Source organism: Streptomyces xylophagus (assembly GCF_000716435.1).
GTDB lineage: Bacteria > Actinomycetota > Actinomycetes > Streptomycetales > Streptomycetaceae > Streptomyces > Streptomyces xylophagus.
In genome coordinates, this window is record NZ_JNWO01000018.1 from 56,812 (window position 1) to 112,669 (window position 55,858).

Here is a 55,858-nt window from a genome sequence, read left to right on the forward strand (position 1 = left end):
GTACCAGCTGGAGTGGAAGTTGATGAGCTGGACGCCCCCTTGGACGACATCCGCTCCCGTCGTCCGGAACGCGTGGTCGACGTGGGCCAGCAGCTCCGGATGGACCTGGTCCTCGGCGTCGAAGACCCCGACGACATCGCCGCGGCAGTGCGGCAGCGCCGTGTTCATGGCCTTCGGCTTGTTCTTCTTCTCGTGCGTGTCGACGACGACGCGGACGCGCGGGTCGCGCTCGGCGGCGCTGTTGGCCACCGCGGCGGTCTCGGGGTCGTCGTGCCCCACGATCACGATGATCTCGAAGTCGGTGTGGGTGGACTCCAGCAGCCGCTGGATGGTGTGGTCCAGCACGGCCTGTTCGTGCCGGGCCGGCAGCAGCAACGAGAACGAGACGTGCTCGTCCCCGTCCGGGCTGCTGAATCGGGTGGAGGCGAGCACTTCGGGCGTACGCCACGCGTGCATCTGCCACCACAAGGTGAAGGCGGCCATCCAGAACAGGGCCAGCGAAACGACAGCGATGAAGACGGACGTCAGCAACAGATCCCCCCAGGATCCCCAATTCCCCCCGTCGCGACGGTGAGTCACATCCGCCGCGTCACGGGGCAGAGACTATGGGTGATCTGTGAAGTGGACAGGTGCCTTCGGTGAAGACCGTGTTTCATCACAATGAGACCCGCGCGTGAGCATTTCTCTCACTGGTCGCGTTTGAGATGGTTACGAATCTGACATTTCACCTGCTCAGCGCGGTACGCAGCCGCTCCGGATCGGTCGTCGGCGCGTCACAGGTGAAGTTACGGCAGACATACGCGGCCGCTCCCCCCTCGACCAACGGCCGGTCGGCGAGCAACGGCAACTCGTCACTCCCCGCCACCCCGAAGGCGACCACCGCACCGGGCGCGGTCCCCAGAAGTGCCGTACGGTGCAAGGCTTTTGCGCCTTCTTCGGTGAGTGATGACCCTACGACGGCGACCTCGCGCGGCCCGTCCAGATACGCCTCGGCGACGGCCAGCCCCCACCCGATGAAGCGCGGCACCCGCGGCCCGAGCGCCTTCACGACCCCCAACGCCCGCTCGGCGGCGGTGCGATGGGGCTCGGCACCGGTCTGCGCGGCATAGCTCAGCAGGGCACCTGCGGCGGCGGTCCACCCGGACGGCGTCGCGTTGTCGGTCGGATCCTGCGGCCGACGAATGAGCCGCTCGGCATCGGAGGCGGTGTCGTACAGCGCCCCCGACTCGTCCACGAACCCGGCGAGCACATGGTCGAGCAGGAACCCGGCGAACTCCAGCCAGACCCCCTCCCCCGTGACGGACGCCAGCGCGAGAAACCCCTCGGCGACATCCGCGTAGTCCTCCAACACCCCGGCGTTCGCCCCGACTTGACCGTCCTTGCTGGTGCGGGCCAGCTTGGCGTGCTCGTCCAGATGCAGCCGTACGAGGAGATCGGCGGCGGAGACGGCGGCCTCGACCAGATCGGGCCGGTCGAAGTAGGCGCCGGTCTCGGCGAGCGCGGCGATCGCGAGCCCGTTCCAGGCGGCGACCACCTTGTCGTCACGGCCGGGAGCGGAACGCCCGGCGCGGGCGGCGAGCAGCCGACTCCGTACCGACGCGATCTTCTCGGCGTCGAACACGCCCTCGTCCTGCGGGAGTTGGAGGACGGACTGCCCCTCCTCGAAGGTCCCTTCGTCCGTCACCCCGAAGTACTGAGCGGCCAGCTCGGCATCCTCCTCCCCGAGGACCTCGGTGAGCTGCTCGGGCGTCCACACGTAGTAGGCGCCCTCGACGTGCTTGCCGGTCCCGTCGTCGCTGTCGGCGTCGAGCGCGGAGGCGAACCCGCCCTCGTTGGTGCGGAGTTCGCGCACCAGGAAGTCGGCGGTCTCGACGGCAACGCGGCGGGCGAGTTCGGAGCCGGTGCTGCGCCAGAGGTGGGCGTAGACGCGGCAGAGCAGGGCGTTGTCGTAGAGCATCTTCTCGAAGTGCGGGACGACCCACTCGCGGTCGACGGAGTACCGCGCGAACCCGCCCGCGAGCTGGTCGTAGATACCGCCGCGCGCCATCCGCTCGCAGGTGTCCTGCGCCATCTCCAGCGCGCCCTCGGAGCCGGTGCGGGCGTGGTGGCGCAGCAGGAACTCGAGCGCCATGGACGGCGGGAACTTGGGCGCCCCGCCGAATCCGCCGCGCTGCGGGTCGTACTCCCGGGTGAGCCCGAGGAGCGCCTGGGACAGCTCCTCCTTGCCGGGGGCCTCGGTGCTGCCGTAGTCGATCTCGCGCTGGGCCAGGTCCCGCGTGATCTTCCCGGCGACCTCGGCGACCTCGTCGCGCCGGTCGCTCCAGGCACTGCGCACCCCTTCGAGGACCTGGCGGAAGGACGGCATGCCGTGGCGGGGGGCCGGCGGGAAGTAGGTGCCGAAGTAGAAGGGTTCGGCGTCCGGCGTGAGAAACACGGTCATGGGCCAGCCGCCCTGGCCGGTGGCCGCCTGCACGGCCTCCATGTAGACGGCGTCGACGTCGGGGCGCTCCTCGCGATCGACCTTGATGCTGACGAAGTGCGCGTTGAGATAGTCGGCGGTGGGCTGGTCCTCGAAGGACTCGTGGGCCATGACGTGGCACCAGTGACAGCTGCTGTATCCGACGCTCAGCAGAACAGGTCTGTTCGACTTCCGGGCCTCGTCGAAGGCCTCGGTCGACCAGGGCCACCAGTCGACGGGGTTGTCGGCGTGCTGGAGCAGATACGGGGACGTCTCATGGGCCAGTCGGTTCACCGGTCCACTCTCCCACGGGGTCGGGAGCCGCGTAGAAGCGCAGGCTCATGTGGCGTGCCCCCTCGGGAGCGTCCTCGGGGGCGTGGCCGTAGCGGTCGAGCAGATCCTGGTAGGCGCGGACGAAGCCGACCAGGTCCTCCTGGGTCATCCAGGCGCCGGTCCGCTGCACCTGGGCCCAGCCCTCCGGCCCCCGGTACTCCTCGTGGGCGCGGCGGAACAGTCGCGTGTCCACCTCGATCTTCAGCAGGGCGAGCTGCTCGGCCGCCGCGTACTCGTCGGGGGCCATCGTCGCGGGGTCCGGCGCGGTGTGGCTGAAGGGCAGCGCCCGCCACCAGCGCTCCCGGCCGCCCGACTTCTCGGGGATCTCCTCGATGAGCCGCTGCTCGGCCAGTTTGCGCAGGTGGTAGCTGGTCGTGCCGGAGCTCTCGCCGAGTTCCCTGGCCAGCACGGTCGAGTTCGCCTCGGTGTGCCGGCCGAGGTAGTCGAGGATGCGGCGGCGCAGGGGGTTGCCGAGGGACTTGTAGAGGGCGGTGCGTTCGAGGCTCGTCAGCTCGGAGTTCGACCGTTCGGAGTTCGGCAGCTCGGACTCGGGGGTGTGACCAGGCATGGGACCACCGTAGCGCCCAAGACATCAGATCGCAGAACAATCTCTGCAGAATTTTATTTGCAGAATTTCCTCTGCGGTTCTACCGTGGAGCCATGCGAAGGAAATGGACGCTGATCCTGCTCGGCTCCGCAGCTGTGCTGCTGGTGCCCTGGATGGTGGTGCTCGCCCTGACGCTCCCCACCAGTACGGAGGTGCGGAACTGGTCGCTGGCCTGGATCGGCCTCGACGTCCTCATGGCGCTCGGCTGCGCCACGACCGCGCTGCTGGGCCTGCGCGGCGACCCCAGAGCCCGGCTCGCGGCATCGGCGACGGCAGCCGTCGCGATACTCGACGCCTGGTTCGACATAACGACGGCGCAGGCGGGCGGCGACCTTGTCGTGGCCGCGGTCTGCGCGGTGGGAGAGACGGCTTTGGCGTGCGCCTGCGGGTTCGTGGCGTTGTCGAAGGGGCGTGTGGGGGTGCGGTGAGGTGGTGGAGGTGGGGGTGGGGGCCTTTGTCACTTGTGGGGGTGGGGCCCTCGTCACGTCAACGGGCGGGCCCCCCAGCCACGTCGTGATCGTCGCCCTCTCGCGCTCACGCCTCCCCCGAAGGACACTCATAGGCCAGGAAGTTGCCGCCGGAGGGGGACGCCACATGCGGGACAGCCATCGGAGCGACGCCGAACGGCTGTTGGCTCGGGCCGTGGAGGAGGAGGTGCGGCGCTCCGGCGGCCGCACCGACGGGCAGGTGCTGCTGACGCGGTCCCGGGCCGCTCTGGACGCCATGGCCCAGACGGCGGCCGAGGAGTACGAGGCCTATACGGGGGCCCTCGACGAGGCGTCGGCCGGACAGCTCACCTTCGGGCAGCGCTTCGCCAAGGAGGGCGCGGGAACTCCCTTACTGGTGGCGGCCGTTGGAGCCGTCGCTGCCGTCGTCGCCGACCTGACCCTCGGCACCGGCGCCGGCACCGCGCTCGGCGCGGGTGCGGTCGTCGGTGTCGTCGGCGCGGCGGCCACCGTCGTGAAGGTGACCGCGTCCCATCTGCCCGCCGCGCATCACCGTGCCGGGGCCGCGAGTCAGCCCGGTGGCCCGGAGCAGTTGCGGCTGCAGTGGCTGACGGCGTTGGAGGTGCGGGGCATCCGTCCGTTCCTGGACCAGCAGCGGGTCCTCGCCGCCTCCACCGGGCCGACGAAGAAGCCGGGGCCGCAGCTGCGCGGTGCGGACAAGAGCGCGGCGGCCCGGCGGCGGAGTGTGCTGGAGCAGTCCTTCGGTCAACTCCCGGACGCGGTGGGGGCGTTCGCCGGTCGGCGGGCGGAGCTTGCTCGTATTCGGCAGTTGGTGCAGGCGGCCCGCGCGAGCACGGAGACCCGGCCGACGGTGGTCGTCCTGCACGGGGCGCCCGGCTCGGGGCGGACCACTCTCGCGGTGCGTGCCGCGCACGATCTGCGGGACCACTTCCGCGGCGCCTGCGTGGTGGACCTGCGCGGCGACAGCCCCGGCGAGCCGCCCCTCCCCACCCGCGACGCCCTGCTGCACCTCCTGAACCGGCTCGGCGCACCCCGCGAGCAACTGCTCTTCCGTGAACGCTCCTCCCCCGACCAACAGGTCAAGCGGCTGGGCGAGTTGTACCACCAGCAGCTGACCGGACTGCCGGTGACGATCGTCCTGGACGACGCCTCCGATGTCGCGCAGGTGGCCACGCTGGTCCCCGAGCGCTCGGACAGCCTGGTCGTGGTCACCGCCCGCAAGCCCCTCGACCTGCCCGCCGAACTGACCGCCTGGGTACATCAGTTGCCGGTCGAGTCGCTGGACGCGGCGGGCGCGGAGGAGCTGCTGGGCACGGCGGCACAGGACGGTTCGGGGCCCTACGACGCCGAATCCGCCGACCGGATCAGGGAGTTGTGCGGCGGCCTGCCGCTGGCGCTGCGGATCGCGGGCTCGTCCCTCGGCCCGCGCTCACCGCGTCAACTGGCCACAGATCTCGGCGCGTACGGCCCGGTGGAGCCGGTCGAGCGGGTGCTGTGGCTGCGCTACACCGACCAGTCGGACCCGGCCCGCAGACTGCTGCGGCGACTGGCACTGGCCGGCCGGGCATCACTGGGCGCCGCTGCGGCGGCCGCCCTGCTGGGCACGGACCAGACGGAGGCCACCCGCCATCTGCAGGCCCTCTCCCGAGCAGGCCTCATCGACCACGTCCGCGGCACCCGCTACCGCCTGCACGACCTGGTCCGCGCCTTCGCCCAGGCCCGCCTCCTCGACGAGGAAGAGCCCTCGGAGCGTACGGCGGCGCAGGAGCGGCTGATCGTGAACTACGGCGAACTCGCCGACTCCGTACTGCGGTTGGTCGACGGAAACATGTCGACGCGCTCGGACCGGTTCGGCCCGCACGGCTTCACCTCGCTCGACGAGGCGCTGCGCTGGCTGGACGACGAGTCGAGCTTCATCACCTCGACGCTGCGGCACGCGGAGGGCGTCGACCAGGGTGCCGTACTGAATCTGCTGGGCGCGCTGTGCGACTACTGCCTGCTGCGCGGCGACCTCTACCGCCTCGGTGAGATCAGCGAGTTGGCGCAGGCCGTCGACCAGGGGCTCCTTGTCCGCTCGGTGCAGTGGCGCACGGGTATCGCGGCCCGGCAGCTCGGCGAACTCGACAAGGCACGCACCACCCTCACCTCCGTCGTCGACCTCTACATGGAGGCCCACCACGACGCGGGCGCCGCGCGCGCCCTCTGCTCCCTCGGCATCACCCTCCACCACCAGGGCAACCTCACCGAGGCGGCGGCGAAACTCCGCGAGGCCCTGGACCTGCAGGCCCCGCCCGAGCTGGCCACGGACCGCGCCTGGACGATGCACGCCCTGGCCGCCGTGGAACGCGACCGCGCCCGACTCCCCGAAGCCATGCGGCTGTTGACCGACTCCCTGGTCCTGCACCGCGCCGGCGAGTCCGTGCACGGCGAGGCATGGGCCCACTTCCAGCTCGGCCAACTCGGCCTGCGCATGGGCGACATCCCGCGCGCCGAGTCCGAACTCACCACAGCCCTCGGCCTCTACGGCCGTACCCGCGACGCCCGCGGCGAGGCCTGGGCGCTGACCCAGCTGGCCCGGGCCCGACTCGTCGCCGGCGACCCGTCCCCGGCGGTGGACGGCCTGCGCCAGGCAGCCGCCCGGCACCGCGAGAACGAGGACGCGCGCGGCGAGGCCTGGACGATCTACTACCTGGGCCAGGCCCTGGAGGAGGCAGGCAACCTCGACCTGGCGGTACGGGAACTGGAACGCTCCCGCACGATGTTCTCCCGCATGCGGGACGTCTACGGCCTGGCCTGCGCCCGGCACCACTCCGCCCGCGTCACCCGCGACCAGCGCGCCGCCCAGACCGGCTCCCTGCGCAACTCCGGCTTCGCCCGCCAGCTCCTGGTCGACGCCCGCGCCGACTTCCAGCGCATCGGCGTCGCCCACGGCGAGGCGTGGACCTGCCTGGAACTCGCGGTGGTGGACGCGGGCAACGCCCGTACCCAACAGGCCCTGACGCTGTGCGACGAGGCGCTGGGCCTGTTCACCTCGTACGGCGACCACCGCGGCGAGGACTGGGCCCACTTCCTGCGCTCCACGCTGCTGCCGTACGCGGCCCCAGGCGGTGTCGAGGTCGGCACGGCGGTCGCGCAGGAGGAACTCGCCCAGCTCTCCCGCGCCGGCCACCCGCACCGCGACGAGAAACTCGACGACTACGTGCAGGCGTACCGGCTGCTGCTGGAGCGGGGCGTGAACCTGGACGCGGGCTGGCAGGCCTGGCGACTCGGCATGGTGCCGAGCCGGCACGCCCGCGAGGTGATGGGGGTGGCGGTGCCGGACCGGCCCTGAGCACCCCCGTACGGGCCCCGCCCGGTCAGCCCTGCTTGGCCTTGGGTTCGGCCGGGGCGGCCTCGGACTTTGCCTTCGGGTCCGGGGCCTCCTTGAAGTCGACCCGGTTCATCTGCTTGCTCATGGACTTCATCAGTCCCCAGACCGCCAGGGCCATCACCGCGAACACGATGAAACCGAGGACGCCGGGGGTGACCTTGTTCTCGTCGACCTCGGCGAGGGGGACCAGGTGCGTCATTGCCAGGGCTGCGCTTGAGCTCATGTCAGGCATTGTCGCGGATGCCCGCAAAGAGGTCGTCCTCGGGGAGGGAGGTATCGACGAGAGACTTCGCGAGCTCGTACTCCTCGGTCGGCCAGACCTCCTTCTGGATCTCCATCGGGACCCGGAACCAGCCGCCGTCGGGGTCGATCTGCGTGGCGTGCGCGATCAGCGCCTTGTCACGGATCTCGAAGAACTCGGCACACGGAATGTGCGTGGTGAGCGTGCGCTCACGCATCGTCCCGGACTCGTCCCAGCGCTTGAGCCAGTCCCCGTACGGCGACTCCAGGCCCCGGTCCAGCAACGCCTTGTGGAGCGCCTCGGTGCGCTGCCGGTTGAAGCCCTGGTTGTAGTACAGCTTCTGCGGCTGGTACGCCGGGCCGTACTCCCCCTCCGGGTACTTCTCGGTGTCCGCCGCGTCCTCGAACGCCACCATCGAGATCTTGTGGGTCATGATGTGGTCGGGGTGCGGGTAACCGCCGTTCTCGTCGTAGGTGGTGATCACCTGCGGACGGAAGGAGCGGATCTGCTTCACCAGCTCGCCGGCCGCCTTGTCGATGTCCTCCAGCGCGAAGCACCCCTCGGGCAGCGGCGGCAGCGGGTCGCCCTCGGGCAGTCCCGAGTCGACGAAGCCGAGCCACTCCTGCTTGATGCCGAGGATCTCGCGGGCCTCGTCCATCTCCTTCTTGCGCACCTCGTGGATGTGCTCCTCGATGTACTTGTCGCCCTGGAGCTTCGGGTTGAGGATGGAGCCGCGCTCCCCGCCCGTGCAGGTCACGACCAGCACGTCCACCCCCTCGGACACGTACTTCGCCATGGTGGCCGCGCCCTTGCTCGACTCGTCGTCGGGGTGCGCGTGGACGGCCATCAGTCGCAGCTGGTCAGTCAAGACTCAAATCCTCGTAAGTCGGCGCCCGCATGAACGGGTGCGATCGGCGGCTTCTATAGTGACCGAATCCGGGGGCGAATAATTCCGGGGGCCGACTTCAAGAGCCCCTTGCCGAGAGGACGATCATGAGTACGGCGAGTACGCGCCTGCCCGAGGGCCGCTACGGCCGCTCGTCGGACGAGCGTGCCGACCACAAGCTCAAGATCGCCGGTGCCGTCTTCGCGGCGGCCGTGCTCGCCCTCGTCGGATACTTCGCCTACCACTACGTCGTCGAGGCCAAGATCAGCGCCGAGGTGATCACCTTCCAGGCCTCGGACAACGAGGTCAAGGTGCATCTCGAGGTCCACAAGGACTCCGGGACCACCGGCTACTGCACCCTGCGCTCGCAGGCCGCCGACCAGTCCGAGGTGGGCCGCGCCGACTTCCACTTCGGCGGCTCCGCGACCCGCATCGACAAGGTCGTCACCCTGCGCACCACGGCCAAGGGCACGACAGCCGAGCTGCTCGGCTGCCACTCCGACTGACGTCACCCTCGTTACGTATGCCTTGACCTGCGTTGACGTATTTCTGACGGCTTATGTCCTCCCCCTTGGGCCGTTGAATTGTTAGGCTCGTGGTTTCGCCCTTCCATGAAGGAACATTCTTCTGGGTAGGGCGATGCTTTGTATTCCCAGTACCTACGAGGAGCACCTGTGACCCAGACCAGCGAAGACGTCACCTGGCTCACGCAGGAGGCGTACACCAAGCTCAAGGACGAGCTGGAGTACCTGTCTGGTCCCGCGCGCGCCGAGATCACCGTGAAGATCGCGGCCGCACGCGAGGAGGGCGACCTGCGCGAGAACGGCGGGTACCACGCGGCCAAGGAGGAGCAGGGCAAGCAGGAGCTCCGCATCCGCCAGCTGACCCAGCTCTTGGAGAAGGCCAAGGTCGGCGAGGCCCCGGCGTCGACGGACGGCGCGGTCGCGCCCGGCATGGTCGTCACGATCGCCTTCGACGGCGACGAGGACGACACCACGACCTTCCTGCTCGCCTCGCGCGAGTACGCGAGCGCCGACATCGAGACCTACTCGCCGCAGTCCCCGCTGGGCTCCGGCGTGCTCGGCCACAAGGTCGGCGAGGTGGCGCAGTACGAGCTGCCCAACGGCAAGAAGGCCTCGGTGACGATCCTCAAGGCCGAGCCGTACAACGGCTGACCCACGCCCACGGGACCGGCCCTGGTCCTTCGCCTTCGACGAGCCCCCGGCGGCCTTGCGGCGCCGGGGGTTTCGTCATGGGTCCTCCTCAGGCCGTGGCCGAGCGGTACTTGCGCACCGCCAGGGTCCGGAATATGAGGATGATCAGCAGCGAGTAGATCAGTGAGGCCCACACCGGGTGCACCATGGGCCAGGCGTCCGAGGGCGACTGTCCCGGGTTGGCGAAGAGCACCCGGCAGGCCTGCACGGTGGCACTGAACGGGTTCCACTCGGCGATGTGGCGCAGCCACGGCGTCATGTGGCTGGTGTCCACGAACGCGTTCGAGATGAAGGTCACCGGGAAGAGCCAGATCAGTCCGCCGGAGGTGGCCGCCTCGGGCGTCCGGACGGTGAGTCCGATCAGGGCGCCGATCCAGGTGAACGCGTAACCGAGCAGAAGCAGCAGCCCGAAGGCGCCGAGGACCTTGCCGGCGTTGGTCGAGCCGTCCGAGCCGACCCGCCAGCCGACCAGCAGGGCGACTATCGCGAGAACCAGCAGAGTCAGCGCGGTCTGCACGAGGTCGGCGAGCGTCCGCCCGGTCAGCACCGCACCGCGCGCCATGGGCAGCGAGCGGAACCGGTCGATGAGCCCCTTGTGCATGTCGTCGGCGATGCCCGCGCCGGAGCTGGCGGTGGCGAACGTGACGGTCTGCGCGAAGATGCCCGCCATCAGGAAGTTCTTGTAGTCGGTGGCGCTGGTGCTGCCGCCGATCTGCATGGAACCGCCGAAGACGTAGGTGAACAGCACCACGAACATGATGGGTTGAATCAGCCCGAAAATTACCATTTCGGGAATTCGGGACATGCGAATCAAGTTCCGCTTGGCGACGACCAGCGAGTCGTGCACGGACTGGCCCAGCGCGCTGCTCGGCGCCGCGATCGGTGCGGCATCGGTGACGGCACTCACTTCGCGGCCTCCTTCTTGTGCTTGCGGTCCTTGGTGTCCGGGGTGGCGCCGGTGCCGTTCTCCTCGTCCTTCTCCTCGGCCAGGTGGCCCGTCAGGGAGAGGAACACGTCGTCGAGGGTGGGGCGGCGCAGGCCGATGTCGTCTATCTCGATGCCCTGGGTGTCCAGCTCGCGGATGATTTCTGCGAGGAGCTTGGCCCCACCGGAGACAGGCGTGGTGATCTTACGGGTGTGCTCCTCGACGGCGGTGTCGCCCTTGCCGAAGCCGCGCAAGCTGTATTTGTCCAAGAGGGCGGACGCGATCGGGATGTGGTCGCGCTCGTGCACGACGACCTCGACGCGCTCGCCGCCGGTGCGGGCCTTGAGCTGGTCGGAGGTGCCGCGGGCGATGACACGGCCGTGGTCGACGACCGCGATGTCGTGCGCGAGGTGGTCGGCCTCCTCCAGATACTGGGTGGTCAGCAGCAGTGTCGTACCGCCTGCGACGAGTTGTTTGATGACCTCCCACAGCATCTGGCGGTTGCGCGGGTCGAGGCCGGTGGTCGGCTCGTCCATGAACATCACGGGCGGGGAGACGACGAGCGCCGCCGCCAGGTCGAGCCGGCGGCGCATGCCTCCGGAGTAGGTCTTGGCCGTACGGTCGGCGGCGTCCGCGAGGTTGAACTGGTCGAGCAGTTCGTCCGCCCGGACCTTCGCGGCCTTGGCCTTCATCTGGTAGAGCTGGCCGACCATCTGCAGGTTCTCCCTGCCGGTCAGGTATTCGTCGACCGCGGCGAACTGGCCGGAGAGGCCGATGGACCGCCGCACCTCGTTGGGCTGCTTGAGCACGTCGAGGCCGGCGACGAGCAGCTTGCCGCTGTCGGGGCGCAGCAGGGTGGTCAGACAGCGGACGGCCGTCGTCTTGCCCGCGCCGTTGGGCCCGAGCAGGCCCAGCACGGTGCCCTCGGGGACATCGAGGTCGACGCCGTCCAGAGCTTTCACATCGCCGAAGGTTTTCACCAGGCCTTCGGCATAGATGGCGCCTGGCATATCAGTCTCCACGTCGTCGGGGATTCTTCGAAAAGCCTAGGTTTGCGCATGTTGTTCCGCCTCCCGTTTTCCACAGGAGGGCGACACGAGACACACCATAACGCGATGTATCGCGTCTCTCAACGGATTTTCTCGAACGAGTGACAGGACAGGTGAGGGGAGGAGGGGCGGACGGGCTCCGACCTCAGTCGATGACCGTGTACCCGGCGTCGCGCAGGGCGTGGCCGACCTCGGCGCAGTGCACCGGACCCTTCGTCTCCAGATGCAGCTCGACCTCCGCCTCCGTGAGCCCGAGCCGCGGGTCGGTCCGGACATGGCTCACATCGAGGACGTTAGCGTCGACCACTGACAACACCCCGAGAAGCGTCGCGAGGGCCCCGGGCCGGTCCGTCAGCCGCAGCCGTACGGCCAGGTAGCGGCCCTGCGCGGACATGCCGTGACGCAGAATGCGCTGGAGCAGCAGCGGGTCGACGTTCCCGCCGGACAGCAGCGCGACGACCGGTCCCTCGAATCCCCTCGGGTCACTCAGCAGCGCGGCGACCGGGCTGGCGCCGGCCGGTTCGACGACCAGCTTGGCCCGCTCCAGGCACAGCAGCAGCGCGGCGGACAGTTCGTCCTCGGTGACCGTACGGACCTCGTCCACCAGCTCGGCGACGATCCCGAACGGCACGTCGCCGGGCCGCCCGACCTTGATGCCGTCGGCCATCGTCGCCGGATTCCGGATCGACACCGGGCGCCCGGCGGCCAGCGAGGGCGGAAAGGCCGCGGCGCCGGCCGCCTGCACGCCCACGATCCGCACGTCGGGCCGCAGCGCCTTCACGGCGACCGCGACACCTGCGGCGAGTCCTCCGCCGCCGATCCCGACGACGATCGTGCGCACCTCAGGGCACTGGTCCAGGATCTCCAGGCCGACCGTGCCCTGGCCCGCGATGATGTCGGGGTGGTCGAAGGGGTGGATGAACACCGCGCCCGTCTCATGGGCGTACTCCTGCGCGGCGGCCAGCGTCTCGTCGACCACCTGGCCGTGCAGGCGCACCTCGGCGCCGTACTCCTTGGTGGCACTGATCTTCGGCAGGGGTGCGCCCTGGGGCATGAACACCGTGGAGCGCACGCCAAGGAGTGCGGAGGCGAGGGCGACGCCCTGGGCGTGGTTGCCGGCGCTCGCGGCGACGACACCGGCGGCGCGCTCCTCGGGGAGCAGTCCGGCGATACGGACGTAGGCGCCGCGCAGTTTGAAGGAACCCGTGCGCTGGAGGTTCTCGCACTTGAAGTGCACCGGCGAGCCGACGAGCTGGGTGAGGTGCCTGCTGCCTTCCATCGCGGTCACCCGCGCCACGCCCGTGAGCATCTTCTGGGCGCCGCGCACATCGTCGAGAGTGACGGGTCGCAAGGAGTCAGCCGTGCTGTAGCTCATGACTCAAGCATCGCAGTTCACAGGGGCGTGCCGCGGCTGTGACCAAGCTCCGAGACTGGTTTGCGCAGCGCCGGTACGGGCCGCCTTCCATCCGCGTACCCTGTCCCCCAACCCAGCACCCCCTTCATGAAGCGAGCCCCCGGCCATGCCCACAACACCTGAAATGTCGATGGACATGACGACCGTCGGTGAACCCGGTCTCCTCGACACGCTGCAGCACGAGGTGGCGGTGTTCGCCCGCCGTGCCGAACAGACCCGGCTCGGCGGAGTCGGACAGGTGCGCAACTCCATGGACCGCGCCGCGTATCTGCTGCTCAACCGCCTCGACAAGGAAGGCCCGATGGGCGTCAAGGCGCTCGCCGCGAGCATGGGGATCGACTCCTCGACGGTCACCCGGCAGGTGGCCCCGCTCGTCGACACCGGGCTCGTCAAGCGCACCTCGCACCCCGAGGACGGCCGCGCGGTGGTACTGCAGCTGTCCCCGCGCGGGCAGTCGCGACTGGAGGAAGTCCGGTCGTCCAGGCGTCAGTTGATGGACGAGCTGACACACGACTGGACGCCGGAGGAGCGCGAGGCGTTCTGCACGCTCCTCACACGCTTCAACACCGCCCTCTCCGCGCGGATGGCCGTACCGGGCGCGGACAATCCGTCGGCTTCCTGACGGGTGCGGGCACGCGCGCGTGGTGTCCGACTCCCGCCTTTCGTCCCGAACTCTTGACCTCGCGACGGACCTGGCCTCAGATGAAACCGGGTCGTTGAGGCGGGAGGCGCGGTGCGAGAACGGCAGGCGTCCCAAGGCGCCCGCCGGGCCCGGGAGTTCGAGGCGTTCGTCGCGGGCGCGGCAGGGCGGCTGCTGCATGCCGCCACGCTGCTCACCGCCGAGGCGCCGGACGACAACCCGCGCGCGCGACGCCTGTTGACACTGTCCCTGGCGCACACGTACGCGTGCTGGGACCGGCTGCGCGGTGAGGACCCCTACGACCACGCCCGCCAGTGCCTGGCCGCCCGTTTCGCCCGCGCGGCCTGGCACCAGTACGGCGGTCTCGGCCGTGGCCGGCCCCACCCCGGCAGCGCACTGGGTGCCCTGGCACCCCAGGAGCGGTTGATCGTCGTCCTCAGGTTGTACGAGGGGGTCGCCGAGGAGCAGGCCGCAGCGCTGCTGGGCCTCCCCACGGAACGGGTCCGGACGATCTGCGACCGGGCGACGGCGACGCTGCTGCATCCGCCGCGCGGTCCGGTACCGCAGGTGGCGAAGGCGAAGGTGGCGCCCTCATGAGGCTGTGGAACGGGGGTACGCGCACGTGAACAGGCCCGAACGGGAGGCGGCCGTACGGCGGATCATGGACGCTGCTCCGCCGCAGATGCCGCCGGAGCTGTACGCGGACGTCGTGCGCCGCGGCGGCCGCATGCTGCGCCGCAGGAGGACCGCCCGGCGGCTGATGTGGCTGCTGCTGTGGGCGGCGATCGTGACGTTCACCGTGTGGGCGCTGATGGCCCATCCCTGGGTGGAGCCGCCGTCGGAGACGACTCCACCGCTGACGGGTTGGTGAGGCCGGGGGCTCAGCCCAGGGCCTGCTGCAGGTCCTCCAGGAGGTCCTGCACGTTCTCGATGCCCACGGAGAGGCGTACGAGGTTTCCGGGGACCTCGAGGGCCGAACCGGCGACCGACGCGTGCGTCATGCGCCCCGGGTGCTCGATCAGCGACTCGACGCCGCCCAGGGACTCGCCGAGCGTGAACACCTTGGCGCGGTTGCAGACCTCGACGGCCGCCTCCTCGCCGCCCTCGACCTGGAAGGAGACCATGCCGCCGAAGGCCTTCATCTGCTTGGCGGCGACCTCGTGACCGGGGTGCTCCGGGAGACCGGGGTAGAGAACGCGCGTCACGCGTGCGTGCCGGGTGAGCATGTCGGCGACCTTGGTGGCGTTCTCGCTGTGCCGGTCCATGCGTACCGACAGCGTCTTGGCGCCGCGCAGCACCAGCCAGGAGTCGAAGGGCCCGGCGACCGCGCCCATCGCGTTCTGGTGGTACGCCAGTTCCTCGCCGAGCGCCTCGTCGGCCGCGATCAGCGCACCGCCGACCACGTCGGAGTGGCCGCCCATGTACTTGGTCAGGGAGTGCACGACGACGTCCGCGCCGAGGGCGAGCGGCTGCTGGAGGTAGGGGGTGGCGAAGGTGTTGTCGACGACGAGCTTCGCGCCCGCGTCCCGGGCGATCTGCGCCACGACGGCGATGTCGGTGATGCCGAGCAGCGGGTTAGAGGGGGTCTCGACCCAGACGACCTTCGTCTTCGGGGTGATGGCGGCCCGTACCGCGGCCGGGTCGCTGGTGTCGGCGACCGACCATTCGACGCCCCACCGGGAGACGACCTTCGCGAACAGCCGGAACGTGCCGCCGTACGCGTCGTTCGGGATGACGACGTGGTCGCCGGGGCTGAGCAGCGTACGCAACAGGCAGTCCTCGGCCGCCAGTCCGGACGCGAACGCGAGGCCGCGGCGGCCGCCCTCCAGGGCGGCGAGGTTCTCTTCCAGGGCGGTCCTGGTGGGGTTGGCGCTGCGGCTGTACTCGTAGCCGCCGCGCAGGCCGCCGACGCCGTCCTGCTTGTAGGTCGAGACCTGGTAGATCGGCGGGACCACCGCGCCGGTGAGGGGATCGGCGGTGTTGCCCGCGTGGATCGCGAGGGTCTCGAAGTGCTGACTGATGTGCCTGTCGCTCATGGGGCCGAGCGTAGTGCGCTCGCGGGGCGGACGACGATCCGGAGGTTTTCACAGGGCGGCGCGGCCGGTCAGCGGTGGTTTTCCACAGGGCCGGGCGGCGGTGGACCGTTGTTTTCCACAGGGCGGTGGGCCGGGTTGGCCAATTGTCGGACGCGTCTGGTTCGCTTGAGGCATGGAGATTCTCTGGGTCCTGATGGCACTGCTCATGATGGGCTTCGTGCTGATCCCGTTCCTGCGGCGCAGGCGCGGGATGATCGAGCAGGTCTCGCCGGGCCACCCGGACGCCGCGGACCCGGCGACCTACGGCTTCGCGCGCGAGGAGGAGCTGGACATCCGCATGCCCGGCCCCGACCAGGACCTGCTGGACGTCCTCGACCTGGTGCAGCGCACGCAGGACTACCGCGCGGCGATGCAGCTGCTGGCCGGCACCGAGATCACGGGCGAGCTGCGCTGGCAGCGCGTGCAGGCCTTCGCGGGCGCCGCCTCGCTGGAGCTGCAGCAGCGGCCCGGCGGGGTCAGCGAGACGCCGGGCGGGCAGTGGCTGCGGGTGTGGCGCGCCGAGAACCCGAAGGACGCGGGCGGCGCGGCCGTGCACGCGGAGTTCCTGGTACAGCAGGCGTGGCGTACGTCGACGCGGGGGACGGACGAGTTCCGGATCATCATGGAGGAGGCACGGGACGCCTGCGGGCAGGCGGCGCTCCTCTCCCCCGGTGACCCGGTCCCGTACATCGTCGAGCTGTCGGTAGCGCGCGGACTGACGTATCCGCAGCCGGAGTTCGAGCAGCTGTGGCTGAAGATCCTGGACCGCGCACCGGCCCACATGGGGGCGCATCTGGCGGCCCTGCACTACTGGTGCGAGAAGTGGCACGGCTCGCGCGAGCTGGCGAACGCGTTCGCGGAAGCGGCCGCGGCCCGTGCCCCGCAGGGCTCCCTCCTGGCCGCGATGCCGCTCTTCGCGGTCTTCGAGCACATTCCCGAGGTGAACCTGGTCAGCAGCTTCTACCAGAGCGAGGTCGTGGAGAAGGCGATCCATGGCGCCCTTTTCGCCGTCCACGCGGCCCGCCCCGACGACCCGATGCTGGCGCACGTCCGCCATCTCCTGGTCTTCTTCCTGGTCCGCGCGGAGCGCTGGTCCGAGGCGATGAACCAGCTCATACACATCGACGGCCATGTCGGCGCCCTCCCCTGGACCCTGTCCCCCGACCCGGCGGCCGAGTTCGCGGTCTACCGCGCGCTGGCGGTGGCGGGCTACGAGGCGAACGGCGGAAGCCCGGCGAGCCTGCCGCGCTGAGGTGCGGACGGGGGGAGCGGCTCGACTGGGCGCCGGGACCGGGACGGTCGTACTCGAAGGTGCACCGGAATTCCCGGAAGCCCCCGCCCGTTGACAGTCCGGACCCACCTTGAGGCCCGATGGGAGACCGCATGTTCCTGCACAGTCGTACCCCCCAACTGCCGACCCGCGAGCAGGCTCTGCAGGGCCGACCGGAACCGATGTTCACGGTCCTCGACCGCCACACCGTTCTCGGCACCCCGCTGCTCGGCCCCTACCCCGAGCACTTGGAGATCGCCGACTTCGGCCTGGGCTGCTTCTGGGGCGCCGAGCGCACGTTCTGGCGACTCCCGGTGGGCGTGTGGACGACCTTGGTCGGCTACCAGGGCGGCTACACCGAGAACCCCGCCTACGAGGAGGTCTGCTCGGGCCTGACCGGCCACACGGAGGCGGTCCGCGTGATCTACGACCCGAAGCTGATCTCGTACGAGAAGCTGCTGAAGACGTTCTGGGAGTCCCACAACCCGACCCAGGGCTTCCGCCAGGGCAACGACGTCGGCACGCAGTACCGCTCGGCGATCTACCCCCACACCCCCGAACAGGCAGCCGCGGCAGAAGCCTCCCGCACGGCCTACCAGCGGGTCCTCACCGGCTCGGGCTACGGCACCATCAGCACGGAGATACTGCCGGCGGAGGGGCGGGTGTTCTATCCGGCCGAGGGGTACCACCAGCAGTACCTCGACAAGAATCCGGCGGGGTACTGCGGGATCGGCGGGACCGGGGTCAAGCTAAGTGACCCGTTCGGGACGAACTGGGGGGCGTCTTGCCCGACAGGCATCACACCCGCTCCGACGGATGACTGAGCGCCCGCCGGCGTCCGTGTTCGGTGATCGCCGTATCGGCGAGTTCAGCTTCAGGGAGCACCTGGAGCTGATCCGAAAGCGACCCGGCATGTACGGCCTGGACGGTTCGTACGGCGCCTACGTCACGTACCTGCATGGCTACGACGCAGGTACTCGCGACAGCGCGCTGCTCGGCTTCAGGGAGTGGCTACTTCTCAAGTTGGGCCACCACAGCAGCTTCGTGTGGTCCCGCCTCGTGACGGAACTGGTACTGCCGGAGGCATCTCCTGGCCGGGGCTACAGCGACCTGGACGAGAAGCAGAACAGCGTGGTTGTCGAGGCCCTGTTCCAGCTTCTTGGAGAATTCCTCCATGACCGTGACGCAGAGCGAGACGGCTTGAGGAGCATCTTCCGCGACTACGCGCTCCATTTCCGGGAGTGATCCCTGAGCCGCGAGACCCCGGCGGCTCACCCGTCAGGCTGAGCACCACGTTCCGCGGCGATCGTGCGCACAGCCCGTGGGCACGCCGCCCACCGCGCTCCGTCTCGCGTGCGCACGACCTTCACAGGTGGCTCTGCGCAAGTCCTGCCATGCCATGTACATCTAGCTTCCCGAAACGACACGCTTTCGGGGTCGAGGCTTTCGGGAAAGTCCGGCCATTCGGCAACTGACGTCATGGCACGACGGTAGTGACTGCCGACGCACTGCGCATCAGCCCAGGGGTGACCCCGCTATACCTGCAAGGGCTCGTCAGCCGTGTCCGGCGACGGGCCGACGGACACGGCGAGATACCGGAACTCTCCCCCTGCTCCGTACAGTTCGGAATACGGCTTCCAATCGAGCGGATATGCTCCGTTCAACGTGCACGTGTTCGCCTTGTAGGCGCCCTCGGCCCAAAGCAGCGTGCCGACGAGCTCACGCCCCTGGTGGATCCTGAACTCTCGATCCCGAGTCTGTCCGCGGCCGACGCCCGGCGGAGTCCATAGAGATGCGTCATTGGTCAGCATGATGGCAAGACCGTTCTGGTCGGACCGGCGACAGAAACGCTCCAGCCTCGCTATGTCCCGCACGAAGTGCAGGCGAGCGAGGTCCGCGGCGCCATGCCCCTTCAAGGCGTAGTCCTCGGCGGGAGTTCCCACCGTGCCCGTCCATCTGCGGGTGAAGTACTTGAACTCGATCGCGGTGCGGGCCGACGGGCCGATGCACAGGAGGTCCAGATGCTCGGTGCTGTCCCCTGCCCACTGCGGTACCTCAAGCCTGGAGTGCACATCCGGCGACAGTTCCCAAACGGCCCGCGCGAAGCTGTGTTGGAGATCGGCTTCGGAGTGGAAGACCGGTCTGTGCCTGCCCAGTTGCGCGATGACGGCGCCGAGTGAAACGCGCCCGGCGACAGTCCAACTGCCGTCAATCGATGACATGACCACAGCGCCATCTAAGTGGCTCCTCGGCTGAATTCTCAAGCAGCAGCAACACCGCACTGCCATTCGGCATGCAGCAACGGCAGACACGGCAGCACGGACTCGGTGAGACCAGAGTCGAGCTGAGTGAACCGTTCGAGACGAACTGGGAGCGGCCTGCCCGGCCGGCGCAGCTCTGGCATCGGAAGTCACAGGCAAGTAGCGGTGTTGACCCCGGTCTGAAGAGGGCGGCCGTGGCGCCGGCACCCAGCGTGGTGCAGCGGCAGCAGTTCTCGTCGCAGCCAACGGCGGTCGAAAATCAGTGGCCCACTGAACCGGCCGACCCCACGCTGTACGCCATGGAACAACCGCAACACAGGATCCGTGCGGCCTACTCGGAGTCCGTGATCACCGTCTACCAGGCGTACTCCCCTGAGATCGGCCTGCGCGCTGTCCGTGACGGCCGTTTCCCCGCCGCGTGGAAGCGGGACAGGATGACATGGATCAAGCCGTCGTTCCTGTGGATGATGTACCGCTGCGGCTGGGGCGCCAAGGCAGGGCAGGAGACCGTCCTCGCTGTCGAGATCAGCCGTGACGGCTTCGAGTGGGCACTGCGCAACGCGTGCCTGTCGAGTTACGTCCGCGGGGTGCACCCCGACCGAGCCACCTGGCAGCGTCAGTTGAAGCGGGCGCCCACCCGCGTGCAGTGGGACCCCGAGCGGGACCTGCGCCTCCAGCCCCTGCCGTACCGGGCCCTGCAACTGGGGCTCTCCGGTGAGGCCGTACGGCGCTACGCGGACGAGTGGACGGTCGCCATCCGCGACGTGACCCCGCTCGCCCACGATGTCCACGCCCTCGTCAGCCGTGGTGAGTTGGACTCCGCCACGCGGCTGTTGCCCCAGGAACTCCCCTATCCCGCTGGAGAGGAACACCTTGCCCACCTCCTGGGATGACGGGCCGGCTCACCCCGCAGTCACGAGCGCGGCCCGGCCGCGGAGCGTCGGCCAGTAGGCCTTCGCTCCGCCGTCGCGCCGTCTCGTCGTCAGCTCTCCGTGCGGGTCGGCAGGCGCCAGCCCGGGCGGGGGAAGTGGCAGGTGTAGCCGTCCGGGTAGCGCTGGAGGTAGTCCTGGTGCTCGGGCTCGGCCTCCCAGAAGGGGCCGACCGGCTCCACCTCGGTGACGACCTTGCCGGGCCACAGGCCGGAGGCGTCCACGTCCGCGATCGTGTCCTCGGCGACGCGCTTCTGCTCGTCGTCGACGTAGTAGATCGCCGAGCGGTAGCTGAGGCCGATGTCGTTGCCCTGGCGGTTCTTGGTGCTCGGGTCGTGGATCTGGAAGAAGAACTCCAGGAGCGCGCGGTAGTCGGTCTTCTCGGGGTCGTAGAGGATCTCGATGGCCTCCGCGTGCGTGCCGTGGTTACGGTACGTCGCGTTCGGCACGTCTCCCCCGGTGTAACCGACCCGGGTCGCCGTCACGCCCGGCAGTCGACGGACCAGCTCCTCCATGCCCCAGAAGCATCCGCCCGCCAGTACGGCCCTCTGCGTCTGCGCAGCCATTGCGACCCTCCAATTTCTGTCAGCTCGGTGACTCGGGCTGCTCGGCTCGCACACGGCCGGCATCCGATGCCCACTGTCCTCAACGCACGAGGGTTCCAGGCGATTCCGTGCCCGCCTCCGCGCCGGTGGCCTCGCCCCGTTCCGGCCGCCGGAAACTCGGTTGCCTCCCGCCTACCGATGCGGGCCAATGCCTCACATGGCTGACATGGCTGACGCGGCTGGTATTCGGGGCTCGTACGACGATCTGTTCACCGCCGTGCGACCCGGGCCCGTGGTGGACGTGTGGGGTGGGTTCGTCGACGCGGAGCGAACGGTTCCGTTGGAGCGGGACACGATCGTCAACGTCTATTCCGTCACCAAGACGATGACGGCACTGTGCGCGCTGATCCTGGCCGACCGCGGCGAGCTGGACGTGGACGCGCCGGTCGCGCGGTACTGGCCGGAGTTCGCGGCCGCGGGCAAGGGCGGGGTGCTGGTGCGGCATCTGCTGTCGCACACCGCGGGCCGGCCCGACTGGTTCGGCTCCGTCGAGGAGATCTACAACTGGACGGCCGCCACGGCCCGGCCGGCCGCCCAGGCTCCGGAGTGGGAACCGGGCAGCGCGGCCGGGTACCACTCGCTCACCCAGGGTTTCCACGTGGGCGAGGTCGTACGCCCGAGGCATGGAGATCATCATGTCCGTCTACGACGGCCTGAAGGGTCTGGGGGCCTGACCCCGAACGCCGTAGGCGGTAGGCCGTAGGCCGTTCATCTGACGACGTCCGTCGCCCATGCCTCCGCGAACGGGCCGAACCTGTTCTCCGCCGCGTACGCCACCATGCGGGCGTTCCGCGCCCGGGCCTCGGGGTTGGCTCCCGTGCGGCGGAACTCGTATGTCAGCCTTACGACTTGCGGTGCTCGCCCCCGGCCAAGGAAGCGTATCGGGGCTAACTCCCTTGCTGTGCAGGGTGTTTCAGCCGTCGCGCAAGCGGGGTGCAGGGGTGCGGGTCAGTAGCGCAGGCGGGCCGTGTCGCCGTAGATACGCAGGATGGCGTCCCTGAAGCAGGCCAGGGGTGTGCCTCCGTCCGAAGGGTGCAGGGTCAGCCCGAGGTCCATGAGAGGGCGGATCGCCTCCGCGTGCCGGCTCCCGTCGGGGTCGGATCCCTGCACGTCCGCCCATGCCTCGAACAGGGCGCGGACGGACTCCCAGCCCGGTCCGGGGACGAAGTGGCACAAGAACATCGGCTGGTCGATCTCGTACTCGCGAAGCTCACCGGGCCGGATGTCGCCGTGCATGAGCCGCCATGTCCGCATCGTCGGTTCCTCCTGGTCCTGGTCGTCATGTCCCGTGAGCCGCTTCCCCGTTCGCGAAATAGATCACCAGCGTCTGTTCCGGCTGTTCGGCCAGGTGGAAGGCCGTGTAGGTGTAGGTGATCGGGGTGGTGCGGCCGGGAGGGCGTAGGCGTTTGTGGCCGCTGTGGCGGGCCTGTACCTCGTACTGGGGCCACCAGGTGCGGGCTTCCGGGCTGTGTTCGTGGAGTTCTTCGATCAGGCGGGTGTAGCGCGGGTCGGTGGGGTGGCGGCCGGAGAGGGTGCGGAGGCGGGCCAGCAGGCCTCTGGCCTCGGGTTCCCAGTCGACCAGGACGTCTCGGGCGAGGGGTTCGAGGAACACCCAGCGGATGAAGTTCGGGGGGCGGTCCGTCGGTGCGGTGAGGTTCGGGAAGAGGGCTTCGGCGGGCTGGTTGTGGGTGAGTACGTCGTAGTTGCCGTCGATGATGTACGCCGGGTGCGGGTTCAGGAGGAGAGGGACCGACGCCACTTCGGGGGTGAGGGGTTCGGTGGGCTCGGGGTCGGTCGGCGGGGTGTGGTGACCGGCCAGTCGGAGCAGGTGGTCGTGCTCGTGGGGGTTGAGGCGGAGTACGGCGGCGAGGGAGCCCAGCACCTGTTCGGAGGCTCGGATGTCCCGGCCCTGTTCCAGGTACGTGTACCAAGTCGCGCTGATGCCGGCGAGCAGGGCGAGTTCCTCACGCCGTAGGCCCGGTGTGCGGCGGCGGCCGGTCTGCGGGAGGCCCACCTCGTCCGGGGTGATGCGTTCTCTGCGGGTGCGCAGGAACGCGCCCAGCTCGTGACTCTGTTTCGCGTGGTTCGGCATCTTGTGTGGCAGCCCTGATTCCAGAATAAACACCGGTCTGGATACCAGGCTAAACGCGTTCCACACTGGGGCCAAGTGAGCGAGCAGAAGGCCACCCGGCAAGAACGCAACAGAACGCAACAGGAGGAACACCATGTCCGGAATCGATGGAATCAACGGAATCGACGGCAAGGTCGTGGCGATCACCGGTGCCGGCAGCGGTATCGGTGAGGCGACCGCGTTGTTGCTGGCCGAGCGGGGTGCGCGGGTCGTGCTGGGTGGGCGTCGGGTGGAACGGCTGGCGGAGGTGGTGGAGCGGATCGAGAAGGCGGGCGGTGTCGCCGTGTCCGTCCGTACCGATGTGACCCGGCGGGACGATCTGCACGCCCTGGTCGCACTGGCTCGTGAACGGTTCGGGCGGCTCGACGTGCTGTTCAGCAACGCCGGCGTCGGCACGATCTCGCCCCTCGACGATCTCCGGGTCGACGAGTGGGACGAGATGGTCGACGTCAATGTGAAGGGTCTGCTGCACGGAATCGGCGCCGCGCTGCCGGTCTTCCGCGCGCAGGGCTCCGGCCACTTCGTCACCACCGCGTCCACGGCCGCGTTCCGTGTCGTGCCGAACATGGCCGTGTACGCCGGCACCAAGGTCGCGGTGCGGGCCATCTGCGAGGGGCTGCGCCAGGAGGCCGGCGACTCCGTACGGGTGACCACCGTCTCGCCCGGGGTCATCGCCACCGACTTCGCCGAGGCCTCGACGAACAGTCAAGTCCGGGCGCATATAACGGAGATGAGGGACCGGTTGGCGATCCCGGCCGACGCGATCGCCCGCGCCGTCGCCTTCGCCGTCGAGCAGCCGGCCGGCGTCGACGTGAACGAGATCGTCGTACGGCCCACCGCGCAGGCCTGATCCCGACGGCGCGGGCCCGATCCCGACGTTCGGCAGCGCGCCCTCAGTACCGCGCGGCCCTCAGTACCGGGCGATCCCCCATACCGATCGGCCCTCCGTGCCGCGCAGCCCCCAGTACCGATCGGGCCTCCGTACCCGCGCGGCCCCCCAGTACCGATCAGGCCTCAGTACCGCACAGCGCTCACCACCGCACCGCGCTCAGTACCGCGCAGCGCTCTGCACCAACGGCGGATACACCCCGCTCGGCACCCCGTCCACCGTCGCCCCCGCATACTTGAGCATGTCGCCGACCTGCCGGTTGAGGTCGTGGGGGAAGTTGAGGGTCGGCGTGGACACCTCGTCGAGGGTGGCCGTCTGGGCCGGGGTGAGGTGGAGGTCCAGGGCGGTGAGGTTGGCTTCCAGGTGGGCCAGGGTGCGGGGGCCGATGAGGGTGGATGTGACGCCGGGGCGGGACCGGACCCAGGACAGGGCTGCGGCGGCGGAGGTCGCGCCGACCTGCTCGGCCACCTCGGCGAGGGTGTCGATCACCTTGAACTGGGCGGCAGTTGGTGCGCCGAGGAGGGCAGCTCGCTTGGTGTCGACGGGAGTTGACCGGTCGCGGGTGTATTTCCCGGACAGGTAGCCGCTCTTGAGCGGGCCCCACGGCAGCACGGCCATCCCGGCGTCCTGGGCCAGCGGGATCAACTCGCCCTCGATGGTGCGTTCCAGGAGGGAGTACTCCAACTGGAGCGCGGTGACCGGCGTCCAGTCGCGCAGCAGCGCCGTCGTGTGGGCCCTCGCGGTGAACCAGGCCGGGGTGTCGGAGAAGCCGACGTAACGGATCTTGCCCGCCGTCACCAGGTCGTCCAGGGTACGCAGGGTCTCCTCGACCGGGGTGGAACGGTCGTGGCTGTGCAGCCAGTACAGGTCGATGTAGTCGGTGCGGAGGCGGCGCAGCGAGTCCTCCAGCTGGCCGATGATCGCCTTGCGGCTCGCGCCGCCGCCGTTCGGGTCGCCGAGGTGGAGGTTGCCGTAGAACTTGGTGGCGAGCACCAGGCGGTCGCGCAGGCCGGGGTGGGCGGCGAGGAAGTCGCCGAGGATCGCCTCCGAGTGGCCGTTCGTGTAGAAGTTCGCGGTGTCGACGAAGTTGCCGCCGCGGTCGAGGTAGGTCTGGAGGATCTTCTCCGACTCCTCGACGCTGCTGCCGAAGCCGCCGTCCTCGCCGAAGTTCATCGCCCCGAGGCAGAAGGGGCTCACCTTGAGACCGGACCGGCCCAGACCGACGTACGAGTCGAGCGCGTCGGGTGTGTGGAGTGCCATGAAATGCTCCTGTGGGGAGGTGGGTGGACGACCAGTTCCTCCAGGACACCACTGTGAGCAGGGGAGTTGTTAGATCGATCGCATCGCTCGCTTGCACGATCCTGTCGATCTGCCGCGCGGCGGACGGTTGCGGGCCGTCCCTCCCGGTGCTTGGATCGGACGTGTACCCAGACCCGGATCTGCAGGAACTGCGCGCCCTGATCGACCGGCACGCCGGCCGGGCGCCCCTCGCCGTCGACGGTCTGAGGCTGACCAGGGCCGACCGGCCCGAGGCGCCGACCGCGAGCCTCGCCCGTCCGGTGCTGGCGGTCGTCGCACAGGGCTCGAAGCGCCTCACTCTGGGTGACCGCGTCTACGACTACGGCGCCGGCCAGTACCTCGTCGTCTCGGTCGACCTGCCGGTCGCCGGGCACTACACGCAGGCCGGTCCCGAGAAACCGTTCCTCGCGTGCGGGCTCGCCCTCGAACCCGCGAAGATCGCCTCACTGCTCCTGGACGCCGGGACCGACGCGCTCCCGCTCCCCCGCCGGTCGGCCCCGCACGGTCTCGCCGTGTGCGACGCGCCCGCCGAACTCCTCGACGCAACAGTGCGTTTGCTACGGCTGCTCGACCGCCCCGGCGACGCGCCGGTGCTCGCGCCGCTGATCGAGAAGGAGATCCTGTGGCGGCTGATCACCGGTGAACAGGGCGCTCTCGTACGGCAGATCGGCCTCGCCGACAGTCAACTCACCCATATCAGCAGGGCCATTCGCTGGATTCGCGACCACCACACGGAAACGCTCCGCATCGAGGACCTGGCCCGGCTGGCCGGGATGAGCGCCTCCCCCTTCCACCGGCACTTCCGCGCGGTCACCGCGCTGACCCCGATCCAGTACCAGAAGCGGATCCGGTTGCAGGAGGCCCGATTGCTGCTGATGAGCAGCACGGAGGATGTCGCCGACGTCGGCTTCGCGGTCGGCTACGACAGCGCGTCCCAGTTCAGCCGCGAATACCGCCGCGCGTTCGGCAGACCGCCGGGGCAGGACGCGGTACGGCTCCGGGGCGGGGCTCAAATGGTGTGACAGGAGGGCACGGACGGGATTTGATTCCCCCGTGAACGAGCCGAGCGAGCCCACCAGCCCCAGCACCTTCCTGATCGGCGGCGGCTGGGCCACCCCCGGCGTCTACGAACCCTTCCTCCGCGCCGCAACCCCCTCCGACCGCTCCACCCCCCGCATCGCCTGCGTGATCCTCGACGAAGGCGACGGCCACGGGGCCGAGCAATTCGCCCGCTACGACGCCGCGTTGCGCGGCGCCGCCGACTGCGCCCCCGTCCCGGTGCTCGTGCCGATCGGCGGGCGCTTCGACATCGACGCGGCCTCGGACGTCGACGGGCTGCTCGTGTGCGGCGGACTGACCCCCGCCTATCAGGACGCCTTCGCCGACTGTCTCGACCGGTTGCCGCGTCTCCTCGCCGAGCGGCGCATCCCGTACGCCGGGTTCTCCGCCGGTGCCGCGCTCGCCTCGCGGTCGGCCGTCGTCGGCGGATGGCTGGTCGACGGCGTTCCGGTGTGCCCGGAGGACACGGCGGAGGACCTGGACGAGCTCGACGTACGGGACGGGCTCGGGCTCGTGTCCTTCGCCGTGGACGCGCACGCGGCGCAGTGGGGGACGCTGGCCCGGCTGATCGCCGCCGTCGGCCGTCACCGGCTCCCGCACGGTGTCGCCATCGACGAGAACACGGTGGTCGAGGTGGACGCGGACGGTCGCGCCCATGTCTCCGGCCGGGGACGCGCGCACTCCGTACGACCCACCGCCACCGCCACCGCCACGGCTGACGGTGGCGTGGTCGTACGGTCCTACGGCACGGGCGAGTCGTTCCGCGCCGACATCTGAATCAACCCCCGCTGCCGCACCGGCGCATGAATCCACCCCCGCCGCCGCACCGGCATCTGAATCACCTCTCGCCGCCGCACCCCGCCGCCCGAGTCAACTCCCGCTGCCGTACGGCCTCGTGAGGATCTCCAGGTTGTGGCCGTTCGGGTCCTCGAAATACGCCCCCCGACCGCCGTCGTTCGTGTTGATCTCGCCCTCGCGCCGGTGGAACGGGTCCGCCCAGTAGGTGAGCCCCGCCTCCCGGAGCCGGCCGAAGATCGCGTCGAAGTCGTCCTCCGAGACGAGGAACGCGTAGTGCTGCGGGGCGATCGCACCGGATCCGGACCCTGAATCGGTGTGGTCCATGAAGTCCAGGGTCACCCCGTTGGGGATCTCGACCGGGATGAACGGGCCGTACTGCGGGCTCACTTGGAGTCCGAGGATGTCGGCGAGGAATCGGGCCGACGTGTGTTTGTCGTGCGCGGCGACGATGGTGTGGTTCAACTGCACGGTCATCGTGTGGGCCTCCTCGTGCCCAAGCTACTCCGACGGCAAGCTAAGGTAAGCCTTACCTGGCCGGATTCGATCGGAGAGACAGTGACAGTGCGCGCGTTCAAGAGGAAGGCTGTCACGGCGATGGCCGCCGTGACCGTCGTCGGGGGGTTGCTGGCCGGGTGCTCGTCGTCCACCGCTGACAACGATGCCGAGAAGACGGGCGACGGCTCGCAGAACAAGGTGATCGGCGCCTCGGAGGGGCCGTCCGCCGCGCCGAGCACCCTCGCGACCGGTATGGGCGCGGACACCGACACCGACGGGACCTTCCCCCGGACCGTCACGCACTTCGAGGGCAAGACGACGATCAAGGCGAAGCCCACGAAGATCGCCGTGCTGAGCACCGGACAGCTCGACGACCTGCTCTCCCTCGGCACCGTCCCGACGGCCACCACCCGCGCAGACAACGCCGGACTCGTCCCCGACTACCTCGCGGACGCCTTCCCCGCGGACAAGTCGAAGCTCGACGCGATGACGGACGCGGGCACGCGCCAGGCACCCAACCTGGAGACCCTCGCCGCCGCGAAGCCCGACCTGATCCTCGCCAACGACTCGCTCGGCGACCTCTACCCCAAGCTGTCGAAGATCGCCCCGACCGTCATCACCGCGGGCAACGGCATCAACTGGAAGCGCGACCTGCTGCTCGTCGGCGACGCGATCGGCAAGGGTCAGCAGGCGCAGAAGCTGCTCGACGGGATAGTCGAGGACGCCCACGAGAAGGGCGAGGCCCTCTCGAAGACCTCCGTGTCGATGCTGCGGTTCACGCCGGGCCGCACCCGGATGTTCGGCGTCTCGTCCTTCACCGGTTCCATCGCCGTCGACATGGGGCTCGACCGGCCCAAGTCGCAGCAGTTCAAGGCGATTTCGGAGGACATCGGCGCCGAGAGCATCGACAAGGCGGACGGCGACTGGATCTTCTACTCGGTGCAGGGCGACGCCGACAAGACCGACGCGGCGAGCGTGCTGGCCGGTCCGCTGTGGAAGTCGATGTCGGCGGTCAAGTCCGGGCACGCGGTGAAGGTCGACGACGACCCCTGGTACCTCAACGCCGGTCCGACCGCCGCCCGACTCGTCGTCCTCCAACTCGCCGAGGACATCAGCAAGTAGCGGGACGAAGAGACACCCCACAGGACAACCAGTGAGCGTCAAACGCCTCGCCTGGCCGGCGGCCACCCTCGCGGTGGCCGCCGCCGTGCTGCTCAGTCTCGCCGTCGGCACCCGGCCGGTACCGCTGTCCGAGGTGCTCAACGCCCTTCTGCACGGCGGGAGTTCACCGGACGCGCTCGTCGTACGGTCGCTGCGGCTGCCCCGCACCGAGATCGGGCTGACGGCGGGCGCGGCACTCGGCGTGGCGGGCGCGGCACTTCAGGCCGTCACCCGCAACCCGCTCGCCGACCCGGGCATCCTCGGACTGAGCCAGGGCGCGGCGGCCGGCGTCGTCCTCGGAATCGCGACCGGCCTCGCGAACGGATTCAGCGGCTACGTCTGGTACGCCTTCGCCGGTGCCGTCCTCGCCGCCTGCCTGGTCTACGGCATCGCCGCGCGCGGACGCGGTGGGGCCTCGCCGGTCAAACTCGCCCTCGCCGGTACGGCGTTGTCCGCGATGACCGCCGGTGGTACGACCGTCGTCCTGACCTCCAGCTCCGCCGCCCTCGACCAGTTCCGGTTCTGGCAGGTCGGCTCGCTGAGCGGGCGGGACGCCGACACCGTCGTAGAGATGCTGCCGTTCCTGGCGGCGGGCGCGCTGCTGGTGCTCGCCTGTGCGCGGGGGCTGGACGCGCTGGCCCTCGGGGACGAGACGGCGCGGGCGTTGGGGCACCGGGTGGGGGTCGTACGGGTATGTGCGGCGCTCGGGGCGACCCTGCTGGTGGCGTCGGCGGTGGCCGCCGCCGGGCCGATCGCGTTCGTCGGGCTCGCCGTCCCGCACCTGGCCCGGCGACTGACCTCCGGCCGGCACCGCAGCCTGCTCCCGCTGTCCGCGTTGCTCGGTGCCGCGCTGCTGGTCGGGGCCGATGTGGCGGGGCGGGTCGTGCGGGCTCCCGCCGAGGTGCCGGCCGGGGTGATGACCGCGTTGGTGGGGGTGCCGGTGCTGGTGGTGCTCGTGCGGCGGAAGGGGACGGCCGTATGAACGGCATGGCCAAGCCCCGCGAACCCGACCGCATGACCCGGCCCGGAACCGGAACCGGAACCGGGGCCTTCCGCCCCGCCGGCGTCACCGTGCTGCGCCCCCGCCCCACCATCTCCCTTCTCCTGCACCGCCGTTCGGCCGCCGTCGCCGTAACTCTCCTGCTGCTCCTCGGTGTTGCGATGACCGCGGCCGCGTGTCTCGGGCAGACCTACATCCCGCCCGCCGAGGTGTGGCACACGCTCCGTACCGGTTCCGGGCAGTACGACCTCGTCGTCAACGAGTTGCGGGTGCCGCGGATCGTGCTGGGCGCGCTGGTCGGGGTGGCGCTCGGGCTCGCGGGGGCGCTCGTGCAGACCGTCACCCGGAATCCGCTGGCCAGTCCGGACGTGATCGGTGTCGGGCACGGCGCCGCCGCCGCGACGGTGCTCGCGTTGTCCTTCGGATTCGTCAACTCGCCCAGTGCCATGCCCGCCGTCTCCGTAGTGGGTGGGCTCGCCGCCGCCGCGCTCGTGTACGTGCTGGCGTGGCGGCACGGGATGCAGCCAAGTCGGTTCGTGCTGACGGGAGTTGGCATCGGGGTCGCGCTGTCGGCCGTAGTGCAGCTGTATCTCGCGGACAGCGAGCTGGAGGCCGCCGAGCAGGTCAAGCTGTGGCTGACCGGGTCTCTCAACGGGCGGGGCTGGGAGCAGGCGGGGCCGTTGGCCGTCGTACTGCTGCTGTCGCTGCCCGCGTTGGTGTGGGCGGGCCGGGCCGTGCGGCCGCTCGGGCTCGACGGCGACACGGCGGCGTCGCTCGGGGTGCGGGTGGACCGGACGCGGCTCGCGCTGACCGTACTGGGGGTGGTGCTGGCGGCCACGGCGACCGGGGCGGCCGGGCCGATCGGGTTCGTCGCGCTGACCGCGCCGCAGTTGGCCCGGCGGCTCACCCGTACGCCTCAACTGCCGTTGGTTTGCTCGGCGTTGGCGGGTGCGGTGATTTTGGTGACCGCGGACCTCGCCGCCCGGACCGTGCTGCCCCCGCTGGAGGTTCCGGTGGGGGCGCTCACCTCGTTGGTAGGGGGGCCGTATCTGTTGTGGCTGTTGGGGCGGAACAGGGTGGGGGGCTGAGGGTCGTCGGCGACTGCGGGTGCGTCGTGGTTGCTCGCGCAGTTCCCCGCGCCCCTAAAAGACGCAGGGCGACCGGTGTTTTTAGGGGCGCGGGGAACTGCGCGACCAGCCCCGACGCACCCGCACTCGACAGCGCGCCGGGACCCGGTTTGAAGCGACGCCGTCAGATCGTGGCCGTGTCGATCACGAACCGGTACCGCACATCACTGGTCAGCACCCGCTCGTACGCCTCGTTGATCTGATCCGCGGAGATGAGCTCGATCTCGGCGCCGAAGCCGTGCTCGGCGCAGAAGTCCAGCATCTCCTGGGTCTCCCGGATGCCGCCGATGCCGGAACCGGCGAGGGTCTTGCGGCCGCTGATCACGGAGAACAGGTTGAGGGAGACGGGCTCCTCGGGGGCGCCCACGTTCACCAGCGCGCCGTCCGTCTTCAGCAGCGAGAGGTACGCGCCGAGGTCGAGCGGGGCCGACACCGTGGAGACGATGAGGTCGAGGGTGCCCCGCAGCTCCTCGAAGGTCTTCGGGTCGCTGGTCGCGTAGTAGTGGTCGGCGCCCAGCTTCAGGCCGTCCTCCTGCTTGCGCAGGGACTGCGAGAGGACCGTGACCTCCGCGCCGAGCGCGTGCGCGATCTTGACGCCCATGTGGCCGAGGCCGCCCATGCCGACGATCGCGACCTTCTTGCCGGGGCCGGCGTTCCAGTGCTTCAGGGGCGAGTACAGGGTGATGCCGGCGCAGAGCAGCGGCGCGGCCTCGTCGAGGGAGATGCCCTCGGGGATGCCGACGACGAAGTTCTCGTCGACGACGATTGTCTCGGCGTAACCGCCGTAGGTGGGCTCGCCGTCCTTGCCGACGGAGTTGTACGTGCCGACGTTGCCGCCGGTGCAGTACTGCTCCAGGCCGGCCTTGCAGTTGTCGCACTCGCGGCAGGAGTCGACCATGCAGCCGACACCCACCCGGTCGCCGACCTGGAACTTCGTGACGCCGGGGCCGACCTCGGAGACGATGCCGGCGATCTCGTGGCCGGGCACCATCGGGAAGGTGGCCTCGCCCCAGCCCTCGCGGGCCTGGTGGATGTCCGAGTGGCAGATACCGGCGAACTTGATGTCGATCAGGATGTCGAACTCGCGGACGGCCCGGCGCTCGATGGTGGTGCGCTCCAAGGGAGCCTTGGCGGCGGGGGCGGCGTACGCAGCGACTGTGGTCATGCCGGAACTCTCCTAGGGGGGATGTGCACCCGGCTGCCTTCCGACCGGGCACGACAGTCAGCCTGCCCGAAAGTGCTACGACTACCCAGACCACGCCTCTGCGTACGTCCGCTGTGCCTACCACCAGCGAGGTCAGGCTCCTGGGCGTACGACCGGGAATACTGGAGCGTATGGACGAACACCCCGCATCCGCCGCCGAGCCCGCCACGGACACCGGCCGATCCCTGGACCGGCGTGCCGAGCTCAGCGAGTTCCTGCGCACCCGGCGGGCCCGGCTGCAACCTCAGGACGTCGGTCTGCCGGACTTCGGGCGGCACCGCCGGGTGCCCGGGCTGCGGCGCGAGGAGCTGGCGCAGCTGGCCGGGGTGTCGGTGGCGTACTACACGCGGCTGGAGCAGGGCAACGGACGGAACGTGTCGGCCGAGGTTCTCGACGCGATCGCCCGCGCCCTGCGCCTGACCGACGCCGAGTCCTCGCACCTCACGCACCTGGCGAAGCCGAAGCAGCACAAGAAGAAGCCGTCGTCGCCGTCCCAGCAGGTGCGGGTGCCGCTGCGGCAGCTGATCGACACGATCGACACGGTCCCGGCGTACGTCTGCGGCCGGCGCACGGACATCCTGGTCTGGAACCGGATGGCCGCGGCCGTCTTCGGCGACTGGTCGCAGCTGCCGCCGCAGGAGCGGAACTGGGCGCGGCTGGTGTTCCTGCGGCCCGAGTACCGGGACCTGTTCGTGGAGTGGGAGCAGAAGGCCTCGGACATCGTCAGCATGCTCCGGATGGACGCGGGCTGCCATCCGGACGACCCGCGGCTGTCCGCCCTGGTGGGCGAACTCTCCGTGAAGAGCGAGGAGTTCAGGCGCCTGTGGGCCACCCACGACGTCAAGGAGAAGACCTACGGCGTCAAGCACCTGCACCATCCCCTGGTGGGCGACCTGACCCTGCACTTCGAGGGCTTCCACCTGTCCGACGGCTCCGAGCAGTCCCTGATCACCTACCACGCCGAACCGGGCTCCCCGTCGGCCGACGCCCTGCGCCTGCTGGCGAGTTGGGGCACGGACGCGACCCTCGCGGGGTCGTCCGCTCCCCGTCCCGATCTCACTCCGTGACGCCCAGGTCCGCCCGCATCAGCCGCCGCATCGCGGCCAGCCGCGGCTCGGCCTCCTTCAGGTCGACCAGGACCTGCTCGGCGCTCTCACCGTCCCGGGGCAGACCCCGGTCGAGCCGTTTCACGGCCGCGTCGACGTCCGCGAGGACCTCGTTGACCGCGCGGGAGGCGTCCAGGACGCGTTCGGGTACGACCATCTGCGCCTCGGCGTAACGGTCCCGGTGGTCCCGGCGCGCCTCCTCCAACTGGTCGCGTTCCAGTTCGGTGTAGACACTGTCGCGGAGGCGGTGCAGGGCGTCCTTGAGCAGCGTGTGGAACTGACGCGAGGAACGGTTCATCGCCGTGTACGCGTCCCGGCGCTCCTCGAACCGCCGTCTGTGCTCGGCGAGTTGGGCCTCCTCGCCGCGCTGCCGGGCGGTGAGGCGCTGGCTGAGGACGGGCGCGAAGAGCGTACCGAGCACGCCGACGACGGCGGTGATCATGGCGGTCACGGCGGTGGTCATGCGGTGACCTTATGGCACCCCCGATACGGCGATGTCAGCCCTGATAGGGCGGCATCGATCCCCAACTCCACTGCGGCACGGGCTGATCCGCCGGCGGCTGCGCGTCCGGACCGGAGAAGTACACGGCCAGCCGCGTCCCCCACTCCACGTACGCGACGAACGCAGACCGGAACTCCGCGTCCGTCGGCAGGCCCGCGTCGTCCGCCGCGTCCTGGACGAGATTGACCCAACGGCGCCGCTGGGGCTCGGTGATGTGTTTGCCGAAGTGCTTGGCGACCATGTGGCCGTGGCCGCCCTGGGTCTCGGAGTAGGCCGCCGGTCCACCGAAGACCTCGGCCAGCCAGAGGGCGACATGCCCGGCGTGCTCGGGGGCCAGGTCGGCGAAGAGGGGGGCGAGGAGGTCGTCCTTGAGCACCTTGCCGTAGAAGACGTCGGTCAGCCGGGAGAAGGCCTCGGCGCCGCCCGCCCAGTCGTACAGGGTGGGGACGGCCGAGCCGTCGCCGTGCACGCCGGTCGGCCTGTAGTGGCGCATCTCCTCGATGTCCTCCACGTACCGGCCGATCTCGGCGAGGAACGGCGGGAACAGGTCCGACCTGCGGAAACCGTCCAGGTGTGCCTCGGTCGACGTCCACGTGATGCGGAGCACGAAGTGCTCCGGGTCCTCCTCGCACCGGGTCAGTTCGTACGACACGCACTGCGGGGCCACGGCCAGTTGGCGCGCGGCCCGGGTGTAGGCGGCCAGGAACTCCACCGACCGCTGCTCGGGGATGCGGTACCGGATGTATTCGACGGTCTGGGCAGTCATGGAGTCACGGAAACACGAACGGCCCGCCGGAAGCTGCACTTCCGCCGACCGGTTCGCTACGGGCTCACTTCACCCCTTCAAGGGACACCATGAAAAGTCCGAGCCGGGCCGCCCCAAGAAGGACCAGGACCACCCCGGTGATGTCCCACCCGGGTCAGGGGCTCGACACGGCCTCGCGCAGTTCGAGGTAGGCGGCCGTGACGTCGCCGAGGCACAGTGTGGTGATGTCCTCGAGTGACGGGGTGTCCGAGCCGCCGAGGGCCTCGTACACGCGCAGGTCCCGCGAGGCGGCGGCCTTACGGCACAGTTCGCGTACGAAGCGGCCGTTGCCCAACTGGTCGATCAGCTCGTCGCGGATCGCGTCGTCGCAGGCGGACCGCAGCGCCATCGCGGCGTCCTCGGCCAGGACATCGCCCTGCGCCGCCACCAAGTTCCGCGCGATGAGGACCAGTTCGGGCGCGGTGTACGACGGGAAGTCCACTCGGGTGGTGAAGCGCGAGGCCAGGCCCGGGTTGCTGGCCAGCAGTTCGGCGATCTCGTCCGGATAGCCGGCCAGGACCACCACCAGCCGGTCGCGGTCGTCCTCGGCCCGCTTGAGCAGCACCTGCAGCGCCTCGTCGCCGAACGCGTCACCGCCGGAGTAGCCGCTGTTGGACAGTGCGTAGGCCTCGTCGATGAACAGCACGCCATCCAGGGCGGAGTCGATCGCCTTGGTCGTCTTGAGGGCGGTCTCACCGAGGTGCTGTCCGACCAGGTCGACGCGCTGGGCCTCGACGACCTGCCCCTTTTCCAGCAGTCCGAGTCCGGCGAACAGCTTTCCGACGATGCGGGCGACCGTGGTCTTGCCCGTACCGGGAGGACCGGCGAACACGAAGTGCTGTGGGGCAACGGTGGATGGCAGACCTTGTTGCCTCCGAATCGCCGACATGCGCAACTGGGCTGTCAGAGTCCGGAGTTGGCGCTTGACGGGATCGAGGCCGACCATGTCGTCAAGGAGCGACATCGCCTCGGCCAGGTGCTCTTCCCTGATCGCCGAGTCGTCCGGGGCGCCGCCGGCAGCCGTGCTGGTCGGTGCGGGATCGCTCTCGGGTCGTACCGCCGGTGTCGGTGGGGACGGTTGCGCCGGGACTGCCACGGTCTCGGGCACGGTGGCCCGCGCGCGCTCCGCGACGTCGCCGAGACCCGGGAAACAGCGGAACGCGTACTGGTAGTCCCGCAGTGCCTCCTCGTCCCGCCCGAGTGCCTCCTTGGCCCGGCCACGCAGGTACGCCACCTCGGCGTCGAACTTGCTGCCCGCGTCGAATTTCACGGGAAGTGGCGCCAGCACGTTCAACGCCTCGTGGAACACGGCCTGTTCGATCAACGCTCGTGCCACATAGAGCTGGGACTCGTCCCGCAGAAAGGCGTCGGTGATGTTCCGCGAGAAGTTCAGCACAAGCGGCCAGTCACGCTTGAGATGGGCGTATCGGGTACAGATGAACCGCGTCTCGTCGCAGTCGAGGGACGCGGTCCCGAGGGACTGCCAGGCCTCGTCGAGCCGGTCCTCGGCAAGGAGCCGGGCGATCCCCGCCAGCCAGAGGTCGCGATGCGTCTCCAGCCGGAACGTGACGTAGAAACCGAGGTCGAAGCGGGACTTGAGAGGGGTACTCAGCTTGGTCCGCAGAGCTCCGAACGACCGCGCGTTCCATGCCATTTGGTCCACGGCCTCGGTCTGCCGGTACCCCGACGCGTGCAGCCCCAGCCAGGCGTCAGCGGCTGTCGGGTCGTGCCGTACGGCCTCCTCGAACCGGCGCCCGGCGATGTCCGCACGGCCCTGTCGCAGAAACCCCACCGCGTCCGCCCAGGCCCGCTCGCATTTCCTGAGGTCGCCCCACGTTCCCGACACTGCCTCTCCCCTCATGCGGAGATCCAGTTTCCCATGCACGCACAAGCGGCCTGTTCGAGACCCGGAGTCCCGAACAGGCCGCCCGTGTCACGGACCTACTTGGCGTAGTACGCGTTGTAGATCGAGACCGTCGACTTGTTGCCCTTCTTGTCGGCGATCTTCGCGTGGAACGAAATGGCCTTGCCCTTGGCCGGGTTGGTGACGGTGATCTTGCCGTTGACCACGTTGACCTTCTTCCAGGTCTGGCCGTAGTCGTACGACACCCACACGCCCAGCGACTTGAGGTTGCGGCCGGCTGCCGCGCCCTCGACGGTGACCGGGAAGGTCACCTTCTTGCCGGCTTCCACGCGGCTGTCGAGACCGGTGACCGCGTTGAAGCGGGCCGTGGAGACCGGGAGTTGGGCGACCGTGGAGCCGCTCGGCTTCTTCGAGGAGAACGTCCAGCTCACGTCGATCCGGGTGGAGGCGGCGGCGACCTTGACGCTCCGGATGACCGAAGTGGTCAGCTTGTAGGAGGCGTTGCCGGCCGGGACCTTGAACGTGGACTCGCCGAACAGCGGGTCCTTGTTGGAGCCGACCTTGGTGCCGTTGCGGTACAGGGTCGTGTTCACCGAGGTGAACAGCGACGCACCCGGGTTCTTCTGGGAGTCGGCGAACAGCGGCACATACCCGGCGATCTCGTTGCCGCTGCGGAACACACCGTAGTCGGCGTCGAGGTGCGGTCCGAAGACCGCGGTGTTGAAGGTCCGGGAGTAGGTCTGGCCCCCCTTGAAGTTCTGCAGGGAGTCCAGCGAGTAGGAGGCGTCCGCGATCGGGAAGCCGTCCGCGTCGACCCCGGAGTCCTGCTCGAAGTCCAGCTCCCACTGCACCCCGTTGATGGTGGAGACGTGCAGGACGCGGGTGCCGGGCAGCTTCTGCTGGACGCCGATGGAGGAGCCGCTGAAGCTGTCGGGCAGCCAGCCGAAGGCGGCGACCGAGCCGGTCTTGCCGCTCGCGGCGGCACCCAAGTGGGTCTTCACCGTGGCGAGTTCACTCGCCTTGTAGTGCTTGGTGTAGCCGGTGGCGAGCTGCTTGACCTTGGCGGCGGTCGTGGTGTCGTACTGCTCGTCGTCGCCCTTGGTGAAGTGCGCGTCCCACTGCTCGGAGAGCGAACCGTCGGTGATCTGCGGGCCGAGGTGCGCGGTGTGGAAGTTGTCGTACGTGTCCAGGAACCAGCCGAAGGAGTTGCCGCCCCCGTCCGGCGTCGTGATCGAGTAGGCCGGTGACGCGAAGGCCGACTTGGCGCCGGTGTCCGGCACCGTGATGTCGACCGGCTTCGCGGTGCGGGCGTCGATCGTGATCGAGGTGTTCTTGGCGATGTTCAGCTTGGGCTGGGCGAGCCAGTCGATGCCCTTGGAGGCGTCCTCCGGGTCCCCGAAGATTCCGGTGTCGAGGACGTAACCACCCTTGGGGACACGGACCTTGACGGTGCCCGAGGCGTCGTACGGGAAGAAGTAGCCGCTGGCGCCGAGGCCGGAGATGCCCGCGAGCGAGGCGCTGTAGTACTTGGCGGGGGTGCCGTCACGGTTGACGAACTTCAACGTGACGTCGTACGACTGCACTTCGCGCACCACGGCCGCGGCCGTACGGACACTCTGCCCGCCGCCCGTCGCCGTCACATACGCGGAGTACGCCCCGTCGAGCGTGCCGCCCAGCTTGGTGTCGACGGTCAGGCCGACCGAGGCGGTGCCGCCGGCCGGGACGGTCACCGAGGTCTTGGCGAGCTTGAAGAAGCCCGAAGGGGCCGTCTGGCCCTTGGGGTTGGTGGCGGCCACGGTGAGCTTGAGGGTGACGGCCGCGGTGCCGAGGTTGCGGTAGGTGACCTGCTTGGTGACCGGGGTGTCGTCGGTGTGCGGCCACTGCTGGATGCCGAAGCTCTCCGACACCGGGTCGGCGATCACGGTCTGCTTGATGGCCTTGTCGACGGCGATACGGCCCGAACCCTGTTGGAACGGCGTGTACTTGCCGCCCTTCGCGGACCCGGTCAGCGCGCCCTTGAGCTCGGCGTAACCCCACGTGGGGTGCTCCTGCTTGAGGATCGCGGCGGCACCGGCGACGTGCGGGGTCGCCATCGACGTACCCGAAATGGTCAGGTAGCCGGGCGGGTTCTCGCCGACCTCCTTGTCGATGACACTGCCCGGAGCCGCGGCGGCGGTGATGTCGACGCCGGGCGCGGTGACGTCCGGCTTGATGGCGCCGTCGCCGACGCGCGGGCCGGTGGAGGAGAAGTCGGCGAGCTTGTCGTTGCCGTCGACCGCGCCGACCGTGATGGCCGCGTCCGCGCTGCCGGGCGAACCGATCGACTGCGGGCCTTCGTTGCCCGCGGCGATCGCGAACAGGATCCCCTTCTCGGCGGAGAGCTTGTTGACCTCCGCCTCCAACGGGTCGATCTCCGGGGTGTCCTGGCCGCCCAGGCTGAGGTTGACGATGTCGGCGCCCTCCGCGGCCGCCCACTCCATGCCGGCGAGGATGCCGGAGTCGTCACCGGAACCGTTGTCGTCGAGGACCTTGCCGTTGAGGATCTTCGCGCCGGGCGCGACACCCTTGTACTTGCCGTGCGACATGGCACCGGTGCCCGCCGCGATGGACGCGACGTGCGTGCCGTGACCGAAGTGGTCGTTGGCGTCGGCGGCCGTGGAGAAGTTCTTGGACTCGATCACCTGGGTCTTCAGGTCCGGGTGGTCGGCGTCGACTCCGGTGTCCAGTACGGCGATCTTGACGCCCTTGCCGTCATAGCCGGCCGCCCACGCCTTCGGAGCGCCGATCTGCGGCACGGACTTGTCGAGGCTGGCCTTGCGGACGCCGTCGAGCCAGACGTGCGCGATGCCGGAAGCGGTCTTGTCGCCGTTGGTGACGGCGGCCCACAGCTCCGGCGCGTCCTTCTGCGGGGTCTGGACGGCGTCGGCGTTCAGGGTCTTCAGGGACCGGCGCAGCTTGCCCGCGTCCCGGACGTCGGCCTTGGTCGCGGTGGCCGCGCCCTGGTAGCCGACGATGACCTTCAGGCCGGCCTTCTGGGAGGCCCGCTCCGCCGACTTGTTGAGTTCGGTGACGTCGAACAGCCGCTGGTCGAGCCTGCCGGAGGCGACCAACTGGGCCGCGTCGGCGGGTACGACGAGCGTGTGCCCGTCGAGCCTGCGGACCTGAACAGGTATGTGTCCACGGCCCTTTGCCGCCTGCAGGCCCACGACCCGGCCCTTGGCGTCGACGGTGACGCGGTCCCCGGTGATCAGGGTGATCTGATGATTCCCCGCGAGCCGGGCCTTCGCGGCGCCGGCCGCACGCTGCTCGGGCTTCGCCGCCGCCGGGCTGGTCATACCGGCGGCGAGAGCGACGGCCGCGGCCGTGGCGACGGTGGCCGCGCACGCTCTTTTCACTTGTCTGCGCAAGACTCCCCCTGGAGCTGAGGTACCGGGCGAATTCCCCGTTCACCCGGCCGGGGGAAAGCTCGCACACACGCGCGTACACCCCCCGGAATACGAAGTATGCCGAGGGGTGATCAACCGCTCAAGGGATGAGAGGGGGGTAAGAAAGCGCGTCCGCAGACTGTTACGCGCCCGCACGGACTCCGTTACGCAGTCGCCGGGTGCAGTCGGCGAGAACTCCGGTACGGAACCGCCGAGTCACCTTTTGGCGCACCGAACTCCCCTGCACAGCCGTCGAGTTGCTCAGGCCCCGGCGTTCTCCTTCACCGTGATCTTCCCCTTGCGGATGGTGGCGAGGCGCGGGGCCTTCTTCGCGATGGCGGAGTCGTGGGTGACCATGATGAAGGTCAGCCCGTGCTCCTTCCACATGCGCTCCAGTACGTCCATGATCTCGTCGCGCATCGACTCGTCGAGGTTGCCGGTCGGCTCGTCGGCCAGCAGCACCTTGGGCTGCTTGACCAGGGCGCGGGCGATGGCGACGCGCTGCTGCTGTCCTCCGGACATCTCGCCGGGGAGGTGGCCGAGGCGCTCGCCCAGGCCCACCGAGACGAGCGCGTCCGCTGCCCGCTGGCGCCGTTCCTTCGTCTTCACGCCGAGCGGTACGAGGGCGGTCTCGACGTTCTCCTGTGCGGTGAGCGTCGGGATCAGGTTGAAGGACTGGAACACGAAGCCGATGTTCTCGCTGCGGACCTTGGTGAGCTTGGCCTCGGACAGTTTCGCCAAGTCGACGCCGTCCAGGACGATTTCACCTGCGGTGGGGCGGTCCAGGGCGCCGATCATCTGGAGCAGGGTGGACTTGCCGCCGCCGGTCGGCCCTTGGATGACCAGGCGGTCGCCGTCGCCGATGGTGAGGTCGATGCCGTCTAGGGCGTGGACGGTTTCCTTGCCGCGGGAGTAGAGCTTGGTGACGCCTCTTAGTTCGTACATGGTGCAACTCCTGGAGAAGTAAAGGGGGTTGGGCGCCGTCAGTCGTCTGCGGGTCCGTCGTGGCTGGTCGCGCAGTTCCCCGCGCCCCTTCAGGGCGCTGCAGTACCGCTGACTACCACGACGGACCCGCATCGGTGTTGGCTACTCGACTCGGCGTAGAGCGTCCGCCGGGCGGAGTCGCGACGCTCGCCAGCCGCCGAAGGCTCCGGCGATCAGGCCGCCGGCCACGGCGAGGCCCACCGCGAGGGCGATGGTGGTGGCGTTGACGGGTGCGGTGAGGGCGACGTCGAGCGTCTTGGCCGCGGCCTGCCGGCCGGGACCGCCGAAGCCGCCTCCACCGCCACCGCCGCCGGGACCGCCCCCGTTGCCGCCGCCGCCCGTGCTCCCGAGGGAGGCCGACAGGGTCGGGCTGATCGCGGTCACGACGTACGCGCCCGCCAGGCCGAGCGCGATGCCGAGGACGCCGCCGACCAGACCGTTGACGACGGCCTCGCCGACCACCTGCCGGGTCACCCGGCCCGACTTCCAGCCGAGCGCCTTCAGCGTGCCGAACTCACGCACCCGGCGCGAGACCGCCGAGGAGGTGAGCAGACCGGCGACCAGGAACGCGGCGATCAGGACCGCGATCGACAGCCACTTGCCGACGCTGGTGGCGAGGGAGGAGGCGGTGGACAGGGACCCGGAGACGGTGTCGGCCAGGTCGGCGGACGTGGTGACCGTCGTACCGGAGACATTGCTCGTGATGGTCTTCTTGACCGCCGAGATCTGCTTGGAGTCGGTCGCCTTGACGTAGATCGTGGTGACCTTGTTCTTGTCACCGCTCAGGGTCTGCGCCTGCGTCAGCGGGATGTACAGGTTGGCCGCCGCGTCACCGCTGGTCGCGGTGGCGATGCCGATGAGCTTGTACTTGACGCTCTTGATGGTGACGGTGGAGCCGACCTTGAGCTTCTTCTCCTTGGCGTACGCCGAGTCGGCGACGACGACCTTGGCGTTGGTCTCGGCGGTGGTGAAGGTACGGCCGCTGGTGATCTTCGAGGAGGTCAGCGGGCCGAGCGCGGGCTTGGTGACGTCGGTGCCGTAGACCGAGTACGAGTTGATGTTGAAGTTGGCGCCGCCACCGGTGACTTCGCCCTGCGGCGCGCCGGTGCCACCGCCGCGGTTGCCGCCGCTTCCGGTGCCGCTCCCCTGGTTCTGCTGGAACTGGCCGCGGGTGAACTGCCCGTCGACCTTGACGACGTTGAGGCTGAGCCCGCCAACGGCGTCGGAGACGCCCTTCTGCCCCGCCACCTTGCTGACGGTGGTGGAGGCCAGGGTGGTGAAGCCCTGGACCATGACGCGGTCACTGCTCTGCGTCTTGCTGTCGTCGTTGTTGTTGGCGTCGAACTGGAACCGCGGCTGCTGCGAGCTGCTGGTGGTGGGCGTGGCCGCCTTGGTGACGGTCATGTCCGTACCGAGTCCGTACAGCGACTGGAGGACCTTGTCCTGCGCCTTCCCCATGCCGGAGGACACGGAGTTGACCACGATGACCAGCGCGATGCCCAGAGCGAGGCCGGAGGCGACGACGAGGGCCGCTTTTCTGCGGCGGCGCAACTCGCGCCTCAGGTAGGTGAAGAACATGGCCCGCAAGCTAGGTACAGCGCGTGATGATGCCATAAGGCCGACATAAGAGAACGATGAGAAGGCTGTCCGTGGGCAAGGAGTGAGCAGGCGCGGGGCTGTCAACGGGGGTGAGAAATGGCGGCTTCTGCGGTGTTTGCGCAGTCGTCCGGAAGGTGTCGGCGTGTGCGCGTTGCGGTGCCCGATGTGCTGGTGTGATGATTTCCCCCATGTCTGATCGCGGGGGAAGCGGCAAGGGAGACGGCGGGGAGGCCGGGGACATACGACGGTCCCGGCTGTCGGACTACGCGGAGATGAGCGGGGCGGAGACGGGCGAGGCGGAGGCGCCTCCTGCCCCCATCCCCACCCCTGACCCCGAGCCTCTGAGCAGCGATGTTGCCGCGCGCGGCCGACACGAATTCGCCGTACTGCTGGGCGAGTTCCGCCGTACGGCCGTGCTGGTCCCCCTCGGCCCGGACGACGCACCGCTCGTCGCCGATTTCGGCGGAATCCGATGGATCTACGCGTTTTCGAACGAGTCGGCGCTGGCCCGGTTCGCGATCGCGAGGGGTGAAGGCGGGCGGGAGTGGCCGTATCAACGGCTGCTGGGAGCCAGGTTGTTGGACGCGGCGGTGCCCGCTGTGAGTGTGCCGTGCGGAGTGGCACTGGATGTGGGCACCGAGGGCGAGGGAGTGCTGTTTCCGCCGGTGACGGGGATCGTGCCGGAGGCGGCGGCGGTGGACGCGGAGGTACGGGGATGAGCGGTACGGGGACGAGCGGGGACACCGGCGAGAACATCGAGGCGGCCGGGCTCGACGAGATCGCGCAGGGGATCACGCTGGCGCTGGGCGAGTTGAAGGAGCTGGGCGTCGACAGCCTGGCGGGGGCGGGCCGGGGCTTCGCCGAACTCGGCCTGTCCGGCATGGAGTTGGGCCACGACGAACTGCTCTCGCAATTCACGTCGTTCTGCGAACGCTGGGAGTGGGGTGTGCGGTCGCTGGTGAACGAGGGCAACAACTTCGCGGCGGGCGTGGGACTTTCGGCGGGCACGCTGTACGAGACGGACCAGTACGTCGAGGGCACGATGAAGATCGTCGTGAACGCGGGGATCGGCAACCCGTACGCGACGGAGGACGAGGTCACCCGGCAGAGTTGGGGCGACCTGGTGCGCAACAACGAGTACACGGGCGGCGTGGACTACAGCACCGCGTCGATGGCGGAGGCGCTGGCCAACAGCGATCAGGCCTACAAGGACGCGGCGAGGGATGTGCTGACCTCGCACACGATCGGCCCGTTGGGGTTGAACCCGGCGAACGTGGCGATGGCGGCCGGGCTGAGCGAAGACCAGTACAACGACGCCCTCGACGGCCCGTTGGGCCCGTCACCGGAGGAGCGAGCGAAGGCGGCGGAGGCGGCACAGCAACAGTCCCGGCAGGGCGGGGACGCGGGCTGATGGGGTTCGACGATCTGGTCAACTCCGGTCTGGGCAAGGTCGGCGACGTGGTCGACGCGGGCAAGAAACTGGTCGGCGAGGGCGTCGACAAGGGCACCGATCTCCTCGGGAAGGGCCTGGACCAGGTCGGCGCCCACCGCTACGCCGACGCGGTGGAGAACGCCGGCGACAGGATCGCCTCGCAGCTCGGCGCCACACCGGACGAGAAACAACTCGGCGACACCGACCTGCCGTCCGACCTGGTCCACGGCGACCCGAAGGCGATCAGGGCGGCGGCCAAGCACCTCACGGACTTCTACACGGCGTTCGACAAGGTCGGCGACGGCATGCGGAGGCTGGACTCGTCCTCCTGGCAGGGCGAGGCGGCGAACGCCTTCCGCGAGAAGTTCGCGATGCACCCCACGAGGTGGCTCCAGGCGGCGGACGCCTGCGACGCGGCGGGCAGGGCGCTGTCGTCGTACGCGGACACGGTGGAGTGGGCGCAGGGGCAGGCGCGGGACGCGATCGACCTGTACGGGCCGGGGAAGCGGGCGTCGGACGCGTACAAGGCGGACCTGAAGAAGGACGACGGGGGCAAGAAGCCGTCGACGGACCCGGGCGCGGCCGCCGTGCAACGCGCCCACGAGATCCTGAACGAGGCCCGCCGCCAACGCGACGAGGCGGGCCGTACGGCGGCGAGCGCGGTCCGCAAGGCCCTGGCCCACGCCCCCGCCGAGCCACCCCCGCTCACCCAGCTGAAGGTGGACGCGCTCGACGGCTACCAGGCCGTCAACACGGAGATCCTGCACTTCGACGCCGGGGTGGTGAAGGGCACGGCAGGCATCCTGAACTTCGCCCGCGGCCTCAACCCCACGGACCCGTACAACCTGACCCACCCCGCCGCGTACTTCCAGAACGTCAACATGACCCTGGCGGGCCTCGTCTCCACGGGCGCGCATCCCGAGCGGGCCGCGAAGACAATGCTGGACGACTTCATGAGGGACCCGTCGGAGGGGACGGGGCGACTGCTGCCGAACCTGTTCGGGGACGGGGCGGGGCTGGAGGCGGCGTTCGGACGGGCCGCGCTCAAGGAGGGCATGGAAAGCGCGGTCGAGACGGGGATCCAGCGGACCGCGAAGGACGCGGCCGGGGAGTCGGCGGGCGCCGGACGCAAGGGCGCGACGGAGAACCCCGAGGCCACCAGTCGGCGACCGGACGAGACGGTCTGCGAAAAGGACCCCGTCGACGTCGCCACGGGCCACATGGTGCTGCCCCAGACCGACCTCTCCCTGCCGGGTTCGCTGCCGCTGGTCCTCAAGCGCTCGTTCAACTCGGCCTATCGTTCCGGCCGTTGGTTCGGTCCCACGTGGTCGTCCACGCTCGACCAACGTCTGGAGATCGACTCCGAGGGCATCGTCCTCATCGCCGAGGACGGCCTGCTGCTGGCCTACCCGCACCCGGCACCGGGTCTGCCCACCCTCCCCGGCCACGGCCCGCGTTGGCCGCTGAGCCGCGAGGACGGCGGCTACACGGTCACGGACCCGGAAACCCGCAGGGTCTGGCATTTCACCGACCGCACCGACGACTTGGCGGTCCTGGAACAGATAGACGACCGCAACGGCAACTGGATCACCTTCGCGTACGACACCGACGGCACCCCGCTCGGAATCGCCCACAGTGGCGGCTACGAGCTGAAGCTCACCACCGATCAGGGCCGAATAACCGCCCTGCATCTGGCAGATGCGGCAAGCGACGGCTCGGACCAGGAGATCCTCCGCTACGGCTACACCGACGGCCATCTCACCGAGGTGACCAACTCATCAGGGCGTCCACTCCGCTTCGGCTGCGACGAACACGGCCGCATCACGTCCTGGACGGACACCAACAGCAGCCGCTTCGACTACGTCTACGACGACCGGGACCGCTGCACCTCCCAGTCGGGCGTCGCAGGCCACCTGCGCTCCACCTTCACCTACGACACGACCGACCCGGACACGGGACATCAAGTCACCACCATCACCGACTCGTTCGGCCACACGGCCCGGTATGTGATCAACGACCGCGCACAGGTGACCGCCGAGATCGACGAGACCGGATCGGTCACCCGCTACCAACGCGACCGCCACAACCGCCTCCTCTCCCTGACGGACCCCCTCGGCCACACCACCGCCCTCCACTACGACGAGACCGGCAACCTGCTCACGGTCACCCGCCCCGACGGGCGCGAGACACGAGCCGAGTACAACGAACTCGGCCTGCCGGTAAGAGTGGTGAACCCGGACGGCACGGTGGTCCGCCAGACGTACGACGAACGGGGCAACCGCACGTCGGTGACCGACGCGACCGGCCACACCACCCACTTCGCCTACGACGATGCCGGCCACCTCACGACGGTGACCGACCCCTTCGGCCGGACCTCGACCGTCCTCTGCGACCGCACCGGCCTCCCGCTGGAGATCACGGACCCGCTCGGCGGGGTCACCCGCTACGAACGTGACGGTTTCGGCAGAACTGTCACACTCACCGACGCACTGGGAGCGACGACCCGCCTGGAGTGGACGCCCGAGGGCCACCTGTCCCGCCGCACGGCACCGGACGGCACCGCGGAGTCCTGGACCTACGACGGCGAGGGCAACTGCACAAGCCACACGGACCCGTTGGGCGGGACCTCCCGCTTCGAGTACACGCACTTCGACCTGTTGACGTCGCGCACGGGCCCGGACGGAGTGCGCCACGAGTTCACCCACGACAAGGAACTCAACCTCACCCGGGTCACCAACCCGCAAGGCCTGAGCTGGAGTTACGACTACGACCCGGCAGGCCGCCTGGTCGCGGAGACGGACTTCGACGACCGCACCCTCACCTACACCCACGACACGGCGGGCCGCCTGACCACCCGCACGAACACCCTCGGCCAGACGATCGAGTTCGAGCGCAACGCACTGGGCCAGGTGATCCGCAAGAACGCGGCCGGCCAAGTCACCACGTACGCCTACGACATGACGGACGGGCTGGCCCAGGCAACCGGCCAGGACACCACACTGACCGTGCTCCGCGACCGCCACGGCCGAGTCCGCTCGGAGACGGTCGACGGCCGCGAACTGACGTACACGTACGACGAGTTCGGCCGCCGCACGGCCCGTACAACCCCGTCCGGCGCGACCACGACGTGGACGTACGACGACTCCGGCCGCCGCACCGGCATGACGGCCTCGGGCCGCTCGATCGACTTCACGTACGACGGGGTGGGCCGTGAACTGGCCCGCCAGGTGGGCCAGATGCTCACGCTGGAGCACACCTTCGACGCGGTCGGCCGCCTGACAACTCAGTCGGTCACGGGCTCAGCCGGCCGCTCCCTCCAGCACCGCGCCTACACCTACCGAGCCGACGGCAACCTCACCGCGATCGACGACCAGCTCTCCGGCACCCGCCGCTTCGACCTGGACGCGGCGGGCCGCGTAACAGCGGTCCACGCGGCGAACTGGACCGAGACATACGCGTACGACGAGGCGGGCAACCAGACGCAAGCACAATGGCCGACGGGACACCCGGGCCAGGAGGCGACAGGCGACCGCTCCTACACGGGCACCCGCATCACTCGCGCCGGCAACGTCCGCTACGAACACGACGCGCTGGGCCGGACCACTCTCCGCCAGAAACCCCGCCTGTCCCGCAAGCCGGACACGTGGCGCTACGAGTGGGACGCGGAAGACCGCCTCACCCAGGTGACCACCCCGGACGGCACGCGCTGGCGCTACAGGTACGACCCGCTCGGCCGCCGTACGGCGAAGTTCCGACTGTCCGACGACGGCGAAGCGGTCGAGGAGAGGGTGACGTTCGCCTGGGACGGCACGACCCTCTGCGAACAGACCACCACGTCCCCGGCCCTCCCCAACCCGGTCACCCTCACGTGGGACCACCAGGACCTGCGCCCCATCGCCCAAACAGAACGCATCACGGCCGCGGACGCCCCCCAACAGGAGATCGACTCCCGCTTCTTCGCGATAGTCACCGACCTGGTAGGCACCCCCACCGAACTCATCGACGAACAGGGCGACATCGCCTGGCACACCCGCAGCACCTTGTGGGGCACGACAGCCTGGGCGGCCAACAGCACCGCCTACACGCCGCTCCGCTTCCCGGGGCAGTACTTCGACCCCGAAACCGGCCTCCACTACAACTACTTCCGCTATTACGACCCGGAAACCGCTCGCTATGTGACTCCGGACCCTTTGGGTTTGACGCCTGCCCCCAACCCGTCACTTTACGTTGACAACCCTCATACGTGGAGCGATCCAACCGGCCTTGCACCTGAAGAATGCAAAAATACCGTCACCGGGTACCGGAAACAGACGGATCACCCGATGAGCAAACGCATCCACATTGGGGAAGACGGGAAAGTAACCATAACAGGCAAGGGGGCATTGTATGTGAATCTGAGCGGAGACGTAGGCCATACACTCCGCTTCCGCGGCGAGAGCGGACAGATTGTGGAGTTCCAAGTCTCCGACGACTTCCGGGAGAAAATAAGGCGAACCGCCGTACCTCAGAAGCAGCCCGATGGCCTCGGATTCTCCAAGGATGAATGGAAGCAAATGAAGAAGATATCTCCGGAGATATCCGATCCGACCATGGGGGACGATCTGTACGGCATCCCGTCCAGCATGCTGGACGAGTTCAGGGAAGAAGTGTCAAAGTACCCTGGACGAATAGTGCAGGAAGGCTGACGAGGGGCGCGTTGACATGATTCACGAGATCGACGACATCGAGCAGGAGTTGCATCGACTCTCCGAGAGGCCATCACGCGCGGAGGCGCCACCGGTGTTGTGCGCTTTCGACGTGACGATAAAAGGCAGCATCGAGGAGTACGAGGCAAGGATCAGATCCGTACTACGCGCCGCGCTGGAATTGGCACTTTCCGAGTCGTTCGACGGAGACGATCTCCCCACATCCAGGGTTCCGGAATGGTTTTCCGCAGTGAGTGGCGCCAACTCACTAACGGTTCCGGATTACGCTCGGAGCGGCGCACAACGGTACGACGCGGCGATCGGCGGAGGGACCTGGAATCTCCAGGAATGGCTCTACCAATTTGACCCTGATTCAGAATTCCGCGGGTGGGCCTGGTGGGATTTTTCGTCACTCGGCGACGGACGGGCTCGCATCTGGGTCGACACTTGGGGTGAGTCATTTTTCGCCTGCAACGAACTTCGATGGCTCGCATTCACTTCGGGCTCCGACGAAATCAGCGGGCCGATCTTGGCGAGAACCACCGAGTGGGCTTCCACGATCAATCCCTGACTCCGGTAGCTCGCACCACACCGTCTTGTGATCCGCCCCCTGCTCCACGCCCCACCGCTGCGCCAGCCCGTCGAGAAGCGCCATCCCCCGTCCGTGTTCGTCCGTCGCGGTCGCCCGGAGCAGCAGAGGCAACGCGCGCGGGTCCGGGTCGGTGACCTCGATGCGCGTGTGGCCGTCATCCGTGTCCAGGACTCTGACAATCACCGGTGTCCCCTCCCCAACATGGTCAATCACGTTCGTCACCAACTCCGTTACGCAGAGGCGGACGTCGTAGTCGTGGTGGCGGAGGTGATGGCGGAGTTCCGGTACGGCTTTGGGCGTGGCCAGCAGACGGAGTTCGAAGGTCACCGTTCCGCCGCCTTCCGCAGCACGGCGGCGAGTTCACGGGCCGTGGCGGTGTTGCAGTTCCCGAGCGCGACGAGGCCGGCGTACAGGATGTCCACGCCGAGGGAGGGGAGCGTGATGCCGTGCAGGTCGAGGGCCTCACGGAGTTCCTCGCAGCAGAGGGTCGTGTCGTAGGGGTCGGACATGAACGGGTGCCTCCTGTGCGCTCTGTGACGATTCCCTCACAGGCTGACGTTCCGCTGGCTACCGTAAAAGAGGTTTCGCGTTCGCGACCGGGTCAGCGGAGGAGAGCGAGTGGTGGCACGGGGCAAGGACATCGACGGCTCGATGAGCGTTCCGACCTTCTACGGCAAGGAGTTGAGGTGGAAGCGGGAGGAGGCGGGGCTGTCGTTGGAGTCCTTCCTGGAGGGCAGCTTCTACGGCAAGACGTTCCTCAGCGACATCGAGCGCGGGGAGCGGAGGATGCCGCTCGATCTGGCTAGGCATGCAGACCGGAAGCTGGGAACTGACGGGTTCTTCGAGCGGCACTGTGAGGATGTGCGGAAGGCGCGGAGGGGGCCGCATGCCGCGTACTTCGAGAAGGTTCTGGAGGCGGAGAAGCACGCGGAGTCCATCGAAGAGTGGTGTCCCATCAACATTCCGGGGCTGCTGCAAACCGCCGCGTACGCGCGGACGATGGTCCGGTCGGCTCACTCGGCGGCCTCCGACGAGTGGGTCGAGGAGAAGGTAACGGGCCGCCTCGCCCGCGCCCGCCTTTTCGACGACGATCACGCCACCCCTGAGTACTGGGTGATCCTGCACGAGTCGCTGCTCGCCGACCCGGTCCTCCCGCCGCGGGAGATGTCCGAACAACTGGACCGGATCGCGGAGTTGGCGGAGCAGCGCAGGATCACTCCGCAGATCGTTCTGCGGACGTGCGGTGCGCATCCTCTGATGGCCGCCTCCATCATGGTCATGGCCTTCCCGGACGCCCCGCCGTTGATCTACACCGAGGCGTCGTACAGCGGTGACACCATCGACGATCCGGCCCTCGTGAAGCAGTACCGCAAGGCATACGATCGGCTCAGGGCCGTCGCGCAGTCACCGGAGACGTCCCTGGCCATGATCAAGGCAGCGGCAGAGGAATACCGAAATGGCAAGCAACGGGACCGACTTGAGTGACGCGCTCTGGATCAAGAGCAGTTACAGCAACGGAGATGGCGGCAACTGTGTAGAGGTCGCCCAGAACCTCCCCGGCCTCGTCCCCGTACGCGACTCAAAGGCCCCGCACCGCCCCGCCCTCATCCTCACCGCCCCCGCCTGGACCCCGTTCATCACCGCGCTCAGGACCCCTGTTGACGAGTCGGGGTTGCTACGGGCGCCGTAGCCGGTATCGTCGTCGTAGAAGAAAACGAGCCCCCGCCACGGTTCCGGTGAATTTCCGTGACAGGGGCTCCAGCTCACCCAGGAGCTTGATGGGAGGCCCCTAGTACTGAGAGGGGTCTCCCGCTACCTGCTAAGCCACCAGAGCCACCACCGCCTCACATGCTTGGCCCACTTCTCCGGCAGCAACCGGGTGAGCCGACACACGAGAGTCGGTTTCGGCTTGGCATGACGTCCCACAGGGTGCGCCTCCCTTTCCATAGGGAGGCGGCCTTTTTTCTTTACCCGGAACCGCCCCGCTTCGGGCCGGGCCCCGAGGAGAGGGGCCCGGAACAAGGGAGGCGCACCCGAGGTACGTCACGTTCCGTATGCTACCGCCAACTCTCCGCCCCCATACGCCACTTCAGTTCCGCAATGCGAAAGGCGGCCGCCCCTCAGGGCAACCGCCTTCAAGCGAACCGGAGTTGGCCGGTCGGGTCAGATCAGACCGCCGACCCCGCCTTCCACTGCGCCCAGTCCATGTTCCAGCCGTTGAGGCCGTTGTCCGGCGCCACCGTCTTGTCGCCCGTGTTGGAGATGACGACGACGTCACCCACGATCGAGTTGTTGTAGAACCAGGCCGCCGGCATGTTCTTGTCGCCCGCGCCCTTCACGTCCTGCAGGCCCACGCAGCCGTGGCTGGTGTTGACGCTGCCGAACACCGAAGGCGAACCCCAGTAGTTGCCGTGGATGAACGTGCCGGAGCTGGTGAGGCGGATGGCGTGGGGGACGTCCTTGATGTCGTACTCGCCCTTGCCGTCGTCATCCGTGAAACCGACCGTCGCACCGTTCATACGGGTCTGCGTGAACTTCTCGGACATGACCATCTGGCCGTTGTACGTGGTGTGTTCGGGGGAACCGGCGGAGATCGGGATGGTCTTGACGACCTTGCCGTCCTGCTCCACCTTCATCTGCTTCGACTTCGCGTCGACGTACGAGACCTGGTTGCGGCCGATGTGGAAGGTGACCGTCTTCTGCTGCACGCCGTAGACACCGGAGGCTCCCTCGACGCCGTCGAGCGCGAGCTTCAGCGTGACGGTGGAGTTCTCCTTCCAGTAGTCCTCGGGGCGGCAGTCCATGCGCTGGGTGTTGAACCAGTGGCAGACGACTTCCTGACCGCTGGTGGACGTGACGGTGATGCCCTTCTGGACGGCGGCCTTGTTCGTGATCGCCTTGTTGAAGTTGATCGACACCGGCATGCCGACGCCGACCGTCGAGCCATCCTCGGGCGTGAAGTTCCCTATGAAGCTGTTGGCCGGGGAGACCGTGGTGAAGGAGGCGTTCTCGTGGGCGGCGAGGCCGGCGGAGTCCTTGGCGGTGGCCGCGACCTTGTAGGTGGTCGAGCGCTCCAGCTGGGCGCTCGGCTTCCAGCTGAGCTTGTCGGCGGAGATGGTGCCCGCGACGGCCTTGCCGTCCGCGGTCGTCATCGTCACGGCCGTGAGCGTGCCCTTGCTGACGGTGACGGCAGCCGAGTTGTTGATGGAGGCGTTGTCCGAACCGTCGGCCGGCGTGATCTTGATCAGCGCCTCGGAGGACTTCTTCGCCGCCGCCTCGTCGGCCTTGGACTGTGAACTCTGGCTCGCGTCACTGCCGGACGACTTGTCGTCGCTGCCGGAACACGCCGTGAGCACGAGCACACCGCCGAGCAGTGCGGACGCAGCCATGAGGCTCTTGCGCCGCTTACTGTCCGTCATCACACGCTTCTCCATCGTTGCCGAATCCCCGAAAACCCCGAGCACCCCGTCCAACCCCCGGGCACCACGTTAAACAATCCTTAATAAGCAAACGCTACGACTGGTGCGTCCCGTTCCGCTTGTCGCCCATGTGTGGGGCACACCACGTCCACGAGGAAACCCCGGACAGCGGCTGCCGCCCGGGGTCACGCTCTTCCCCGCACGGCTCAGCCGACCACTGCCGCCCCGTCTGCTTCCTCGTCGCCGTCGACATCATCCTCGTCGAGGTCCCAATCCGGCGAATCCGGGTCGTAGTCGATCTCCTCACTGCTCCACGAGGCCTGGGCCAGTTCGACCCCGGGCATCTCACTGACCAGGTCGAACGGGTCCACGAGATAGGCGAGCGCCTCGGCGGTGTCTTCCGTCACAGCGCTCTCGGCGTGCGCCCGTTCGTCGCCGGGCAGCTCCGGATCCTCGGCGATCTTGGCCAACGCGGCCTTGGTCACGGCGTCCTCGTTCTCGACTTCAAGAACGAGTTCGACACGAAGGCGTACAAAACGTGATGTCTCTGGGGTGCTCATGACGGGAGCGTACGACCCACAGCCACCGCGACTTTCCCGCGACCCGCACTGTTCATTAGCATCGCTCCACACGGCCAATTCGCCAGCGCCACAAGGGGATCGATATTCCGTGTCAACCGCTCGCCGAACGATGCTGACCGCCACCGCCGCGGGCACCCTGCTGGGCGCCCTGTGGTTCGTCCCCTCCGCGAACGCGACGGTGACCGACCAGCCCAGAGTGGAGACTTCGGCGACGCCAACCTCCCAGGTCACCGAGCAGGCGCGGGTCCTGTCGACCGACGGGGCCACGAGTGTCACCGCGTCCTCGGACGACGTCCAACTCGCCGACACCGGCAGCCCGAACACCACTCCGTACATCTTCGGAGGCACGGTGTTCCTCGGTATCGGCGCCGGTTTCGTGGCGTATTCGGTGCGACGGGAACGGCTCGGCTTTTAACTTGCTTGACGTTTCCTTGACTTAAGCTTCATAGTCCGCTCATGAAGAGATCATCGGGCATACGGCTGTGCGTCACCGTCGCGGTGAGCGCACTGTCGCTGGCCCTCATCACCGCGTGCTCCGACAGCGGTTCGGACGACGCGAAGGACTCCGCGAAGAGCTCCGCCACAAGCTCCGCCAAGGCGCTCACCGCCGCCGAGTTGAAGAAGCTGATCATCGCCCAGGGCGATGCCGCCGGCTACAAGGTCGCGGTCGAGGCCGCGGTCCCCGGTGGCAGGAGCGGCATCACGGCCGACGAGAAGTGCAAGCCCCTTCTCTACGTCATGAGCGGCCTCGCCCCCACCGACGCGCCCGCGGAGATCAATCGCAGGGTCACCGCGGACAAGAAGCCGTCGGCCACCGCCTCCACCGACCTGGAGGACATGAGCGACGCCGACATCGAAAAGGCCCTCACCGACTCCATGAGCGTCGACATGACGATGGTCGCGCTCTCGACGTACGACGGTGACGGCGCCGAGAAGGCCCTCAAGGCCGTGTCCGACGCGGTCGCGGGCTGCGCCGGCGGCTTCACGGGGAAGGCCGGCGGCGAAGAGCAGAAGTTCACCAAGGTCACCGCCGAGAAGGGCTCGGGGGCAGGCGACGAGTCGGTGGCGTACGCCGCGTACGGCGCGCCGGACGAAACGGACGGCAAGATCTCCGCCACGCACGCCGAGGTCGTCCGCCACGGGAACGTCGTCGCGACGTACTACACGTTGAACCTCGGCGCGATCGTCGCCGACAAGACCTACACGGTCCCGGCCGCGGTGATCACCGCACAGTCCGCGAAGCTGAAGTGACCCACGGGGCCCTGCCGCAGACGCGACAGGGCCCCAACTGCCTTACCGCAACGGCCCGGTGACCTTCTCCACGGCCTCGACCACATGCCCGCCGCGCACGAACGCGTCGGCCGCGGCGAGGTCCGGCGACAGGAACCGGTCCGGACCGGGACCCTCAACTCCCGCCGCCCGTACGGCATCGATGACCGCCTGCGAGGCCGGCGCCGGGGCCAGGCCCTCGCGCAGCTCGACGGCGCGCGTCGCGGCGTAGAGCTCGACGGCGATGATCCGGGTGAGGTTGTCGACGGCGGTGCGCAGCTTGCGCGCGGCCGACCACCCCATCGAAACATGGTCCTCCTGCATGGCGGAGGACGGGATCGAGTCGGCGGAAGCCGGTACGGCCAGCCGCTTCATCTCACTCACCAGCGCGGCCTGCGTGTACTGGGCGATCATCAGCCCGGAGTCGACACCGGCGTCGTCCGCGAGGAACGGCGGCAGCCCGTGCGAACGGTTCTTGTCGAGCAGCCGGTCGGTACGCCGCTCGGCGATCGAACCCAGGTCGGCAATCGCGATCGCGAGGAAGTCGAGGACGTAAGCCACCGGCGCGCCATGGAAGTTGCCGTTGGACTCGACCCGACCGTCGGGCAGCACAACGGGGTTGTCGACGGCCGACGCCAACTCCCTTTCCGCAACCAGCCGGGCGTGCGCGATCGTGTCCCGCCCGGCACCGGCTACCTGCGGAGCACACCGCACCGAATACGCGTCCTGGACACGGGGCGCACCGTCCTGGTGATGCCCGGTGAGCTCCGAACCGGCAAGCACGGCAAGCATGTTGGCGGCACTGGCACCCTGCCCGGGGTGCGGGCGGATGGCATGCAGCTCAGGCGCGAGCACCTTGTCGGTACCGAGCAGCGCCTCCAGACTCAGCGCCGCCGTAACGTCGGCGGACTTGTAGAGCATGTCGAGATCGGCGAGTGCCATGACCAGCATGCCGAGCATGCCGTCGGTGCCGTTGAGGAGGGCGAGCCCCTCCTTCTCACGCAGCTCGACGGGCGCGATGCCGGCGTCGGCGAGCAACTCACCGGCAGGCTTCACGACCCCGTCCGGCCCCTCGGCGTCCCCCTCGCCCATGAGCGTCAACGCGCAGTGCGAGAGCGGCGCGAGGTCGCCGGAGCAGCCCAGGGAGCCGTACTCGTGGACGACGGGAGTGATCCCGGCGTTCAGCACATCGGCCATGGTCTGCGCGACCTCGGGCCGCACACCGGTGTGCCCCGAGCAGACGGTCTTGAGTCGCAGGAACATGAGCGCGCGCACAACCTCCCGCTCCACCCGCGGCCCCATCCCGGCGGCATGCGAACGAACGATGTTGCGCTGAAGCTGTGCCCGCAGTTCCGGACTGATGTGCCGGGACGCCAACGCCCCGAAGCCGGTACTCACGCCGTACACGGGCTCCGGCTTGGCCGCCAGCGCGTCCACGATCTCCCGCGCCGCCGCGAGCGCCGCGACGGCCTCGCCCGAAAGCTCGATCCGGGCGCCCCCACGCGCCACGGCGAGGACGTCGGACGCGGTGACCCCCGACGTCCCCACCACCACAGTGTGCATATCCATATTCAGGAGCGTACGCATTGAATGCGACGGTGTCACTATCGGGGAGCGGGTTAGACCCTTACAGATAGGTCACTGGCCCGAGCGGCCCGTCAGCCGCGTACGGCGGCAAGGGGCCGTGT

53 protein-coding genes and 1 pseudogene (1 of these 54 cut by a window edge) are annotated in these 55,858 nt (G+C 69.0%); 27 read left to right on the plus strand and 27 right to left on the minus strand.

Features of this window, described 5'->3' with window-relative positions:
- The 3 genes from OO70_RS33765 to OO70_RS33775 form a co-directional block, all read right to left on the minus strand.
- Positions 1-531, minus strand: partial view of a glycosyltransferase gene (locus OO70_RS33765; RefSeq protein ID WP_043679796.1) — the 5' portion only. 738 nt of this gene lie to the left of the window's left edge; the window shows 531 of its 1,269 coding nt (coding positions 1-531); it begins with the start codon at positions 529-531; the stop codon falls past the left edge of the window.
- Between the two features lie 193 nt (positions 532-724).
- The gene (locus OO70_RS33770) at positions 725-2,752 is read right to left on the minus strand and encodes a thioredoxin domain-containing protein (protein WP_043679799.1); all 2,028 of its coding nucleotides are present in this window, start codon (positions 2,750-2,752) and stop codon (positions 725-727) included.
- Positions 2,733-3,359 carry a winged helix-turn-helix domain-containing protein gene (locus tag OO70_RS33775; protein WP_051741881.1) on the minus strand — a complete coding sequence of 209 codons (627 nt, stop codon included), beginning with the start codon at positions 3,357-3,359 and terminating at the stop codon, positions 2,733-2,735. The genes OO70_RS33770 and OO70_RS33775 overlap by 20 nt, the downstream gene beginning before the upstream one ends.
- 92 nt (positions 3,360-3,451) lie before the next feature.
- On the opposite strand from OO70_RS33775, the gene OO70_RS33780 reads away from it, so the two are divergent.
- Complete coding sequence (locus tag OO70_RS33780) at positions 3,452-3,826, plus strand: hypothetical protein (RefSeq protein WP_043679801.1); 375 nt, start codon at positions 3,452-3,454, stop codon at positions 3,824-3,826.
- A 166-nt stretch (positions 3,827-3,992) separates the two neighbouring features.
- Positions 3,993-7,196, plus strand: coding sequence for a tetratricopeptide repeat protein (locus tag OO70_RS33785; RefSeq protein WP_043679803.1), 3,204 nt, complete (start codon positions 3,993-3,995; stop codon positions 7,194-7,196).
- A 25-nt stretch (positions 7,197-7,221) separates the two neighbouring features.
- Here the strand turns inward: OO70_RS33785 and OO70_RS33790 are convergent, their stop codons facing one another.
- Together OO70_RS33790 and mca are read right to left on the minus strand one after the other, a co-directional pair.
- Complete coding sequence (locus tag OO70_RS33790; protein WP_199827463.1) at positions 7,222-7,467, minus strand: hypothetical protein; 246 nt, start codon at positions 7,465-7,467, stop codon at positions 7,222-7,224.
- On the minus strand, positions 7,460-8,323 hold the full coding sequence (gene mca, locus OO70_RS33795) for a mycothiol conjugate amidase Mca (RefSeq protein ID WP_043679808.1): 864 nt from the start codon (positions 8,321-8,323) through the stop codon (positions 7,460-7,462). Before mca ends, OO70_RS33790 begins: the two co-directional genes overlap by 8 nt.
- A gap of 146 nt (positions 8,324-8,469) precedes the next feature.
- Between mca and OO70_RS33800 the strand changes: the two genes are divergently transcribed.
- Positions 8,470-8,868 (plus strand): DUF4307 domain-containing protein, encoded by a 399-nt coding sequence (locus OO70_RS33800; RefSeq protein ID WP_043679811.1) that lies wholly within the window; start codon positions 8,470-8,472, stop codon positions 8,866-8,868.
- 168 nt (positions 8,869-9,036) lie between these two features.
- Positions 9,037-9,537 (plus strand): transcription elongation factor GreA, encoded by a 501-nt coding sequence (greA, locus tag OO70_RS33805; protein WP_043679814.1) that lies wholly within the window; start codon positions 9,037-9,039, stop codon positions 9,535-9,537.
- An 88-nt stretch (positions 9,538-9,625) separates the two neighbouring features.
- Here the strand turns inward: greA and OO70_RS33810 are convergent, their stop codons facing one another.
- The 3 genes from OO70_RS33810 to ilvA form a co-directional block, all read right to left on the minus strand.
- On the minus strand, positions 9,626-10,483 hold the full coding sequence (locus OO70_RS33810) for an ABC transporter permease (protein ID WP_043679816.1): 858 nt from the start codon (positions 10,481-10,483) through the stop codon (positions 9,626-9,628).
- Positions 10,480-11,511, minus strand: coding sequence for a daunorubicin resistance protein DrrA family ABC transporter ATP-binding protein (locus tag OO70_RS33815; protein WP_043679819.1), 1,032 nt, complete (start codon positions 11,509-11,511; stop codon positions 10,480-10,482). The genes OO70_RS33810 and OO70_RS33815 overlap by 4 nt, the downstream gene beginning before the upstream one ends.
- A 184-nt stretch (positions 11,512-11,695) precedes the next feature.
- Complete coding sequence (ilvA, locus tag OO70_RS33820; protein ID WP_043679822.1) at positions 11,696-12,925, minus strand: threonine ammonia-lyase; 1,230 nt, start codon at positions 12,923-12,925, stop codon at positions 11,696-11,698.
- A gap of 163 nt (positions 12,926-13,088) precedes the next feature.
- Here ilvA and OO70_RS33825 point away from each other — a divergent pair, with 163 nt between their 5' ends.
- The 3 genes from OO70_RS33825 (at position 13,089) to OO70_RS33835 (ending at position 14,475) form a co-directional block, all read left to right on the plus strand.
- Positions 13,089-13,586: a MarR family winged helix-turn-helix transcriptional regulator gene (locus OO70_RS33825; RefSeq protein ID WP_043679825.1), complete on the plus strand. Its 498-nt coding sequence runs from the start codon at positions 13,089-13,091 to the stop codon at positions 13,584-13,586.
- 111 nt (positions 13,587-13,697) lie between these two features.
- Positions 13,698-14,201 carry a sigma factor-like helix-turn-helix DNA-binding protein gene (locus OO70_RS33830; protein ID WP_043679828.1) on the plus strand — a complete coding sequence of 168 codons (504 nt, stop codon included), beginning with the start codon at positions 13,698-13,700 and terminating at the stop codon, positions 14,199-14,201.
- Between the two features lie 25 nt (positions 14,202-14,226).
- Complete coding sequence (locus tag OO70_RS33835) at positions 14,227-14,475, plus strand: hypothetical protein (protein ID WP_043679988.1); 249 nt, start codon at positions 14,227-14,229, stop codon at positions 14,473-14,475.
- A gap of 10 nt (positions 14,476-14,485) precedes the next feature.
- Here OO70_RS33835 and OO70_RS33840 read toward each other — a convergent pair whose 3' ends face one another.
- A complete protein-coding gene (locus tag OO70_RS33840) occupies positions 14,486-15,640 on the minus strand; it encodes a cystathionine gamma-synthase (protein WP_043679830.1) in 1,155 nt (384 codons plus the stop codon).
- A 172-nt stretch (positions 15,641-15,812) separates the two neighbouring features.
- Between OO70_RS33840 and OO70_RS33845 the strand changes: the two genes are divergently transcribed.
- The 3 genes from OO70_RS33845 (at position 15,813) to OO70_RS33855 (ending at position 18,194) form a co-directional block, all read left to right on the plus strand.
- Positions 15,813-16,931 carry a hypothetical protein gene (locus OO70_RS33845; protein WP_043679833.1) on the plus strand — a complete coding sequence of 373 codons (1,119 nt, stop codon included), beginning with the start codon at positions 15,813-15,815 and terminating at the stop codon, positions 16,929-16,931.
- 131 nt (positions 16,932-17,062) lie between these two features.
- Positions 17,063-17,773, plus strand: a complete 711-nt coding sequence (gene msrA, locus OO70_RS33850) for a peptide-methionine (S)-S-oxide reductase MsrA (RefSeq protein WP_043679992.1) — start codon at positions 17,063-17,065, stop codon at positions 17,771-17,773.
- Positions 17,766-18,194: a hypothetical protein gene (locus OO70_RS33855; protein WP_158711549.1), complete on the plus strand. Its 429-nt coding sequence runs from the start codon at positions 17,766-17,768 to the stop codon at positions 18,192-18,194. The genes msrA (OO70_RS33850) and OO70_RS33855 overlap by 8 nt, the downstream gene beginning before the upstream one ends.
- Positions 18,195-18,484: 290 nt before the next feature.
- Here the strand turns inward: OO70_RS33855 and OO70_RS33860 are convergent, their stop codons facing one another.
- Positions 18,485-19,171 carry a hypothetical protein gene (locus OO70_RS33860; RefSeq protein ID WP_051741894.1) on the minus strand — a complete coding sequence of 229 codons (687 nt, stop codon included), beginning with the start codon at positions 19,169-19,171 and terminating at the stop codon, positions 18,485-18,487.
- 338 nt (positions 19,172-19,509) lie between these two features.
- Here OO70_RS33860 and OO70_RS33865 point away from each other — a divergent pair, with 338 nt between their 5' ends.
- Complete coding sequence (locus OO70_RS33865; protein ID WP_043679838.1) at positions 19,510-20,103, plus strand: DUF4291 domain-containing protein; 594 nt, start codon at positions 19,510-19,512, stop codon at positions 20,101-20,103.
- Between the two features lie 89 nt (positions 20,104-20,192).
- On the opposite strand, the gene msrA (OO70_RS33870) is transcribed toward OO70_RS33865, so the two are convergent.
- Complete coding sequence (gene msrA / locus OO70_RS33870) at positions 20,193-20,705, minus strand: peptide-methionine (S)-S-oxide reductase MsrA (RefSeq protein WP_043679841.1); 513 nt, start codon at positions 20,703-20,705, stop codon at positions 20,193-20,195.
- A gap of 187 nt (positions 20,706-20,892) precedes the next feature.
- Between msrA (OO70_RS33870) and OO70_RS33875 the strand changes: the two are divergent.
- Positions 20,893-21,360, plus strand: a pseudogene (locus OO70_RS33875) (serine hydrolase domain-containing protein); the annotation flags it as partial.
- Positions 21,361-21,692: 332 nt separating this feature from the next.
- Here OO70_RS33875 and OO70_RS33880 read toward each other — a convergent pair.
- Positions 21,693-21,998, minus strand: a complete 306-nt coding sequence (locus OO70_RS33880; protein ID WP_043679843.1) for a hypothetical protein — start codon at positions 21,996-21,998, stop codon at positions 21,693-21,695.
- Positions 21,999-22,023: 25 nt separating this feature from the next.
- Complete coding sequence (locus OO70_RS33885; RefSeq protein WP_043679845.1) at positions 22,024-22,836, minus strand: helix-turn-helix transcriptional regulator; 813 nt, start codon at positions 22,834-22,836, stop codon at positions 22,024-22,026.
- Between the two features lie 151 nt (positions 22,837-22,987).
- Between OO70_RS33885 and OO70_RS33890 the strand changes: the two genes are divergently transcribed.
- Complete coding sequence (locus tag OO70_RS33890) at positions 22,988-23,725, plus strand: SDR family oxidoreductase (protein ID WP_043680000.1); 738 nt, start codon at positions 22,988-22,990, stop codon at positions 23,723-23,725.
- A gap of 198 nt (positions 23,726-23,923) precedes the next feature.
- Here OO70_RS33890 and OO70_RS33895 read toward each other — a convergent pair whose 3' ends face one another.
- Positions 23,924-25,024, minus strand: coding sequence for an aldo/keto reductase (locus OO70_RS33895; protein WP_043679848.1), 1,101 nt, complete (start codon positions 25,022-25,024; stop codon positions 23,924-23,926).
- Between the two features lie 161 nt (positions 25,025-25,185).
- Between OO70_RS33895 and OO70_RS33900 the strand changes: the two genes are divergently transcribed.
- Both OO70_RS33900 and OO70_RS33905 read left to right on the plus strand, forming a co-directional pair.
- Positions 25,186-26,085, plus strand: coding sequence for an AraC family transcriptional regulator (locus tag OO70_RS33900; RefSeq protein ID WP_078651660.1), 900 nt, complete (start codon positions 25,186-25,188; stop codon positions 26,083-26,085).
- A 31-nt stretch (positions 26,086-26,116) separates the two neighbouring features.
- Positions 26,117-26,899, plus strand: coding sequence for a type 1 glutamine amidotransferase family protein (locus OO70_RS33905; protein WP_051741885.1), 783 nt, complete (start codon positions 26,117-26,119; stop codon positions 26,897-26,899).
- Positions 26,900-26,992: 93 nt separating this feature from the next.
- Here OO70_RS33905 and OO70_RS33910 read toward each other — a convergent pair whose 3' ends face one another.
- Entirely contained in the window at positions 26,993-27,394 is a 402-nt protein-coding gene (locus OO70_RS33910; RefSeq protein WP_043679851.1) for a VOC family protein, read from the minus strand.
- 120 nt (positions 27,395-27,514) lie between these two features.
- On the opposite strand from OO70_RS33910, the gene OO70_RS33915 reads away from it, so the two are divergent.
- The 3 genes from OO70_RS33915 to OO70_RS33925 are packed head-to-tail and all read left to right on the plus strand — an operon-like array spanning position 27,515 to position 30,664.
- On the plus strand, positions 27,515-28,537 hold the full coding sequence (locus OO70_RS33915) for an ABC transporter substrate-binding protein (RefSeq protein ID WP_051741886.1): 1,023 nt from the start codon (positions 27,515-27,517) through the stop codon (positions 28,535-28,537).
- 31 nt (positions 28,538-28,568) lie between these two features.
- The gene (locus OO70_RS33920) at positions 28,569-29,558 is read left to right on the plus strand and encodes a FecCD family ABC transporter permease (RefSeq protein ID WP_043679854.1); all 990 of its coding nucleotides are present in this window, start codon (positions 28,569-28,571) and stop codon (positions 29,556-29,558) included.
- A 32-nt stretch (positions 29,559-29,590) separates the two neighbouring features.
- A complete protein-coding gene (locus OO70_RS33925; protein ID WP_051741895.1) occupies positions 29,591-30,664 on the plus strand; it encodes a FecCD family ABC transporter permease in 1,074 nt (357 codons plus the stop codon).
- 163 nt (positions 30,665-30,827) lie between these two features.
- On the opposite strand, the gene OO70_RS33930 is transcribed toward OO70_RS33925, so the two are convergent.
- Positions 30,828-31,868 carry an NAD(P)-dependent alcohol dehydrogenase gene (locus OO70_RS33930; RefSeq protein WP_043679857.1) on the minus strand — a complete coding sequence of 347 codons (1,041 nt, stop codon included), beginning with the start codon at positions 31,866-31,868 and terminating at the stop codon, positions 30,828-30,830.
- Positions 31,869-32,038: 170 nt separating this feature from the next.
- Here OO70_RS33930 and OO70_RS33935 point away from each other — a divergent pair, with 170 nt between their 5' ends.
- On the plus strand, positions 32,039-32,974 hold the full coding sequence (locus OO70_RS33935) for a helix-turn-helix domain-containing protein (protein WP_043679859.1): 936 nt from the start codon (positions 32,039-32,041) through the stop codon (positions 32,972-32,974).
- Here OO70_RS33935 and OO70_RS33940 read toward each other — a convergent pair.
- The 6 genes from OO70_RS33940 to OO70_RS33965 form a co-directional block, all read right to left on the minus strand.
- The gene (locus OO70_RS33940; protein WP_043679862.1) at positions 32,964-33,476 is read right to left on the minus strand and encodes a hypothetical protein; all 513 of its coding nucleotides are present in this window, start codon (positions 33,474-33,476) and stop codon (positions 32,964-32,966) included. The two genes, OO70_RS33935 and OO70_RS33940, sit on opposite strands and share 11 nt — an antisense overlap.
- A 34-nt stretch (positions 33,477-33,510) precedes the next feature.
- Entirely contained in the window at positions 33,511-34,281 is a 771-nt protein-coding gene (locus tag OO70_RS33945) for a group II truncated hemoglobin (protein WP_043679865.1), read from the minus strand.
- Positions 34,282-34,435: 154 nt separating this feature from the next.
- On the minus strand, positions 34,436-36,166 hold the full coding sequence (locus OO70_RS33950; RefSeq protein ID WP_234337007.1) for an AAA family ATPase: 1,731 nt from the start codon (positions 36,164-36,166) through the stop codon (positions 34,436-34,438).
- 95 nt (positions 36,167-36,261) lie between these two features.
- On the minus strand, positions 36,262-39,579 hold the full coding sequence (locus tag OO70_RS33955; RefSeq protein WP_043679870.1) for a S8 family peptidase: 3,318 nt from the start codon (positions 39,577-39,579) through the stop codon (positions 36,262-36,264).
- Between the two features lie 291 nt (positions 39,580-39,870).
- A complete protein-coding gene (locus OO70_RS33960; protein ID WP_043679873.1) occupies positions 39,871-40,554 on the minus strand; it encodes an ABC transporter ATP-binding protein in 684 nt (227 codons plus the stop codon).
- A 141-nt stretch (positions 40,555-40,695) separates the two neighbouring features.
- On the minus strand, positions 40,696-42,171 hold the full coding sequence (locus OO70_RS33965; RefSeq protein ID WP_043679875.1) for an ABC transporter permease: 1,476 nt from the start codon (positions 42,169-42,171) through the stop codon (positions 40,696-40,698).
- A gap of 209 nt (positions 42,172-42,380) precedes the next feature.
- Here OO70_RS33965 and OO70_RS33970 point away from each other — a divergent pair, with 209 nt between their 5' ends.
- The 4 genes from OO70_RS33970 to OO70_RS52895 are packed head-to-tail and all read left to right on the plus strand — an operon-like array spanning position 42,381 to position 48,880.
- Positions 42,381-42,911: a hypothetical protein gene (locus tag OO70_RS33970; protein ID WP_043680014.1), complete on the plus strand. Its 531-nt coding sequence runs from the start codon at positions 42,381-42,383 to the stop codon at positions 42,909-42,911.
- Positions 42,908-43,603 carry a hypothetical protein gene (locus OO70_RS33975; RefSeq protein WP_043679878.1) on the plus strand — a complete coding sequence of 232 codons (696 nt, stop codon included), beginning with the start codon at positions 42,908-42,910 and terminating at the stop codon, positions 43,601-43,603. The genes OO70_RS33970 and OO70_RS33975 overlap by 4 nt, the downstream gene beginning before the upstream one ends.
- The gene (locus OO70_RS33980) at positions 43,603-48,309 is read left to right on the plus strand and encodes a putative T7SS-secreted protein (protein WP_078651662.1); all 4,707 of its coding nucleotides are present in this window, start codon (positions 43,603-43,605) and stop codon (positions 48,307-48,309) included. The genes OO70_RS33975 and OO70_RS33980 overlap by 1 nt, the downstream gene beginning before the upstream one ends.
- A gap of 16 nt (positions 48,310-48,325) precedes the next feature.
- Positions 48,326-48,880 (plus strand): hypothetical protein, encoded by a 555-nt coding sequence (locus tag OO70_RS52895; protein WP_078651663.1) that lies wholly within the window; start codon positions 48,326-48,328, stop codon positions 48,878-48,880.
- Here OO70_RS52895 and OO70_RS33985 read toward each other — a convergent pair.
- Positions 48,767-49,228, minus strand: a complete 462-nt coding sequence (locus OO70_RS33985; protein WP_078651664.1) for an ATP-binding protein — start codon at positions 49,226-49,228, stop codon at positions 48,767-48,769. The genes OO70_RS52895 and OO70_RS33985 overlap by 114 nt on opposite strands.
- A complete protein-coding gene (locus OO70_RS33990; RefSeq protein WP_043679881.1) occupies positions 49,225-49,410 on the minus strand; it encodes a hypothetical protein in 186 nt (61 codons plus the stop codon). Before OO70_RS33990 ends, OO70_RS33985 begins: the two co-directional genes overlap by 4 nt.
- Positions 49,411-49,522: 112 nt before the next feature.
- Between OO70_RS33990 and OO70_RS33995 the strand changes: the two genes are divergently transcribed.
- Positions 49,523-50,386 (plus strand): helix-turn-helix domain-containing protein, encoded by an 864-nt coding sequence (locus OO70_RS33995; RefSeq protein ID WP_234337008.1) that lies wholly within the window; start codon positions 49,523-49,525, stop codon positions 50,384-50,386.
- Positions 50,358-50,591, plus strand: a complete 234-nt coding sequence (locus OO70_RS34000; protein WP_043679884.1) for a DUF397 domain-containing protein — start codon at positions 50,358-50,360, stop codon at positions 50,589-50,591. Before OO70_RS33995 ends, OO70_RS34000 begins: the two co-directional genes overlap by 29 nt.
- Before the next feature lie 478 nt (positions 50,592-51,069).
- Here OO70_RS34000 and OO70_RS34005 read toward each other — a convergent pair whose 3' ends face one another.
- The gene (locus OO70_RS34005; protein ID WP_199827464.1) at positions 51,070-52,320 is read right to left on the minus strand and encodes a L,D-transpeptidase; all 1,251 of its coding nucleotides are present in this window, start codon (positions 52,318-52,320) and stop codon (positions 51,070-51,072) included.
- Between the two features lie 206 nt (positions 52,321-52,526).
- On the minus strand, positions 52,527-52,880 hold the full coding sequence (locus tag OO70_RS34010) for a hypothetical protein (protein WP_043679886.1): 354 nt from the start codon (positions 52,878-52,880) through the stop codon (positions 52,527-52,529).
- Positions 52,881-53,010: 130 nt separating this feature from the next.
- On the opposite strand from OO70_RS34010, the gene OO70_RS34015 reads away from it, so the two are divergent.
- Positions 53,011-53,316: a hypothetical protein gene (locus OO70_RS34015; protein ID WP_043679887.1), complete on the plus strand. Its 306-nt coding sequence runs from the start codon at positions 53,011-53,013 to the stop codon at positions 53,314-53,316.
- Positions 53,317-53,357: 41 nt separating this feature from the next.
- Entirely contained in the window at positions 53,358-54,152 is a 795-nt protein-coding gene (locus tag OO70_RS34020; RefSeq protein ID WP_199827465.1) for a hypothetical protein, read from the plus strand.
- Positions 54,153-54,194: 42 nt separating this feature from the next.
- Here OO70_RS34020 and hutH read toward each other — a convergent pair whose 3' ends face one another.
- Positions 54,195-55,733: a histidine ammonia-lyase gene (gene hutH / locus OO70_RS34025; RefSeq protein WP_043679890.1), complete on the minus strand. Its 1,539-nt coding sequence runs from the start codon at positions 55,731-55,733 to the stop codon at positions 54,195-54,197.
- Positions 55,734-55,858 lie beyond the last annotated feature (125 nt).

What these genes read in the sequence shown, in the direction of transcription:
- OO70_RS33825 (WP_043679825.1), top strand. Translation starts at nt 13,089, where the DNA reads ATGTCGATGGACATGACGACCGTCGGTGAACCCGGTCTCCTCGACACG.
- OO70_RS34010 (WP_043679886.1), bottom strand. Translation starts at nt 52,880, where the DNA reads ATGAGCACCCCAGAGACATCACGTTTTGTACGCCTTCGTGTCGAACTC.
- OO70_RS33885 (WP_043679845.1), bottom strand. Translation starts at nt 22,836, where the DNA reads ATGCCGAACCACGCGAAACAGAGTCACGAGCTGGGCGCGTTCCTGCGC.
- mca (WP_043679808.1), bottom strand. Translation starts at nt 8,323, where the DNA reads ATGGCCGTCCACGCGCACCCCGACGACGAGTCGAGCAAGGGCGCGGCC.
- ilvA (WP_043679822.1), bottom strand. Translation starts at nt 12,925, where the DNA reads ATGAGCTACAGCACGGCTGACTCCTTGCGACCCGTCACTCTCGACGAT.
- OO70_RS33845 (WP_043679833.1), top strand. Translation starts at nt 15,813, where the DNA reads ATGGAGATTCTCTGGGTCCTGATGGCACTGCTCATGATGGGCTTCGTG.
- OO70_RS33800 (WP_043679811.1), top strand. Translation starts at nt 8,470, where the DNA reads ATGAGTACGGCGAGTACGCGCCTGCCCGAGGGCCGCTACGGCCGCTCG.
- OO70_RS33970 (WP_043680014.1), top strand. Translation starts at nt 42,381, where the DNA reads ATGTCTGATCGCGGGGGAAGCGGCAAGGGAGACGGCGGGGAGGCCGGG.
- OO70_RS34015 (WP_043679887.1), top strand. Translation starts at nt 53,011, where the DNA reads ATGCTGACCGCCACCGCCGCGGGCACCCTGCTGGGCGCCCTGTGGTTC.
- OO70_RS33880 (WP_043679843.1), bottom strand. Translation starts at nt 21,998, where the DNA reads ATGCGGACATGGCGGCTCATGCACGGCGACATCCGGCCCGGTGAGCTT.
- OO70_RS34005 (WP_199827464.1), bottom strand. Translation starts at nt 52,320, where the DNA reads ATGACGGACAGTAAGCGGCGCAAGAGCCTCATGGCTGCGTCCGCACTG.
- OO70_RS33815 (WP_043679819.1), bottom strand. Translation starts at nt 11,511, where the DNA reads ATGCCAGGCGCCATCTATGCCGAAGGCCTGGTGAAAACCTTCGGCGAT.
- OO70_RS34020 (WP_199827465.1), top strand. Translation starts at nt 53,358, where the DNA reads ATGAAGAGATCATCGGGCATACGGCTGTGCGTCACCGTCGCGGTGAGC.
- OO70_RS33865 (WP_043679838.1), top strand. Translation starts at nt 19,510, where the DNA reads ATGGAACAACCGCAACACAGGATCCGTGCGGCCTACTCGGAGTCCGTG.
- OO70_RS34000 (WP_043679884.1), top strand. Translation starts at nt 50,358, where the DNA reads ATGGCAAGCAACGGGACCGACTTGAGTGACGCGCTCTGGATCAAGAGC.
- OO70_RS33855 (WP_158711549.1), top strand. Translation starts at nt 17,766, where the DNA reads ATGACTGAGCGCCCGCCGGCGTCCGTGTTCGGTGATCGCCGTATCGGC.
- OO70_RS33935 (WP_043679859.1), top strand. Translation starts at nt 32,039, where the DNA reads ATGGACGAACACCCCGCATCCGCCGCCGAGCCCGCCACGGACACCGGC.
- OO70_RS33840 (WP_043679830.1), bottom strand. Translation starts at nt 15,640, where the DNA reads ATGAGCGACAGGCACATCAGTCAGCACTTCGAGACCCTCGCGATCCAC.
- OO70_RS33860 (WP_051741894.1), bottom strand. Translation starts at nt 19,171, where the DNA reads ATGTCATCGATTGACGGCAGTTGGACTGTCGCCGGGCGCGTTTCACTC.
- OO70_RS52895 (WP_078651663.1), top strand. Translation starts at nt 48,326, where the DNA reads ATGATTCACGAGATCGACGACATCGAGCAGGAGTTGCATCGACTCTCC.
- OO70_RS33790 (WP_199827463.1), bottom strand. Translation starts at nt 7,467, where the DNA reads ATGCCTGACATGAGCTCAAGCGCAGCCCTGGCAATGACGCACCTGGTC.
- OO70_RS33775 (WP_051741881.1), bottom strand. Translation starts at nt 3,359, where the DNA reads ATGCCTGGTCACACCCCCGAGTCCGAGCTGCCGAACTCCGAACGGTCG.
- OO70_RS33785 (WP_043679803.1), top strand. Translation starts at nt 3,993, where the DNA reads ATGCGGGACAGCCATCGGAGCGACGCCGAACGGCTGTTGGCTCGGGCC.
- OO70_RS33940 (WP_043679862.1), bottom strand. Translation starts at nt 33,476, where the DNA reads ATGACCACCGCCGTGACCGCCATGATCACCGCCGTCGTCGGCGTGCTC.
- OO70_RS33945 (WP_043679865.1), bottom strand. Translation starts at nt 34,281, where the DNA reads ATGACTGCCCAGACCGTCGAATACATCCGGTACCGCATCCCCGAGCAG.
- msrA (WP_043679992.1), top strand. Translation starts at nt 17,063, where the DNA reads ATGTTCCTGCACAGTCGTACCCCCCAACTGCCGACCCGCGAGCAGGCT.
- OO70_RS33910 (WP_043679851.1), bottom strand. Translation starts at nt 27,394, where the DNA reads ATGACCGTGCAGTTGAACCACACCATCGTCGCCGCGCACGACAAACAC.
- OO70_RS33980 (WP_078651662.1), top strand. Translation starts at nt 43,603, where the DNA reads ATGGGGTTCGACGATCTGGTCAACTCCGGTCTGGGCAAGGTCGGCGAC.
- OO70_RS33990 (WP_043679881.1), bottom strand. Translation starts at nt 49,410, where the DNA reads ATGTCCGACCCCTACGACACGACCCTCTGCTGCGAGGAACTCCGTGAG.
- OO70_RS33960 (WP_043679873.1), bottom strand. Translation starts at nt 40,554, where the DNA reads ATGTACGAACTAAGAGGCGTCACCAAGCTCTACTCCCGCGGCAAGGAA.
- OO70_RS33965 (WP_043679875.1), bottom strand. Translation starts at nt 42,171, where the DNA reads ATGTTCTTCACCTACCTGAGGCGCGAGTTGCGCCGCCGCAGAAAAGCG.
- OO70_RS33780 (WP_043679801.1), top strand. Translation starts at nt 3,452, where the DNA reads ATGCGAAGGAAATGGACGCTGATCCTGCTCGGCTCCGCAGCTGTGCTG.
- OO70_RS33975 (WP_043679878.1), top strand. Translation starts at nt 42,908, where the DNA reads ATGAGCGGTACGGGGACGAGCGGGGACACCGGCGAGAACATCGAGGCG.
- OO70_RS33930 (WP_043679857.1), bottom strand. Translation starts at nt 31,868, where the DNA reads ATGACCACAGTCGCTGCGTACGCCGCCCCCGCCGCCAAGGCTCCCTTG.
- OO70_RS33925 (WP_051741895.1), top strand. Translation starts at nt 29,591, where the DNA reads ATGACCCGGCCCGGAACCGGAACCGGAACCGGGGCCTTCCGCCCCGCC.
- hutH (WP_043679890.1), bottom strand. Translation starts at nt 55,733, where the DNA reads ATGCACACTGTGGTGGTGGGGACGTCGGGGGTCACCGCGTCCGACGTC.
- OO70_RS33895 (WP_043679848.1), bottom strand. Translation starts at nt 25,024, where the DNA reads ATGGCACTCCACACACCCGACGCGCTCGACTCGTACGTCGGTCTGGGC.
- msrA (WP_043679841.1), bottom strand. Translation starts at nt 20,705, where the DNA reads ATGGCTGCGCAGACGCAGAGGGCCGTACTGGCGGGCGGATGCTTCTGG.
- OO70_RS33915 (WP_051741886.1), top strand. Translation starts at nt 27,515, where the DNA reads ATGGCCGCCGTGACCGTCGTCGGGGGGTTGCTGGCCGGGTGCTCGTCG.